This window comes from Chryseobacterium tongliaonense, assembly GCF_041224435.1.
In the GTDB taxonomy this organism is placed as follows: domain Bacteria; phylum Bacteroidota; class Bacteroidia; order Flavobacteriales; family Weeksellaceae; genus Chryseobacterium; species Chryseobacterium tongliaoense.
On the sequence record NZ_JBGFFD010000009.1, the window covers coordinates 1 to 57,256 of the forward strand.

Consider the following 57,256-nt stretch of genomic DNA (forward strand, 5'->3'; position numbering starts at 1 on the left):
TCCGAACACAGAAGTTAAGCCCACCAGCGCCGATGGTACTGCGAAAGCGGGAGAGTAGGTCGCCGCCAGTTTTTATTTAAAAGTCTCATACAGTTTTGTGTGAGACTTTTTTTGTTATATACATATAGGAGAATAGGTAGTAGGTGATAGGGAATAGGTAGTAGGTAATGGAGAGTAGACACCTCCGAATCATTATCAATCATTAGTTATCAATCATCTATCTTTTAGAAAGTCTTGTTCCTGTCCGGGATGAGTATTAATTGGGATATAAACTTTATAGGTGCATTTTTTATTAATAACGGGATTAAAATAAACTTCCGTTTCTTTATCGGAATAAGATCCGGAGATCGCAGTTTGGGTTAAAATAAATGTAATTTTTTTCGTCCCATCCACACTAATTCCTTTGAAAGTATTTATATTTTGAATGGGTTGCTCTGAAATGCTGCTTTCAAATACATTAAATATCAGTTCTTTTCCGTTAAGATCAAATATTCTGAGCTGAAGAGGCTGTTTCTTACCTCTTATAAACTCTTTTCTAAATTTTTTAGCGTCAAATTTAAACTGATATTCCCTGCTTTGAGAACATAGAATATTAAAAATAAAAAGAATTAATAGCAACATTGTTTTTTTCATTATCTGTCATTTTAAGGTTAAAAGTAATGCTTTTTGCACATAAAAAAAGAGATGGCTATTAAACCACCTCAATTATATTTATGAACAAATATTATTTTTTAATGACAGTTTCCTGATGGATGAGATTTTCCTTGTCAAAAAACCTTATAATATATATACCGGATGTATATTCTTTGAAGCTGATGCTCCCTGAATATTTTTGTTTACCGGTTATATTTCTTCCAGATCTGTCATAGATTTCGTAATAACTGATCTCTTTCTGAGTAATCACAGAAAGAATATCGTTTACGGGATTGGGCACAATTTTAATATCGCTGTCACTGTAAAGATCTTTTGTATCTAAATTCTTAGCTGAAGTAATATTTAATGTTCTGGAGTTTCTGCTTTCATTTAAACAGATTTTTAAAGCAATAAGTTCGCTCATGCTCTTACCTACAAAAGTTAAAGCATTCACAGAACTGTTGTATGATATACCTTTTACAATATAGGTACCCGCAGGTAGAGAAGTAAAATTTGCTGTCGGGCTTACTGATTGAATTTTACCTGTTGAATTGTTGATCGCAGCAAATGTGTAACTGTAACCGGCCGGAGCTGTTGATGTTTCATAAAAGCTTCCAGGTCCATCAACGTTAATAGTGTAAGTTATATTATTTGCCGGATTGGAAAAGTTTGAAATAATAAAATAATAATCAACGCCTTCATTTAATACCACAGGTTTTGTAGCTGCATTGGCAGTATAACTTGAACCGTTCTTATATGCATTTGAAGTTAAAAAGTTGGAAACCGATGCAGGATTACCACTGTGTACCGATGTAATTAGGAAAGAAGACAGGGTTCTCGTAAAAGTATAGGTTCCGCTCTCTGTAACTCTGAATTTGAATATATTTGATATATAATTAGTGATTGCAGATACTGCAGTTGTCATTGAAGAATCATTGTATGTAATGATATTATTGTTAGTAGGAGCTGCATTATATACAATGGTTTTAGAAGTATATGGATCACCTGCGGCTGGGGGAACAGACATATTCAGATTGGTTGATGTGCTGCCTGAAATAGCTGTAACAGAAGATTTCGGAGTGATATATGAAGGATATGCTGCACAATTTGATGTTATTGTAAAATTGTTATCAGATATATCAAAAAATTCTGCATATGGATTGATAGCCCCTACCACTTTAATCCTTGCTTTATTTGTAGCAGGAAGATAAGGAATAGTAACACTTGAGCTTCCGTTATTTAAAACATTCGCTGCTAAAGTATAAGGAAATGATATACCTCCGTCTATAGACAATAGAATGTCAACATTGCTTTTGATGGTATTTGTATTGTTGACTGCCCATGTTACAGTGACGTTAGTGTTGGATGCAACTGAAATACCAGTTGCGTTTGGATAGGTAACAGTCAATGGACCGGTATTACCTACCGTTACAACGATTTCATCAGAATCCAAACCACCATTAGTAATATTATTGTCTCTTACCGTAAAACGGAATTTCATTGTTCTCGCCACTAAAGACAAAGCTTCCGCATCATTGGTAGGAGGGTTATTTTGATTGTTAATAACAAACTGCATCTTTGGAAAATATCTTTCTGTAGTCGATGTACTTTGTTCAGAACGGAATAATGGTGCCGTAGTACTGTTGACAGCCGAATAGCCGCCGGTTCCGTTAATGGTAGAGCCAAATGCCCCTTTATCATTAGCAGTAGCTATATCAGCTTGTTCCCAGGTATAGGACAGGTTACTGTTATTTGGATCACTGGCAATTCCTTTTAATTTAAACGGTGTATTTTTGGGGATCGTAATATCTGCTCCGGCATTAGCAGAAGGAGGAAGGTTGGTACTTGCTACAGTAGTAAAACAATTAGCAGATGACTGCAGATAGGCAAGAATTTGATCTAAACTTCTTACATTGAAATAATTTAAATTATTATTGCCGTTGTTGGTCTGATTGTTTGGTGTTGTACAATTGCTGGAATAACCCATAATTGTTGTTCCTCCACCCGGTTCAACAGCTGCACCCGAGTTCCAGCCGCTTGTACAGAATGTAGGGCTGCTCGTACTTCCTCCGACTGCATTGTAAGTATGTCCGGCAGAGAATTGATGTCCCATTTCGTGAGCAATTAAACCGGCAACAATTCCTTTAGGCATTGTTAGAGCCCATTGGCTCCATGCTCTTGCTTTTGAACTATTGTTGCAAGGTTGCGGACCAGCCTGCCCCTGAGCGCCACCACTGCTTAAGATATTAAATGTATGTCCTATATCATATTTACTGTAGATAAGTGCTGTATTGGTATTTAGCGTATTAAAACCGGTTTGCGAATTAGCAGCACTGGCAAAGGATGGATCTACAGTGAACGGATCTGTAGCAGGATCTGTAAATATCAGAGTTTTGTTGGTTGTTTCGGCAATAAGGCTGAATGTCACAGAAACTTCAGATTCATAGATCTTATTGATCAGATTCACCATATTTACCAATTCTGCCAGAGCATTATCTTTATTCCCACCAAAAGCCTGGGCAAATTCACCGGTAGCAGCCACTGCTAACCTGAATTTCCTGATCTGGTTTCCGAAAGGAAAATTTGCGGCTGATTTTGAAGTCAGGGATGGTTTTATTGCATTTAATTCTTTGATGATATCACTGTCTTCGACTCCACAGGTAAGCCGGTCTCCAAAATTTGTAAAAGCACTGTAGATTCTATACTCACCGGGAGCAGTTTTGTAAGGTTCTACAAAAAAGTACCCGCTGCCGGTTTTGAGGACTGCATTGAGATGATCTTTAAAAACTGACAATTTTAAAGAAGATGTCATATCATCACTTACTCCGTCAAAAGTAAGGATAGCATCAAGCCTTTTTTCTGTAAGATTATTTTCACTTAAAGTGAATCTTACGTTCTTTCCATTTTCACCGGGAAGATCAATAAATCCCCGCGAAATTTTTTCTTTTTTCAAACGGCTTTCACTGAACTGACTTTCAAATTTTTGAAAATCTAATCGGAAAACATTACCAGGCAAAGCATCTGTTGAAAAGGTCTGCCCAAAAGAATAGTTAAAAACTATTAGAATAACTAAAAATAATTTGTATTTCATGACTTGGTGATTTTTTGTAAATGTAATAAATAAAAAATAACGGCAATGTGAATTTTTCATCACATTGCCGTTATTTTAGTGAATTGTTTAAAACAATCACTTTTTTTTAATTAAATAAAAATATTTTTCACACCTGGATAACTCCTAGGTTAAATTTTTCAGTAATTGGAGCGTGATTAGCTGCTTCAATACCCATAGAAATCCATTTTCTGGTATCTGTAGGGTTAATAATAGCGTCTGTCCAAAGTCTTGCAGCCGCATAGGTAGCTTCTGTCTGTTTTTGATATCTTTTGGAAATGGTATCCAGAATCTCATTATGTTCTTCTTCCGTAATCTCTTTACCTTGTTTTTTCAAAGTAGACTCCTGGATCTGAGCCAATACTTTTGCAGCCTGTGCACCACCCATTACCGCAAGATCTGCCCACGGCCATGCTACAATTAATCTTGGGTCATAAGCTTTTCCGCACATCGCATAGTTTCCTGCTCCGTAAGAGTTTCCGGTAATGATCGTAAATTTAGGAACTACAGAATTAGAAACGGCATTTACCATCTTTGCCCCATCTTTAATGATTCCTCCATGCTCGGATTTTGAACCTACCATAAATCCGGTAACGTCCTGTAAAAACACCAAAGGAATTTTTCTCTGGTTACAGTTTGCAATAAATCTGGTAGCCTTATCTGCCGAATCGGAATAGATCACACCTCCGAACTGCATTTCTCCTTTTCCGCTTTTTACAAGTTTTCTCTGATTAGCTACGATTCCTATAGACCATCCGTCAATTCTTGCTGTAGCACAAACAATGCTTTTACCATAATCGCCTTTATATTCTTCGTATTCTGAATTATCCACCAGACATTTTATAATTTCATAGGTATCATACTGTTCAGCTCTGGAAACCGGCATAATCCCAAAGATATGGTCCGGGGTTTCTTTCGGCGGAAAACTTTCAATTCTATCAAATCCTGCTTTTTCAGTACTACCGATAGATTTCATGATATTTTTAATTCTGTCTAAAGCATCTTTATCGTCTTTAGCCTTATAATCTGTAACTCCCGAGATAGAACAATGGGTAGTCGCTCCTCCAAGGGTTTCATTATCGATACTTTCTCCGATGGCAGCTTTTACAAGATAACTTCCTGCAAGGAAGATGGAGCCGGTTTTATCCACAATCATAGCTTCATCACTCATAATCGGAAGATAAGCACCTCCGGCAACACAACTCCCCATTACCGCTGATATCTGGATGATTCCCATAGAACTCATTTTAGCATTGTTTCTGAAAATCCTTCCAAAATGCTCTTTATCAGGGAAAATTTCATCCTGCATCGGAAGATAAACTCCTGCAGAATCTACCAGATAGATGATCGGAAGTTTGTTTTCCATGGCAATTTCCTGGGCTCTCAGGTTTTTCTTTCCTGTTATCGGAAACCATGCTCCGGCTTTTACTGAAGCATCATTGGCTACTACCAGACACTGTCTTCCGGAAACATATCCCATTACCACGACTACACCGCCACCAGGGCAGCCACCGTGTTCCTGATACATTTCGTAGCCTGCAAACGCCCCTATTTCAATAGAATCCGAACCTTTATCGAGAAGATATTCAATCCTTTCTCTTGCCGTCATTTTTCCCTCATCACGCAGCTTCTGAAGCCTTTTTTCACCACCCCCTTTTTTTATTTCAGCAAGCAGACGGTTTATTTCAGATAGTCTCAACCGATTTTGATCTTCTCGTTTGTTGAATTCAATGTCCATAAATTTCAATTTTTCACGGCTAAAGATACTATAATTTACATATAATGCAAATAGAAGTAAACAAGTGTTTAATATATTGGTTCTCAGAAATTTGTGAAATATTTAACAAAAAAATATTTTTAAACCACTGATATTTTTTCTAACTTTACGATAGAGTAGTAGAGATAATAATCTGTACACAAATACTCTAAGTTCCTAGTTTATTTTTTTAATAGTTTATTATTTGAAGGCCCTGAAAGTTGAACAAACTTTCAGGGTTTTTTATGAATGTTAAAAGATTTTATATTTTTTTTCATTTTCATATTGATAAATTCAACCATTAAGGAAAAGAAAATTGCAAAATAAAGATAGCCTTTCGGAATAACGCCGACTTCCTGCCCGAATAAGCTGAAATGCCCTAAATGAGAAGACTCTGCTAAAAGCATTACGCCGATTAAAATTAAAAAAGACAGCCCTAAAATCTGAATGGTGGGATGTTCATTGACAAATTTACTTACAGGTCCTGCAAACAGCATCATAATAGCAATAGAAAAAATAACGGCAAGGATCATGATAAACAAGGCTCCGCCATTTCCAAATTCTTTAAAACTGACCAAACCGACTGCCGTTAATATACTGTCAAAAGAAAAAACCAGATTTAAAAGGGCAATCTGTATGATCGATCCCCAGAGAGAACTCTTACTGCCTGAAACTTCAAGATGTTCGTCGCCCTCAATTTTATGGTGAATTTCAGAAACAGATTTATACAAAAGGAATAAACCGCCCAGGAAAATAATAATTGACTGCCCCGTAACATACCCATGAAACCAGGACCAGTTGATCTGAAACAACGGCTGGTTAAGACTTACTACCCACTGAATTCCGAATAATAATGCAATTCTGAAAAGCATAGCCAGAAAAAGTCCTGTATTGCGTGCTTTTCTCTGATCTTTCGGATCAATTTTATTGGAAACTATCGAAATGAATACAATATTGTCGATTCCCAATACGATTTCCAGAAATGTTAAAGTAAGTAAGGCAAACCATGCATTTGCTGATGAAAAGACGTCTAAAAATTCCATAGGTGTATTTTTATGAGAGTAAATTTATGTTTTTTGTAAGATTTGCAAAAGCTATTTGTACATTTGCATGTTAAAAATTTAAAGGAGGTAGATTATGCATAAATTAGCGCTTTTCAGATTGCATTTAATTGTTTTTTTGTGGGGATTCACTGCAATTTTAGGAAAACTGATTCATGCCAATGCACAGATTCTCGTATTTTACAGAATGCTGTTTGCAGCTATTTTCCTGTATGCATTTATAAGAGTTTATAAAAAAGAAAGCATTAAAGTTTCCCGGAAAATATTTTTTCAGCTGGCAGCTATCGGTACTGCCATGGCAATACACTGGTTTTGCTTCTTTTATTCCATTAAAGTGTCAAATGTCTCCATAGCATTGAGCTGTTTATCATTATCCACTCTTTTTGCATCAATATTGGAGCCCATTATTTTTAAAAGGAAAATTGATGCTTCGGAAGTGATTATGGGCGTTGTTATTGTTGCCTGTATCCTTTTGATTTTTAAGACTGAATTTCAATATAAAGAAGGGATTTTCTATGGTATTCTGTGTGCCATATTCGGAACTATTTTCTCTGTTTTCAATGGAAAAATGTTTGGGAAAACGAGCTCAGGGAATATTATTTTTTATGAAATTTTCTGTGGATGGGTAGTTTTATTAATATTTTATTCGTTCTCAGGCCAAATTTTTCAGATGAATGAAATAAATTACCGGGATATTGCGTTAATATGCTTGTTGGCGAGTGTTTTTACGGCTTTTCCCATGCTGGAATCTGTAAATTTAATGAAATATATTTCGCCATTTACACTAATTTTAACAGTTAATTTAGAACCGGTTTACGGAATTATACTAGCTTTTTTTATCTTTGGCGAATCAGAGCATATGAGCCCCATATTTTATATTGCTTCATTTGTAATGATACTGGCTATTATTGTGAACGGATTGATAAAAGCCAGGAAAACAAAAAAACTTTAACTATAAGCATCAAATGTATATGATGAAAAAATATCTTTTACTTGTTTTTTCTTTGATATTTGGGATTTCCCAGTCTCAGATTATAAGAAAATACTCCAACGAATTTTTAAATATAGGAGCCGGCGCAAGAGGGCTTGCTATGGGAGGAGCGGTAATTTCCAATCAGGATGATGTATATTCTCCCATGTGGAACCCGGCAGGTTTGATGTCTATTGACCGAGACTGGCAGGGAGCTGCAATGCACGCAGAATATTTTGAATCTATTGCCAAATATGATTATCTGGCTTACGCTAAAGTATTGGAAGAAGGTGTTTTTGGTGTTTCGGTAGTAAGACTTGGAGTTGATAATATTTTGAATACTACCCAGATGATTGATTCCGAAGGGAATATCGATTATGATAAGATCACTAAATTCTCACAGTCTGACTATGCAGCTATCCTTTCTTATGCTTTTCATCCCGGAGGAAATCCTAAACTGGATGTTGGGGTCAACGCAAAGATCGTATACAGAAATGTAGGAAAGTTTGCCAATGGATATGGATTCGGTTTTGATGTGGGAGCTATTTATAAGGCAGACAACGGCTGGAAATTTGGAGGTATGCTTCGTGATGCTACGACTACGGTCAACTTCTGGAGCATCAATCAGAAAGAATTGTCTACAGTGGTAAATGGGGAAGAATTCAACCCCGCGCCAAAAGATAAAATGGAACTTACCATGCCTAAGCTGAATGTAGGAGCCAGCAAAGTATTTGAAATCAACAGCAGTGTATATGTATTGCCGGAAGCAGGTTTAAATATAGATTTTGCTAAAACAGCAGCATTGATCTCCACAGACTTTGCAAGCATTACTCCTTATCTGGGAGCTGAACTGGGATATCAGAAAATGATCTTTGTGAGATTGGGGGTAAATCGTTTCCAGTCAATCACAGATATTGAAGATTTAAAAAGAAAAGTATCTTTCCAGCCCAGTGCCGGTATCGGGATAAGATACAGAGGACTTACCCTTGATTATGCTATTACCAACTCAGGAATTGGCGGATCTAATTTCTACTCCAATTTCTTCTCTCTTAAATTGGATATGGGAGCCTTTAGAAATGATTAAAATTTAAAACAATGAAAAAGCTATCAGTATTTATCTTCACCATTTGTTCAATGATTGTTTTCGGACAAAAAGTATCGGATTATAAATATATTTCTATTCCTGACAAATTTCCAAGCTTTAAGCAGGATAATGATTTTGGGTTAGGTGATTTCCTGGCGAAAGCTTTGAAAGGAAAAAAATACGTTACCCTTCAGGGAGATAAAGATCAGTGGCCTTCAGAATCGAAAGGTGACAATTCCTGTAATACTTTAAAGGCGGATATTCTGGATGACAGCAGCTTTTTAAGAAATAAAGTTGTTTTGCAGTTTAAAGACTGTCACGATAAAGTCTTACAGTCCATCAAGGCAAGTTCGACGATTAAAGATTATAAGGAAGGATTTCAGGATGCTTTGAGACAAACTATTGTAAATGTTCCTGTGTCTAATCCTGTTGCTATTGTTAATCACGTAGAAGAAGTTAAAGCCGAACCGGTATCAGCAACAAGTGCAAGTTCACCGGTAGAAAATACTCCGGTTTCCACAGAAAATACAGCTAAGAAATACAGCAACGGAAAACTCAATTTACAGAAAGTTCAGATTGACGGCAGCCAGTTTATTCTGGTAGGTTCGGAAAGTTCTGTCCCATATGCTACATTTAAAGCAACAACGAAGAAAGATGTTTTCAGAGTGAAATTAGAAAACGGAAGTTCTACCATCGGTTATTTTGAAAATGGAAATATTGTAATAGAAATTCCACAATCCAACGGGGAATATGCTAAAGAAGTTTTTTCCGGGAAATAAAAACTGACGATCTCATATATCTTTTACTTTTTTAAGAGATTTTCAATCATCTTATTTTGATTCTCCATTAATTTGGTTATCTGTTCCTGTTGTTGCGAAATCTGATTTTGATTTTTAATCAGGTTTTCTAATAATTTAGGATCAGTAGGATAATACTGTGGGTTGATTCTTTGGTCTTTGAAATCTAACAGTGAATATAAGTCCATATTGTAAACTTCAGAAATTTTCAACAAATTTTCTGTCGTAGGTTTAGCCTGGTCTGTTTCCCAAAGATGATATGCAGGTTGGGAAATTTTTAAACGGTCTGCTATTTCTACTTGAGACCAGTCTTTGCTGTGTCTTAAATTCCTAAGTTTTACTCCTAAACTCATCAATCTGTTTTTTTGAAAAATACTAAACTTTTTAAGATTATAAAATTACTTATTGATTTTATAAGTAAACTTATTGAAAATTCACTTGATCGTGTATTATTTTTAGAAAAAGTTATCGCGATATACTTTGGTGAAAAAAATATTATTAATTTTAAAAGTTAAATTTTATGAGAAATTTAAAAGCACTTTCAAGAAATGAGCTACAAACTATCAGTGGAGGGGTTGAAACTAATTGCCATTGTCATGGAAGTACGGCTTCAAGCCCTATTCAAGGACGCCCTGCAATTGATATAATATCACCTAGTGCAGCACAATGCTTCAATAGTTGTGCTTGTTACAGGGGAGAAGCAAGTTGTGTAAACTAATTAATTTATAGAAATTTCTTAAGTCTATATATGCAATTAAAAAACTATAAGAAAAAAAAAATTGGGAGGATATTAATTATTCTCCTGTTTTCTTGTTTTTATCCTGCACAAAAGCTTACTATTGAAAATAAAAATGATTTTCCGATTGAAGTTATTTTTTTTAAAAATCAAATTGAAATTGGAAGCCATGAAAGTAAAACGATTCAGGAAAAAAGTGAAATAACAAATATTGATATACTTCAAAGCAAAAATAAAGATTTAAAAATAAATATTCCTGTTTTCTTACACTTAAAAGAGTCATTAACAATAGGAAATAGACAAAACAATATATATTTTAAAGGAGATAGAGATAGTCTTCATAATTATATTTTCAAAAGTCTTACATATGATTTATATATTCGTATGGTAGATTATCAAAAAAAATATCAAAAAAATGATGTGAAGGGTATGATTGGAATGTCAGAAATCACATTAGACAATGTACTCAAAAAAATAATAAAACTAAATAAATCCTCTTTAGAAAAAGAAGATAATTTGTATAAAAAGATTGAAAAATCTACAATCAGCTTCTGGTTATTCTCTATTTTTACAATTATTGACACTAAAGATTTGGGCAATACTGAAAAAGAAATTATGCTGTATTATTTCAACAAATATATCAAAAACGAGGTAAATGATTTCTCATGCAACAGATATGAGCAATATGATATAATGCGAAGATATGCCGAGCATGGAAAAGAACTCGGTATCTTCTTACCTAAATATGATATTATTGAAAAATCTGAGGATGATTCTGTCAATCAATTTCTAAGTAAAAGTTGTCAGGCATTTTATTTTAAAGGACTATATAACTATTTAAATTACAGGAAAGATCCTAAAGCAGAGACTTATGAAAAAATTTTAAAAGAAAAATTCAACAATTAAATCACCAAATAGTGCTACAGAATGTTGGGATGCACATGACCTCTACAGAACTGACTGCTGATCATAATCGACATCAGATGATATTAACTAACTCATTAATATTACAATCTTTAGACAGATATAGTAAAAGAATATTCAGTATTCTTTTACTGTTTCTGTTTTTTAATCTTTTCAGTCAAAAAATAGCTATTGACAATAAAAATGATTATGCCCTTACAATTAAATACAAAGATCAGAAAATAAAATTGAAGGGCGGGGAAAGCAAAACAATTTCTGGCAACGAGATTCGTTATCTGAATATTATGTATGACAACGGAAAGAATATAAGTAAGGATGTTCCTCTTTTCCTGAAGCCTGATGAGTCTCTAAAGATGACTATAGGCAATTATGATCAAGATCATTTCATTAAATTTAAAGGTGACAGAGATTCTTTGCATAGCTTAGTTGTCAATCAGCAACATTGGATACTGTATATAAACGAAGCAAAATATATAGATATTTATTATAAAAAGAAAAACACTCAAGGACTGATTAATTTTTCCACCATAGTTTTGGCAGATTATCTTAATAAAATCAAAAAATCCCTCAATGCTTCACCGCTTGATAAGGAAGATGAGATCTATAAACGGATTGGAAAATATGCCATTAATGACTGGTTATCATCTGTATATCTTATTTTTTCGGGTAGTAAAACTTTAGATCTTAGGACAAGAGAAGTGGTTTTGTACTACTATAATAAATATCTCAAAAGAGATATTGAAGATTATAGCTGCGAATACAAAATCCAGTACAATACAATTGAAGTCTTAGCACAACATATCAATCAAATTAATATAGCGCTTCCCAAATATCCCATCATTGAAAATACGGGGGATGATGCCGTCAATCAGTATATTCCGCAAAGCTGTCAAAAGTATTATTTTATAAATAAATTGAAGTACTCAAATCACATAAATAGTCCGGAAAAGGAATATTATGAAAAAGTACTAAAAGAAAAATTCAACAATTAATAATGAGTATAAAAATTAATCATTTACTTTTTTTTATATTCCTGTTTAGCGGGGTGTTCTTTGGTTTTTCCCAAAACTATCAGGTTCTCTATAAAGTAAATTTTCGCCCTAAAAAAGAAAAAAACGATCTTAAAACAGAATATATGCGCTTAGAAACCCTGCCTAAATCTAAAAGCATTTTCTATAACTATAAAAAAGACTCCATAAACAGCCAAAAAGAAGATCAGACCTATTTAAGGTTTACGGTCATTCAGGAGGATAAAAAATATAATTATTATGGTAATTTTAACGATCTGTATTTTACTTTTAATGAGCCTTTAAAAGCAGATTGGAAGATAAGCAATAAAACTTCTGATTTTAATGATTACAAAGTACAGGAAGCGAAAATAGAAGCAGATGGAAGAAAGTGGGTTGCATTATTTGCCCCTGAAATCCCAATTATAAACGGACCATACAAATTTTCAGGCCTTCCCAGTTTAATTTTGAAGATATATTCTGAAGATGGGGATTACAGTTTCGAAATGATCGAGATTACCAAATATACGTCTGAAAGTTTTATTCTTTCTTTTCAGACAAGTAAATTTGTTGGGCTGAAAAAGAAAAAGGTTGAAGCATTTATTTCTAACTTTTTAAAAGATCCCGGATCACAAAACTTTAAATTGGTAAATAGCTATGGTGACTCATATGATTATAGCTTTAGTGGCAAAAAAGATAAATCATATAAGGATATGAATGATTCTATTAATGGATATCTCGAAAGATATAATAATCCTATCGACAAGAAAATTTATCTTTTAATTTTCTAATCATTAAAATATTCCCAGATCACCTTTGCCTTACTTTTCCCTAAAATCTCCTCAAGAGTTTCCAGATTGGATTCTTTGATCCGTTTTACAGATTTAAGTTTTGATAAAAGCAGCTCAATGGTTTTTTCACCAACACCGGGAATTTCTTCCAGCTCGGTTTTGATCGTAGAATTCTTTCTTCTCGTTCTGTGATGCCTTACCCCGAAACGGTGCGCTTCATCCCGTACCTGCTGCAGAATTTTAAGGGTCTCTGATTTTTTGTCAAGATATAACGGAATAGGATCTTCAGGAAAGAAAATCTCTTCCAGCCTTTTTGCAATTCCCACAATGGTAATTTTTCCGTAAAGACCTAATAGCCTTAAACTCTTCACGGCAGAAGACAGCTGTCCTTTTCCTCCATCGATCAGGATGAGCTGCGGAAGACTTTCACCTTCATCAAGCATTCTTTTATAGCGTCTGTAAATGACTTCCTCCATGGTGGCAAAATCGTTAGGACCTTCTACGGTTTTGGGATGGAAAATTCTGTAATCCGCTTTGCTCGGTTTTCCGTTTTTAAAAACCACACAGGCGGAAACGGGATTGGTTCCCTGGATATTCGAGTTATCGAAACCTTCAATATGTCTGGGTTCTACAGGCATTCTCAGAAGTTTCTGCATCTCTGCCATAATCCGGGTGGTATGCCTTTCCGGATCCACGATCTGTACCTGTTTTAATTTCTCCAGACGGTATTCTTTTGCATTTTTTTCAGAAAGCTCAACGATCCGTTTTTTATCTCCGACTTTAGGAACAATCAGTTTTACATTCGGAATTTCTACAGATAAATGGAAAGGAAGCAGTACTTCTTTTGAATCGGAACCGAATTTCTGGCGGATTTCGATCAAAGCTTCTTCCATAATATCCTCATCCGTTTCTTCCAGGATTTTTTTGATCTCCGTCGTGAAGCTCTGGATGATATTTCCGTTCCTGATTTTGAAGAAATTCACATAAGCTGCAGTTTCATCGCTGGTCATCCCGAAAACATCCACATCATCAATATTCGGGTTTACTACCGTGTTTTTAGTCTGATAATCTTCCAGAAGATCCAGTCTTTCCTTGATGATCTGTGCATTCTCAAACTGAAGATTGGAAGCATGTTTCATCATCTGGGCAACCAGATAATCTTTGGCTTTCCGGAAGTCCCCTTTAATGATCCCGCGGATAGCATCTATTTTTTCATCATATTCTTCTTTACTTTCGAGGTCTTCGCAAGGCCCTTCGCAGTTTTTAATATGATATTCCAGGCAGACTTTATATTTTCCCTCAGCAATTTTCTGAGGTGATAAATTTAGATTACAGGTTCTGAGCTTATAGATATGCTTAATTGTATCTAACAAGATCTTGGCAGGACGCACTTTTGCATAAGGCCCGTAATATTCCGAGCCGTCTTTGATTTTATTTCTGGTCAGAAAAATTCTAGGAAAATCTTCATTTTTGATGCAGATCCAGGGATAAGTTTTGTCATCCTTAAGCATCACATTATAAAAAGGCTGATGCTCTTTAATCAGGTTGTTTTCCAGTAACAGGGCGTCATATTCACTGTTTACAATAGTTGTTTCCAACCGCTGGATTTTTCCGACCATTATCTTGATCCTGTATCCCGACAGGTTCTTATTGAAATAGGAGAGAACCCTTTTCTTCAGGTTTTTGGCTTTTCCCACATACAATAGCTGTTCGTTTTTATCATAGTAACGATAGACGCCGGGTTCCGAAGGTAAAGTTTTGAGTTGTAATTCTAAAGAAGGATTCATAAAACAAAATTACGGAATCCTGCCGTGATTTAAAAGAATAAAAAAAGCCGTAGAATTTTCTACAGCTTTATCATCTGTCTGATGTATTTTATCCGTTATTCATTTCGGTATATTGTTGGATCAGAAAACTTAAATAATCCCATTCTGCAGACTTCTTAGGATATTTTTTCATGAATTCCGCATTGTCTCCGAAAAGGAAATCATAATTGTCTTCAAAATCATCTTTGTGAAGCCACATTATTTTATCCCCTTTTTTTACGTAATAAGATTTGATAACACCGCCACCAAGCTGAGGAGATCCCATCACTGAAAATCCGGTAGTTTCTTTAGCTCTCGGATCGTGGTAAACAGAAATGATTTCGCTGAATTCCGGGTTGATCAGCTGCATTAGGAATTCCTTGTCATCTTTCTTGTTCTTCAGGGAAACGGTTTGATTTACAAAATGGATACGTCCGTTTGTCGTATTCTTGTTTAAACTTTTTGTCCCGAAGTTTCTGATATTTCCCATGTACTTTGCCACTTTTGCAAATTTTTCCGCATTGCTCGGGTATACATACATTTCACTGATTTCATCTGCATTGAAAACCATATTTTTCTTTGAGATGCTGTCTTTGATGGAAACTTCATAGATTTGCCCTTTTTTAGTTTCAATCTTACTGCAGAAACCTTTCTGGGAAGTTCCGTCTTTTAAGATAATGGTAGACGTCTTTTTAGGAGATGGAGTATTGAATCCTTCATTGAAGAGATACATTTCCATTTTTTTGATTTGTTCTTTAGAGTATTTTACTTTGTCCTGGGCAAAAGATGCCGTACTTACAAAGCATAATGCAAGAAGTAAAGTTTTGAATTTCATGGATTATTATTTTTTTTATCGGCGTAAAAGTAATAAAATAAAACGCTTGTTGATAAAATTAATTGGGTTTGAAAATTAGTTTTTGCAATTATAGTTAAATGTGTAATTTTAAGAAAATTTTTTTAGAATGATATACGGTGTAGATGTTTTCAGTTTCCATGATGTTTTGGAGATCTGTAAAAAACCAAATAAAGCCAAGCTTAATAAGGCGGCAAAAGATCAGATTTTAAAATCACAGAAAAATGTTCAGAAAATTGTAGAGTCAGATCGATGTGTATATGGGATTAATACAGGTTTCGGGCCTCTTTGCGATACTAAGATCTCTGCCGATGAAACGGCTCAACTGCAGTATAATTTAATTATCTCTCACGCAGTAGGAGTAGGAAAGCCCATTGATAAACAGCTTTCAAAAATCATGATGATTGCTAAAGTTCATGCCTTATCAAAAGGATTTTCCGGAGTTTCCCTGGAAGTTATTGAAAGAATGATCCTGATGCTTGAGAAAGATATCATTCCTGTCGTTCCCGAGCAGGGTTCTGTGGGAGCATCCGGTGATCTGGCTCCACTGGCTCATCTGGTATTGCCTCTTTTAGGATTGGGACAGGTTTGGGAAGGAGATCAGGTTTCAGAAACACTGGAAGTTTTGCAAAAACATGATCTTGAACCATTAACTTTAGGCCCTAAAGAAGGCTTGGGTCTAATTAACGGTACACAGTTTATTCTTGCTCATGCGATCAAAGGACTGGAGAAATTCGAATATTTATTAGATCTTGCAGACATGACTGCTGCGATGAGCCTTGAAGCATACAGAGGTTCTCAGAGCCCGTTCAAAAAAGAGCTTCATGAGATCAGGCCGTTTGAAGGAAGTAAAAAAGTAGCGGCAAGAATGCTGAAATTCCTGAAAAATTCTGAAAATCTGAAAGCTCATGAAGACTGTGAAAGAGTGCAGGATCCTTATTCCATGAGATGTGTTCCGCAGGTTCACGGAGCAAGCAGAAATGCTTTTGAACACCTTAAAGGAATGGCTGAAACGGAACTGAATTCGGTGACAGATAACCCTATTGTTTTAAGTGCCGAAGAATCGATCTCCGGAGGAAATTTCCATGGGCAATTAATGGCCTTACCATTAGATTATGCAACATTAGCGGCGGCTGAGCTTGGAAATATTTCAGACAGAAGAAGTTACCTGCTGCTAGAAGGTAAATACGGGCTTCCAAGATTATTGACGGAAAGCTCAGGACTGAATTCAGGATTTATGATTCCGCAATATACGTCCGCTGCTTTGGTTACGGAAAATAAAACATTATGTTTCCCGGCTTCTGCAGATTCAATCCCAACAAGTTTGGGACAGGAAGACCATGTTTCTATGGGAAGTATTTCAGGAAGGAAATTCAACCAGGTTCTTGGGAATTTAGTGAATATTCTGGCGGTAGAATTGATGTTTGCGGCACAGGGATTAGAGTTCAGAAGACCTGCAAAATGTTCAAAAATTATTGAGGAAAACTATACAATCCTTCGTTCTAAGGTTGCTAAGCTGGAAGATGACAGATTAATAGGGAAAGATATGCTGGCTATTGCAGAGCTGATTAATGAAAGACAATTTATTGTGAATTAATCCTTCACATACAAATAATTAAAAAGCTTCCTTTTTAGGAAGCTTTTTTCGTTAAATAAGGGCTTGCCTTATCCCAATTTTTAAATCTTTCAATGCATTTCAAATCTTTGAATATTCCCTTATATTTACATTAAAAAAGAGAAATGGCTATAAAACGAATCGATTCTTCAGACAAAGATTTTCAGGATCTTGTAAAATTTCTTGATACGGATCTGGCGGTGCGTGATGGGGAAGATCATGCCTTTTATCATCAGTTCAATGCTATAGATATGCTTAAAAACTGTGTGGTGGCTTATCAGGAAGATAAGGCAGTTGCCTGTGGGGCATTTAAACCGTTTTCTGAAGATACCGTGGAAATCAAAAGAATGTATACCCACCCTGAAAGCAGAGGTAAAGGACTGGCTTCAAAAATATTGAACGACCTGGAAACCTGGGCAAGAGAAGAAGGTTATACAAAATGTATTTTGGAAACAGGGATCAAACAACCTGAAGCAATTGCATTATATGAAAAATGCGGTTACGGAAAAATTTCCAATTACGGTCAGTATATCGGGGTAGAAAACAGTGTTTGTTTTGAAAAGTTAATACAATCTTGATTAATAAGCTCTCATATTCAGTGGAATAAATTAATATTCTTATAATACTAAATTAATTTTTTTCGGATTCTATTTCACGTTAAAGTGTTATAATTGTAATACCAAACCAAAATTATAATATTATGAGAAAAAATGTATTTTACTTTTTACTCCTGTTTTTTGCTGTAGTTTCGTGTAACAGAGAAGGGATTCAAAACGATGCAACTGATATCGAAGTGAATCAGAGAGATCCTTTAACAGCTAAAGAAATCAATGCCGGAATCAACCAGTCTATCAAAACCAAAGGATCGTTTAAATGGAGCCAATCGACTGATCATTTCCTCTGGAGTGCTGTTTTCCGGGGAAATAAAGTTGCTTCCATCGGTTTCGGAACATCAGAAAAAGATTTTGACCGTAGTCTGTCTCCGGATAACGGGAAAATCCAGGATGAAATTCTTTCTATTATTCAGCAATATGAAGGCAAGGAAAAAGGAAGAATTTTACTGAGTGCAGACCAGTATCTCAACCAGATTGATGTGAACATTGAGAAACAGGAAACCATAATCGCTTTGCGCCGCCTGAAAACCTTACGCTATCTGGAACCTGCCGATTATCAGTATTTCAAAAATGAAGCTGCTTTAAATACCAGTGGTACGGCCAAATCAAGCAGTAGCGGTTCTTCAGGATGCGGATTTGATTCAGAAGCTTTAAGCTCTGCAGATTATACTACCGTAACGCCCAATGCAAAAGCGCCGTGGTCTTTCTATAAACATAATATTACCAGTGCATGGAATTACAGTACCGGAGCCGGAATTACCATCGGGCTTATTGATACGGGAGTTTCGCCGGAACAGACTTTATTGGGAAGCAGTTTTAATAATGGAGCTTCATCAGGAAGAACGATCAGTAAAGTCGGAGTACATGTAGATTCCGTATGGCCGTGGAGCACAGGTTTCGACGGACCAAACGACCAGTGCGGGCATGGAACGAGTATGGCTTCTACTATGGCTGCACCCAGAAATAACCAGGGATTGCCGGTTGGAGTTGCCTATAATGCCAATCTGATTGCCTACCGTGCCGCTACGAATGTTGTACTGGACGGTTATCATGAACAAAACGGCGTGAAAATAGCTTTTACAGAGCTTGCCAACAATACCGCTGTGAAAATTATCTCAATGTCAATGGGTCATATTTTTTCTGTAGGAAAAATTGAAGATGGAGTACGTTATGCGTATTCTAAAGGAAAACTGATTTTCTGTGCGGGTGGAACTTCCACAAGCTTCACCAATTTTGTAGGCGTTATTTTCCCTGCATGGATGCCTGAAACACAAGCTGTAACTGGAGTGAAAGAAGGTACCTCAAACCAGAAATGTGATGTTTGCCATTCAGGAAGCGAAATAGATTTTACCTACCAGATGGAAAGGGCTTCAGGAAATTCAGTTCCGGTTCTGAGTTATTATAACGGACAAACCAAATATGTGGGCGGTTCTTCAGTAGCCACTGCATCTACAGCAGGAATTGCTGCTTTAGTATGGTCTAAGAATCCTTCATGGACAAGAGATCAGGTGCTCAATAAAATGAGACAGTCAGCCAGTTATTACCCAAATCCTGATGCCAGTTACGGATACGGAAATATCAATGTCTTAAATGCTGTTCAATAAATAATTAAAAAAGATATTTAAAAGACGGTAATAGCTTAACACAGAAATCTCATCAGTCTCCCAACTGATAATCAAGAGGAAGCATATTCTCAATTTTATTTTTTGTGAAATCTCCTTCGTTGATGAGCAGATCCGGGTTTGAGATATTACCGTCTTTAGAAACTTCAAAAGTTTCACCTTCAGGATGCAGATAAGATGATAATGCAACAGGTACCGTACTTTTTACAAACTGCCTGTTTTTAAGCTCATAGAAATATTTCATATAATTGACCTGCAGCATGTCTTTAAAGCTGAAGAAAACCTGATCTCCGGTCTTACCAGAATAATCCGATTCCGGAATCTTAGCTTTAGTAAGAGCCAGTCCGTAAGGCTTTTCCCTGTTTTTTCTGCGGATAATATCACCAATATCTTCAGGAATTTTTACATCTCTTGAATTTTTAATCATTTCTGTAAAAACCTTAAGCCTGTTGAATTCCTCTTCCGTAGGATAATTAGGATTGGGGACCTTGACGATTTTGTTAACAATAAAGCCTTCCTTACTCACTTCACTGCTGTAAACGCTCCTGAAAAAATGTAACAAACTGCCTTCATAAGCATTCATCCGGTTAAGTTTCACCTGATCGGTATTTTTAATCTCTTTAAAAAAGCTGGTACCCGTATAATTGGTCATATTCAGATCAAAATTTACAGTATAGCTGATGAGGTTGTACTGTATTTCATATCCGAGATTTTTATTTTCAATAATTAAAGGAGTCGGTGCTTTTACCCTGAGAAGCTTATTCTTCTTATCATAGGAGAATTTTAAGGATCTTTGATTTTTAATTCTCACATTTTTCTTATCATATCCGATAAAAGTATCAAGGAAATAATTGATGTAGTTTTTGTAAGCCTCTTCAGTATAAGGAATAATTTTAACCTCTTCAATCGTGTTGGCTTTAATTAAAACCACTTTTAGTGTTTTATTCAGGACCTCAGAAATGTCTGTTGAAAAAGTTTCATAATGATCTTTTTGAAAAACAATATTGCCCAGAGTACCGGCAGATAAATCAAGAGTGAAGCTTCCGTCTTCTTTGGAGGTGGTTGCTTTTTTTGTGCCGTCTAAATAAATGCTGACATTAGATAAGGGCTGGTCTATATCATTGACGATTCTACCTTTTATCGTCTGCGAAAATATTCCGTATAAAGGGAAAATAAATAAAAATAGTAATATCGTTTTTTTCATGGTAAACAATATTACTAAATTTATAGTGATAAAAAAAGCGATTAAAAAAATACCTGATCTAACCTATCCTAACGCTGGTCATACTTAAAGATCCGCCTATTAATTCATCGTTAAAAAGATGAAGATTTTCAGACTTATCTTTTAATCCTAACGTATAAAGTAAAGGCAAATAATGATCCGGGGTCGGAACGGCATACTGCAGGAATGTTCCTTGTTTCTGGTAATCAATAATAGGCTGGAAATTACCGTCAACGAGCCAGTTGTTTGTTTTCTCGCGGGCTTCAATGGCCCAGTCCCATCCGGCGCCGACTGTATTGATATTTCTCCAGTCGATCAGTCTTAAATTATGCACAATATTTCCGCTTCCTATAATTAAAATACCCTTTTCACGGAGCTTATTTAATTTTCCGGCTAATTCATAATGATATTGCGGAGGTTTTGTATAATCAATACTCAACTGAATCACAGGAATATCCGCATCAGGATACATATGTTTGATTACCGACCATGCACCATGATCCAAACCCCAGTTATGATCTTCTTCTACCGGTATCGGTGCCAAAAGTTCTGCGGTTTCTTTAGCCAGTTCGGGGCTTCCGGGAGCAGGATACTGCACATCAAATAAAGCCTTTGGAAAACCACCGAAATCATGAATGGTTCTCGGCATATCCATCGCAGTAACAAAAGTTCCCTGTGTGTACCAGTGCGCGGAAATACACAGAATAGCATTCGGTTTCGGGATTTCGGTAGCAGCCTTTCTGAATCCCTGTACAAATTGATTTTCTTCAATAGCATTCATCGGCGAACCGTGTCCCAGAAACAGAACCGGCATTCTTTGAGTATTTTGAAAATGGTCACTGATGTTTTGTAGATCGTTGAGGTTCATAATGTGAGGGTTAAAAAAGAAAAAAGGTTCAAGGTTTTAGAAAAATCCCTGAACCCTCTGATATGTTTAAAATGAAAACTATGCCTGTTTTACAAACTGCAATTCTCCGCCTAATTTTACATCATCGCTTACCATCACACCACCTGCTTCAAGAGCGGCATTCCAGTTCAGTCCGAAATCTTTTCTGTTGATTTTTCCTTCAAAAGAGAAACCTGCTTTAGTATTTCCCCATGGGTCAACGTTGATTCCGTTAAAATCTACATCAAGTGTTACCGGCTTTGTAATTCCGTTGATCGTAAGATTTCCGGTCACTGTTCCGTTTAATGCAACAGATTCGAAAGTAATCGTAGGGTTTTGTTCAGCATTGAAAAATTCAGCAGACTTTAAATGATTATCTCTGTCTGTATTATGAGTCGAGATAGAATCAGTCTGAATGGTAGCTGTAGTTTTAGCATTAGCAAAAGTATCGTCATCAGCTTCGATTTCTGCATTGAAGTTGGTAAAGTTTCCTTTAATGTTAGAAATCATCATGTGTTTTACTTTAAAAGTAATTTCACTATGTGCCGGGTCTAAATTCCATTTTGTTGCCATTGTATTTTATTTTTTGTTTGTTATTAATGATGCAAATGTAGGACAAGACTTAAGTATGAGTCATTGATTTAGGATAAGAAATGAAACTAAATCTTAAATGCTTTAAAATAAGTTTTATGTTAAGATGTTAAGAGTGATATGAGATTTTATACTAAAAAAGGCTATATGCTCTCTCAGCTAAACTCTAAACTGTCAACCAAAACCTGACATTAAGTTAAGAAAATACACAATATCATTTTATGAATGTTTTTATTTTAACATTTCTTAACGATTAAGTTTTATTTCTTATTTTTGATGGATTCAATTTTATACAATGAAATTATATAGATTATCTTTATTGATGGTGGTTTTGGGCGGATCGGTTTTTGCCCAGACCCAAAAATTTACGATGGCGGAGGCTGTAAATGGCTTAAGAACGAATTTAGCGGTAAAGAACATCGCCCAGTTTTCATGGTCTGCAGATGGTAAATCTTATATCCAGGGAGTAAAAGGCGGTTATATGATCACGGATCTGAAAACCAATAAACAGGATACCTTGGTTTCTTTAAGCCAGCTGAATAAACATATTTCTGATAAAAAACTGGATGCTTTGCCACAGATGAAATTCATCAGCAATTCCCAGGCTTATTTTAATGCGAATGATCATCTGTTCTGGGTAGAGAAATCCGGGAACGACTGGAGAATAAAGAAGTCAGCCGCATTGGAGGAAAATGCGTCAAACATAAAAATTTTCGGGGATAACCAGACTTTAGCCTATACCATAAAAAATAATCTATACATCAACAAAGACGGAAAATCTGTAGCGGTAACGAATGATTCGGATGAAAATATCATCAGCGGACAGGCAGTTCACAGAAATGAATTCGGAATTGATACCGGAATCTTCCCTTCTCCTAATTCTGAAAATGTAGCTTTCTACAGAATGGATCAGACCATGGTTGCCGATTATCCGGTGATTGACTGGTCTGTAACGCCTGCTGTAAGCCACAATATAAAATATCCGATGGCTGGGCAGACATCCCATGAAGTTACTTTGGGAGTCTACAATATTAAAAACCAATCAACGGCTTTCTTAAAAATTGAAGGTGAAAAAGATCAGTATTTAACGGCGATTACCTGGAGTCCGGATTCTAAATATATTTTTGTTGGTGTTCTAAACAGAGGACAGAATCATTTAAAGATGAATCAGTACGACGCAGCAACAGGAAACTTTGTGAAAACTTTATTTGAAGAAACAGACAGCAAATATGTAGAACCACAGCATCCGTTGGTATTCTTCCCGAATTCGACGACTGATTTTATCTGGCAGAGCCAGAGAACAGGATACAACCACCTGTTTCATTATAACCTGGAGAAAGGATTAATTTCCCAGATTACAAAAGGAGACTGGCTGGTAACTGATATTCTGGGATTCAACGAAAAGAAAAAAGAAATTTATTTCGCTTCAACCAAAGAGACTCCTTTGGAAAGACATTTATATAAAATCAACTGGACAAATTTCAAATTGCAGCGGTTGGATGATGCTGAAGGAATGCACTCCGGAATTTTAAGCAGTGACGGGAATTATGTGTATGATATGTACAGTAATGCCAACACACCAAGAATAGCGAATATTATTAATACCAATACTTTAAAATACAACAATATCCTGACCGCTGAAAACCCATTGAAAAATTATCAGCGACCGGAAATTAAAAATGTAAACCTTAAAGCTGATGACGGAACCCCATTATACGGGAAAATCATCCTTCCGACGAATTTTGATCCGAACAAAAAATATCCTGTTATTGTTTACTTATATAACGGACCGCACTTACAGTTGGTGACCAATACTTTCCCGGCTTCCGGAAACCTTTGGTACGAATATATGGCTCAAAACGGATATATTATTTTCACAATGGACGGAAGAGGTTCTTCTAACCGCGGAATGAAATTTGAGCAGGCTGTTTTCAGAAATTTAGGAACAACCGAAATGAACGACCAGATGAAAGGCGTGGATTATCTGAAATCGCTTCCGTATGTAGATGCCGAAAAAATGGGTATTCACGGATGGAGCTTTGGTGGATTTATGACGACGAGTTTCATGCTTCGTCATCCTGAAGTATTTAAAGTAGGTGTCGCAGGAGGCCCGGTAATCGACTGGAAAATGTATGAGATCATGTACGGCGAAAGATATATGGATACCCCACAGGAGAATCCACAGGGTTATGCAACCGCCAATTTATTGGATAAAGTACAGAATCTGAAAGGAAAATTACTGATGATCCATGGGGCACAGGATGATGTAGTGGTTTGGCAGCATTCAATAAAATTCATCAAGTCTGCAGTAGATAACGGAGTTCAGTTAGACTATTTCGTTTATCCTGGACATCCGCACAACGTAATCGGAAAAGACAGGGTACATCTGATGCAGAAAATCACTGATTATTTTGATCAGAATCTGAAGAAATAATCTTTATAAAAACAATTGATATCTTCCCCGTTCCTGAGAGCAGCATATTATATGACTTTCTAAGGAATGGGGATTGGTATTTTTGACAGAATCCGTTCTTATCATTCATCAATGTTTTTGGTAAATGATTACCCTAATTTTGTCTTATATAAAATCAACAATATGGAATTAGGAATTGGAATGTTCGGTGATCTGGCTTTCGATCAGGCCACCGGAAAATATAAAGACGCAGGAGTTAAAATCCGCGAAATCCTTGAACAGGTAAAACTGATGGATGAGGTGGGAATTGATGTTTTTGCCATGGGAGAGCATCACCGTCCGGATTATGCAGTTTCATCACCGGAAATGGTATTGGCTGCAGCAGCAAGTATTACAAAAAATATAAAGCTCGCAAGTGGAGTTACGGTTTTAAGTTCTTCAGAGCCTGTAAAAGTATATGAAGACTTTTCAACACTGGATCTTATTTCAGACGGAAGAGCCGAAATATTTGTAGGCCGTGGAAGCTTCATTGAATCCTTCCCACTATACGGATATTCTTTGAATGACTACGAGCAGCTTTTTGATGAAAAATTAGAATTATTGCTGAAAATAAACTCAGAGGAAAATGTTTCCTGGTCGGGACAGCTTCGTGCACCAATGCAGAATCAAACCGTATATCCGAGAGCAAAAAATGATGGGAAATTAGCGATTTGGAGGGCCGTTGGAGGAACTCCACAATCCGTTTTAAGTGCTGCAAAACTGGGAATGCCTTTAGTGGTTGCCATCATTGGTGGTATGCCCGTTCAGTTTAAAAATTTAATAGAATTCTACAAACAGGAATATCAGAAGGCGGGACATGATATGTCTGAAATGCAGATCGCGATTCATTCCCATACTTTTGTAAGCGATAATCCCGAAGTGATTGACGGATACTTCCACAATTATAAATCACAGATGGACAGAATCGGTGCTTCCAGAGGCTGGGCTCCTTACACCAAAATGCAGTATGAAGGCGGAAGAGGTAAAGACGGAGCATTATTTATCGGAAACCCGCAGGAAGTGACTGAGAAAATTACATACATGAAAGAAATCTTCGGAATTACAAGATTTATCGGCCATATGGATGTCGGGGATCCTTCCCATGATATCATGATGAAATCAATTGAATTGTTCGGTGAAAAAGTGAAACCAACAATCCAGGCATTGTAAAATGAAAGCTCTCTTGAAATTTTTCAGGGGAGTTTTTTATGTGAGAGGAGCCACGAAGTGGCGATTTAACAAAATACAGAATGAAAATCCTGCTTCTGAACAAAATGAAAATTATTAGTTCTTTATTCTTACTTTTACAAAATGATGCAACAACCATCCAAAGATCCCTTACACGGAAAAAGGCTTGATGCTATTCTTGAAGAATTAGTAGAATATTATCAGGGTTTTGAGAAGCTCGGAGAACAGATCAATATCAAATGTTTTACAGATAACCCGAGCATCAGTTCTTCCCTGAAGTTTTTAAGGAAAACACCTTGGGCAAGAACCAAAGTGGAGAGCCTGTATCTCTTTGTACAGAGAGAAATAAAACGAAACGAAACAAGGCGCGGAAACAGGGGATAGAATTTATTTTTAGTTTCTTTAATTACATCTAGCTCCGTCAATCATTTCCAAAAACAGTATATTTGTACTGTTAATCGTGAAAAATATTACGAAAAAAAGAAAAAAATATGACAATTGAAAACAATCATGTTGTAGCAGTAAGCTACATCCTTCATACCATCGAAGAAGACGGAAGTAAGATTCTTGTAGAAGAAACGACAGCCGCAAATCCACTTACATTTTTATATGGTGTGGGAATGATGATTCCAAAGTTTGAACAAAATATCTTAGGCTTAAAAGCCGGTGATAAAGCAGCTTTTACAATCCAGCCTGAAGAAGCCTATGGTGAAAAACACCCTGACTCTATTGTGCAGTTGCCGATTGATATGTTTAAGGAATCAGGAATTCCGCCTGTAGGTGCTATTTTGCCTTTAACTGATAATCAGGGAAATAATTTTCAGGCATTTGTAGTAGAAACTACGTCTGAAGCTGTGGTGGCAGATCTTAGCCATCCAATGGCAGGGAAAGTTTTAGATTTCCAGGTGGAAATTTTAAATATACGCCCTGCGACAGAAGAGGAATTGTCACATGGTCACGCTCACGGAATTGACGGAGCCGATACTCATTAAATAATATAAACGTCTGATTTTTCAGACGTTTTTTTATGACTTGAATTTAATCTAAAAACTCACCTGAAACATAGTACCATCGCTCATGCATTTTCTGGAAAATAGAAAACTCATGGTGAATTTGAGGGTTTCCGTCCTGATCCGTATAATAAGCTTTAAATTCAACCTGGTTCAAAGCCGGGGTTCTGATAATTTCCAGTTTTGTCCATTCATTGATTTCACCCCATTCCTGTAGATCTTTTTTGTTGTGAAGTTTCCGCTTTCCGGGAAGTGTGGTTTCCATTAGATATTCTCCGTTTGGAATAGCAAATGCAGAAAACCGTGAGCGCATCAATGTTTCAGCTGTAGGGGCATGCCTTTCTCCTGTATGATAAGGTTTACAGCATTCTTCATAAGATTTTCCGGAGCAGCAGGGACAGTTCATTTCTGATATTTTTTAAACCACAAAAATCGCGAAAGTTTTTTGAAACGCATTGACTTAAGCTGAAATTTTTATCCATAAAGTTCAAGTAAATCTGTTAATCGCAAAGACGCAAATTATTTGATGCGTTCTATTTTTAAGACGCAAGGATTTTATCTTTGATAAAATTGTAAATATGTTATTTGCCGAGAATCTTTGATTTTCTTGCGCCTTACTAATATATTCCTTTAGAAAACTCTGCGCCTTTGAGATTAACAATATACAGAATGTTCAAAAAATTCAAACACTTAGTTATACAACAAAATTTAAATTAAACAATTATGTTATTTGGGAATGTCTAGTGATATTTGTGTTTAAACCAAAAAAAAAGAAAGCACTCAATCGAATGCTTTCCTGTATTGTTACTTAATAAAACCCCTGCTTCTCAATAAAGGTTTAATATCCGGATCGTGCCCTGTAAAGTCCCTGAACGCCTGGTTCAGATCTACGGAATTTCCTACGGAAAGAATGTATTTTCTAAAGCGGTCACCATTTTCTCTGGTTAATCCACCGTTATTTTTGATCCATTCCCATGCATCGTTATCCAGAGTTTCAGACCATAAATAAGCGTAATATCCTGCCGAATATCCACCACCCCAGATATGGGCAAAATAAGGAGTATGATATCTCGGTGGTACCGTAGCCAATGTAAAGCCATGTTTCGCCAAAGACTGTTTTTCGAATTCTAAAACCGGAATTAACTGGCTTTCATTAGTCACTGTATGCCAGTCCATATCAAGTTCTGCAGCAGAAACCAGTTCAGTCGTCATATATCCCTGATTGAAAGTTCCCGCTTTTTTAATTTTATCTACTAAAGCTTGTGGAATAGGCTGCTTCGTTTCATAGTGAAGCGCATAATTTTTCAGGATTACCGGATCCAAAGCCCAGTGTTCATTGATCTGAGACGGGAATTCCACAAAATCTCTCGGAACATTGGTTCCCGAAAGAGAAGGGTATTTCTGGCTTGCAAACATTCCGTGAATAGAGTGTCCGAATTCGTGGAACATGGTAGAAACATCATCATAACTGATTAATGAAGGTTTTCCCGGAGCCGGTTTCTGATAGTTGAAACAGTTGACAATAACCGGTTTTGTTCCCAGTAAATAAGACTGCTCCACAAAATTGCTCATCCATGCGCCACCGTTTTTAGAATCTCTTGTATAAAAATCAAGATAATAGATGGCAATAGACTTTCCATCATGATCGAAAACTTCGTATGCCACTACATCCGGATGGTAAGTTGGAAGATCCGTTCTTTTTTTGAAAGTGATTCCGTAGAACTTTTCAGCAGCATAGAAAACGCCTTTTTCCAGAACAGTTGTTACTTCAAAATATGGTTTGATCTGGTTTTCATCCAAATCGAATTTAGCTTTTCTTACCTGTTCCGCATAGAAATTCCAGTCCCACGATTCTACTTTGAAACCTCCTTTCTGCTGGTCAATCAGATCCTGGATATCTTTTGCCTCCTGTTTTGCTGTTTCTACAGCTGGCGTTGCAATCTGATTCATTAATTGGGTTGCAGCTTGAGGCGTTTTTGCCATCTGATCCTGCAGCTTCCATTCGGCAAAACTTTTTTTACCCAGAACCTGGGCTTTTTTAAGTCTTAATTTTGCCAGCTTCTCAATCGTTTCTCTGGTATCATTTCCGTCGCCTTTTTCAGCTCTTAACCAGGATGCTTTAAATAATTTTTCCCGCGTTGCCCTGTTTTTAAGATTTTGCAGGAGAGGCTGTTGAGTGGTATTTTGTAAAGCTAAAAGATATTGTCCTGCTTTTCCGGCATTTTTAGCGTCTGCAGCAGCTGCTTCGATCTCATCGGCAGAAAGTCCGTCTAATTCTTTTGCATCGGTAAAGAAAACTCCACCCTGCTTTCTGGCTTCCAATAATTTATTTGAATATTGTGTAGAAAGTGAAGCCAATTCCTGGTTAATTTGCTTTAATTTTTCTTTATCGGCTGCAGACAGATTGGCTCCTGCAATTTCAAAGTTTTGCTTGTAATATTGTAATAATCTTTTGCTTTCAGAATCCAGTCCGTTTTCAGTAATGGATTTAATTCTTTTATAAAGATTTTCGTTAAGATACATCTTATCAGAATGAGCTGCGAAAATCGGAGCATATTCTTCATCTAATGCCTGTAAAGTAGGGTTGGTATTGGCGCTCGTTAAATTTGAAAATATAATAGTAGCTCTTTTCAGGACTTCGCCACTTTTTTCGAGGGCAACGATTGTATTTTCGAAAGTAGGGGCTTCGGAATTATTAGCGATTCTTAAGATTTCGGCATCATGTTGTTTTAAGCCGAAATCAAAAGCGGGTTTGAAGTGTTCGTTTTTAATTTTATCAAACTCCGGAGCTTCATATTGAAGCTTGCTTTTTTTCATGAAAGGGTTTGATGAGAGGGAAGCATCGGGCGAAGGAACTTCCATGTTTGTATCGGCTTTTTTCATTGTAGTACAGGATTGATTAAGTGCTAATGCAGAAATTAATAATACCGATGTAATATTTTTCATAAATTAGTTGTTATTAAAGTATAAAGATATTAAAACTTAAATAATAAAATAAATAAACATGAAACCAACAAGTCTTTTTATTCTTTCAGCAGTAGCAGTATTATCTGCATGCAACGAGAAACATGACAGAAGAAATAATGGAAACAGTGACAACAACGGAAACAGTGGCTGGGTAGAAAAGGTAACGAGTAAAGACCACGGCCCGGTAAGAGAAAAGGAATTTAAAGGTAATTTTGATGAAATAGAAGTTTCTCAGGCTATTGATGCTGAAATTATAAAATCCGAAACGGAAAGAGTGGTTATCTCGGCTCCGGAAAACATTATCGACGATATTTTGGTGGATAACGACAGTGGAAAATTACATATTCATTACAAATCAGGAATCAGAGTAATGAATAACGGTCATGTGAGCGCGAAAATTTATACTAAAGATTTTACGAAGCTTATCGCTAACTCTGCAGCAAAAATCACTTTAAAAGATAAATTCACCCAGGAAAAAACAGATGTGGAAATTTCAAGTGCAGCAAGTGTTTCGGGAGATATTGAAGCAAATAAACTTGATATTTCTGCAGACAGCAGCAGCAACTTTAACGGAAAAGTATGGGCTGTTGATCTGGATATTGATGCTTCTTCAGCAGCAAGTATCGATATTTCCGGTAAAACTAAAAACGCAGATATTACCTCTTCTTCAGCTAGCAGTATTTCAGCCAAAGATGTATTGGCAGAGAATGTAAATGCTGAGGCTTCAAGCGGAGCAAGTGTACAGATCAGTGCAACGGCAAAAGTAGATGCAGAGGCTTCTTCCGGTGGAAGTGTTGACGTTTACAAAAAAGGAAATATCAGTGTAAATAAACAGGAAAGCAGTGGCGGAAGCGTAAGCATCCAATAAAATTATTGGTCGGTTTCCTCATCTTCTTCATCTGCGGATGAGGAGCCTTCCCAATCTTTATTATCAAAATTGAGATTATCATAAGCCAACAATTCCTCCTCACGCTGGAGGATTTCTTTTGTAGTAAACAGAAGAAGTTCATCTTCATCATCTTTGGTTTTGGCCAGTTTTCTGATAGAAGCTTTATCAATCGCCATAAATCTCTGTCCGAGCCGTCTTGCTGCATATTTTCTCATTCCGGTTTCATGAAGTACATCTACAGCCATATCCACGGCAGTTCCTAAAGTTTCACGGTAAATATTATCAATGCCGTTATTAAGGTAATTATAAGCGTCGATCCTGTTTTTTGCGCGTACAAAGATTTTTACGTTCGGATAATGTTCACGGACGAGGTCTGCAATAAATTTGTTATCATCAGAATCATCAAGGCAAAGCACCAGTATTTCAGCATCTTCAATGCCTGCAGCCCTTAAAATGGGAATTCTCGTAGCATCTCCATAATAGACCTTAAAACCATAGCTTCTTAATAATTTAACACGGTCGGAGTCCCTGTCCAAAACGGTGGCTGAGATTTTATTGGCTTTCAACAGACGCCCGACAGTGCTCCCAAAATGCCCAAACCCTACGATAATGATCTTTTTCTGGCTTACATTGCTGTCGAGGATATTAAAATCATGTTCTCCCTCGGGAAGTTCTTTGATGAATTTTGGAGTGATGATCTTATCGTTAATAATGAGTAAAAACGGGGTGATACACATGGTAATTGCAGTCACAGCCATCATTTGTACATTCAGTTCAGGGCTTAAAAGATAAAGGTCTGAAGCGTAATTAAATAATACAAAAGCAAATTCCCCGACCTGCGAAAGCGCAAAAGCATAAAACAGGCTTTGAGGAGTATCAATTTTGAAAAACTTCCCGATCGCGTATAAAACAAGAAACTTTACCAGTAAAACAGCAATCACGGTACTGAAAATAAAGAGCGGGTCCTGCTGAATAACATTAAAATTCATGGTAGAGCCTACACTTACAAAGAAAACGGCGAGCAGCAAACCTTTAAAAGGATCAATCTGTGCTTCCAGCTCGTGACGGAATTCACTGTTGGCGAGCATTACCCCGGCAAGGAATGCTCCCAAAGCGGGAGATAATCCTATCGCAACCATCAGTTCAGAAACACCGATAACCATGAATAAGGAAGAAGCGGTCAGCAATTCTGTCATTCCAGATTTCGATACATATCTTAAAAAAGGAACAAATACATATCTTCCGAGTAAAATAAGAACCACGACTCCGAAAATTACGGTTCCGGCCTGCAGCCATTGCGGAAGTTTCTGGATTAAAATCTGTATTTCATTGTCATGATGTCTGGCTTTATAATTAGCGATAACAGGCAAAATTGCGATAATCGGGATCACTGCAATATCCTGGAACAGAAGAGTGGAAAATGAAGCTTCTCCGGCGGTTGTCTTCAGGTTGTTTTTCTCCTGCAGGGTCTGCAAAACGATGGCTGTGGAAGAGAGAGCAAAACACATCGCTATGGCAAAAGCTTTATCGATCCGCCATCCTGCACTGATAAAAACCAGAAATAATAAGGAGATGGTAAGCAGCATCTGCGTCAGTCCGAGCCCTACAATTTTTTTCCGCATCTCCCAGAATTTCCGCGGTTCCAACTCGAGTCCTACCAAAAATAAAAGCATGATGACCCCAAATTCACTGGCATGCATAATATCATTAACGTTTTTTCCGGTAAGCCTTAAAACATATGGGCCGATAATGATTCCTCCGGCAATATATCCGATAACGGAACTTAACCCGAATTTCCTTGCCAACGGAACCATAATAATGGCTACGCCCAGGAAAATCAGTGTGTTCATTGCTAAAGATGATTCCATATTTATTGATTCAGGAGTTCCGTAAATTCTTTTTTATGTAAAATGATCTCTTTTTTTGTCAGCTTATTGGCTTCGTAAACGATTTTAATATGTTTGATATTGGCTTTGAAAACATTCAATGAAACAATTAATCCGCTGATAAGTTCGTCGATAGTATACTTATAAGTTCCTGTTTTGCTGAAAGACCTTTCTTTTCCGCCTGTAGTTACCAGGATATAGACTTCTTTTCCTTCCAGTGGATTGTACTCGCCTTCTGTCAGCCAGTTCCGATCAAAAACTTCATCAATCCATAACCTTAACAACGGCGGCATACCAAACCAGATGATGGGAAACTGGAAAATAAAACGGTCATAGCTTGTTAATCGTTTCCGTTCCCGGAATGCGGCGATATGGAAATCCGGATAATCTTCATAAAGGTCACGAAGGGTGAAGTGTTGGTGGCGAACATAAAAATTAATGAGCTCTACATTTGAGTTGGAGTGCTCTAAATAAGGATGCGCAAAAACTACCAATGTCTTCTTCATGAACCTGTTTTTAGTAAATTTATTAAAAATTTAATGAATAAACGATATTTTTTAGAAGGTTTTGTTAATTTTTCAGTATCAAAAATGAAACTTAATGTTAAGATAAATCAAAGAAACAGTCTTATTTTAGAATTTTAAATAAAAAAATCGGCCTTTAAGACCGATTGTATTTTATATTTTAATTACCATCCTCCGGACGCACCGCCGCCGCCGAAACTTCCACCACCGCCGAAGCCTCCAAATCCACCGCCGCCTGAGCTTCCACCTCCGAAACCTCCGCCTCCGAAGCTTCCCGGAAAAGGAAAGAAACCACCTGGGTAATTTCTACGGCCTCTTCTGGTGATAATCACATCGTCGTCGTCATTGTTTCCGCCGCCACCGCCTCTGTTGCTGAATAAAATAACAAGGATAATGAAGATCACAAATGCAATGATTACAATTTTGGATATGCTTCCACCGCCGGATTCTTCATTGGCCAATGGTTTAAATTTCCCTTGTACAGCCTCCATAATAGCGGAAGTCCCACGGTTGATACCTTCATACCAAAGCCCTTGTTTGAAATTGGGAGTAACAATATAATCAAGGATTTGTCCTGCAACAGAAGCTGTTAAATATTGCTCTACAGCTCTTCCCTGTTGGATTGACATGGTTCTGTCTTCAGTTGCAATCAGGAATACAACGCCGTTGTCAACCCCTTTTTTTCCGATTCCCCATTTCTGCCCAAACATCGTTGCCAGAAAATTCACATCCTCACCTTTGGTAGAAGGGATAATAACCACTTCAATTTCTGTTGAGGTAGAATCTGAAAACTTGATAAGCTTTTGGTTGAGATCGTTTTTCTCCTGTTGGGAAAGCAGATTGGCTTCATCATAAACAGGGTATAAAACAGCGGGCTTGTCAGGAACAGTATATTGTGCTGATACAAGACTGTAAAAGCAAAATAAAAGGAATGAAAATACTATTTTAAGAGAACGTAATTTCATCAGAAAGCTGGTTGGGATTTTCTCCCTTTACGGGAAAATATTTTTTAAGTTCAATACCGGTTTCCAGAATTGCACTTTTTAATGCTTTGAAGTAATTTCCTTTGGCAAATTCAGATGTAATATAATCGTGCAGGTGATCCCAAAAGGACTGATATACTTTTTCGTGAATGCCTGCATCTCCAATAATGGTAAGGTATTTCTGTTCAAAATTGACATGAAAAAGCACAGCATTCCTGTCGGCGGTATTATTCATACAAAGCTTTTTGAAAACTTCAAATGCGGTTTCAGCATTATGATTTTCTGTGGTAGAGTCAATATGTACTCTGATCTCGCCTGTAGAATGTTTCTCTGCCGACTGAATAGCTTCCACAAGGGAAGCTATCTGTTGATTTGTCAGGAAATTGCTCATTATTCCGAGAATACTTCAGGAGCTTTATTGGCACCTGCTTCAGCTTTGAAGTAAGGTTTTTCTTTAAAGTTGGTAAAATTGGCCAGAATATTATTCGGGAAAGTTTTGATCGAAGTATTGTAATCCTGAGCGGCTTCGTTATAATAAACAGTTTCTGTTCTGATGCTGTTTTCAATCGCCGTGTATTCTCTCTGGAAGTTGATGTATTGCTGATCTGCCTTTAAATTAGGATAAGATTCCACAACAGCCATTAATCTGCTTAACGCACCGGATAATTCTCCCTGTGCAGCCTGGAATTTAGCAAGATCTGCTTCCGTCATATTCGTAGGGTCAATATTGATTGATGTAGCTTTGGAACGGGCTTCAACTACTTTAGTCAATGTTTCCTGCTCAAATTTCGAATAAGATTTAACCGTTCTTTCCAGGTTAGGAATCAGATTGGCTCTTTTCTGGTAAACAGTTTCTATATTGGACCATTTGGTATTAACGGTTTGCTCTTTGGTAACGAATTTATTATACCCGCTTTTTCCCCAGAAGAATAATACAGCAACAATGATAAGAAGAACAATGCCGATGGTTCCGGCACTCAGACAACCTTTATTTCTCATAGTTTATTTTTTTTAATTTTTTGTGCTAATCAAATATACAAATTATGTACTAATTTTGTAAAAAATTATTTAAATGACAACAATTGTGGTGGCAATGGGAGAGAAAAACGAAATTGGATTCAACAACCAGTTGCTTTGGCATCTTCCGAAAGATTTAAAACATTTTAAAGATATTACCTCCGGACATCCGGTGATCATGGGCAGAAAAACATACGAAAGCATCGGAAAACCTCTTCCCAACCGTACCAATATTGTTGTTTCCAGAAAAAAAGACTGGTTTGAAGAAGGTATTTTAATTGTAGGAAGCATTAAGGAAGCTGTAAAATTTGCTAAAAAAATTGATGAAGATGTTTTTATTATAGGTGGCGGAAATATCTATGAGCAAACTATGGATGTGGTAGATAAGCTGGAAGTAACTTTAGTAAAAGCGGATCTTGAAGCCGATACTTTCTTTCCCAAGATTGACAGCAAGATCTGGAAAAAAACAGAAGAGGTCTGTCATGAAAAAGATGAAAAAAATTCTTATGATTTCTGTTTCCAGACTTTTGAAAGAATTAAGGCTGAGTAGTTGTGAAAATTCTGACTTGTAACTTCTAGCTTCTAACCTCTAAATTCTTTATCTTTGCACTTCTAAATTTTAATAATGAATAAGTATATAAAAATTGTAATTGCGGCACTTCTGATCATCACCGGACTTTGGATGATGATTTTTACAAGAAACCTGGGCTGGGGAATCGTGGTTTTCCTTCTTGCATCACTGCCTATTTTACTGTTCTTTAAAAATGAATATATTCTTCTGGCATTCTGGCAACTGAGAAAACAGAATATGGAAAAGGCTGCGTCACACCTTGCCGGAATCACCAGTTATCAGAGTCAGCTTCATAAATCACAGTACGGATATTTCCATTATCTGCAAGGTTTAACCCTGGCTCAGGAACATCCTACAAAAGTAGAACCTTTGATGAGAAAAGCACTGGAATACGGATTGAATATGAAGCATGACCGTGCAATGGCCACTTTGAATCTTGCTGCTGCAGCAATTTCCAAAGGCAGAAAACAGGAAGGGCAGAAACTCCTTGAAGAAGCAAAAAGATTAGACAGCGCAGGAATGATGACCGATCAGATCAAAATGATGAAAGACCAGCTGAAGATGCCAACAATGCAAAAGCATATGCATAATCCTAATATGAGGCAGAGAGGTAAATTCTAAATAAAAAATGGTAACTATATACTATTTTACCCTCATCAATTTTTTATTAACGCAAGGCTTTTAAAATCCGACTGCTATATTTTAAGAAAAGCAAAGAAAGCAGCAAAGCTGCTATGAAGTATTCTTTTTTAATCTATTTTAATAGATTAAAAACTTTGCTCATCTTAGATAAGTCCGACTCATCATTTTCTTTGCGATAAAAACCGATCAGAGGCAAGAAAAATAAGTGTAGATTGCTAAAAAAATAAAAGGCTGAAAAATTTTTTCAGCCTTTTTTATGAGTTTATATTATTCCTTGATAATTTTTATAGTCTTCGAAGATCCGGTTTTATCAGTAACCTTAATTACATAGTTACCCGAAGATACATCTGACAGGTCCAGGGAAACTTCTTTATGATCAGATTTCTTTGACATCATTTTCAATCCCATAAGGTTATATACTTCCACCAGAGTAATATTTTGATTACCGGAAATTGTTAGCGTATTTTTTACAGGATTCGGATAATATTTCAGAGAATTATTCCCTTCGATTTCAACAGTGCTGAGGTTTTGAAAATATAATTTGATATTGGTTCTGTTGGCTGTGGCAGTCATTGCTCTGGTTTCATTCCATGCATTGGAAATACTGCTGTAATAAGAAGCTTTTCCGGTTGCTGTTGTATAGGAATACCTTGGAGGTGAGAGGGTATAGTTTCCGGAAGCATGTACGACCAGTACCATTAAATTTTTAGTGGAATCATTATAATCAAAAGGAGCAGTAAGCTGAATATTTTGCCAACCCAATACATTGTTATCTACATTTCCTGAGTACACTAAAGTATAACCGGTTAAGCTTGCCGGAGTTGAAATAGCGGTCTGGTCAGTCATTTTCATATAAATGGAAACATTGCCCGTTGTCGTAGCATAGGCGTTGGCATTGATATTCCATCCGACGGACCCGATAATTCCGGTAATTCCTATATCGGAGCTGTCATAAATCGTTTCGCTGGCTCCATGTTCAAATAATCTTGTAATGGGAGAATAATACCAGTCACTGGTTCCGGTTCCGATAATGATTTCCTGTTGAGCATTGGTTCGGATAAAACCTGAAATGCTAATAAGTAAAACGTAAAAAAAAGTAGATTTCTTCATGATTTATTAATTTTATTAATGTAAATATAATAATTTGTTAATAAAATTAATAATTTGCTGTCGATGTCTACATTTCGGAAGAATGGTCGTGACCGTAAAATTTTGGAATCTGCCAATGAAATTTTACCGCGAAAGTTCTGATGGCAACGATTAATAAGATCGTGAATATCTGAATAAAGGTATAGGAAAGCGGGGTATATTCTGTCATTAATAGAAAAGCCGCTCCACCGACAATACAGGCGGTAGCATAAATTTCTTTCCTGAAAATCAAAGGGATTCTGTTAAGCAGAATATCTCTTATAATTCCTCCGAAACAACCTGTAATAGTACCTAAGCCAATACATATCAACGGGTGGATATCTGCATTCAGCCCTTTCTGAACCCCGATAATTGTAAATAATCCCAATCCGAAGCTATCAAAGATAAACAGAGTTACTTTAAAGTTTTTTTCCAGCGATTTGAATATCATCGAAAAAATGCTTGTAATCAGAATAACGGCACAGGTTAATAAATCATGCATCCAGAAAACGGGGATATCCAGCAATAAATCCCGGACAGTTCCGCCGCCTACTGAGGTCACGAACGCAATAATCAGAACTCCGAAGGGATCCAGACGTTTCTGCATGGCAGCAAAGCTTCCCGACATGGAGAAGGAAACGGTTCCAAGGACTTCTATGGCAAAATTGAACTGTTCGTGCATATATGATTATGAGTATAAGTATAAGTAATGGGTAATTAAAATCCATAATCTCTATTAATTACCCATTACTTATTATTTATTTTTCCACTCTCACCGAATCCGGAACTAAAAGTTCATATTCTCCGCCATGATTGATGATTTCTCTTACAATACTGCTGCTGATGAACGATTTCCCGGAAGAGGTTAACAGGAATACGGTTTCTAATTTTTTGTGAGCCAGGGTTCTGTTGGTATGGGCGATGGCTTTTTCAAATTCAAAATCAGCTGGATTTCTTAACCCGCGGATGATGAACTGCGCATTTTTTTCAAAACAGTAATCAACGGTGAGGCCTTCAAAGTAATCAACTTCTACATTGGGAAATTCAGCAACGGAATTCTGAATAAATTCCATTCTTTTTTCCAGCGGAAACATATATTTTTTCTGGGAATTCTGCCCGATAGCGATGATCAGTTTATCAAAAAGCGGAGCCGCTCTTTCTATAATATCGTAGTGTCCTAACGTGATAGGATCAAATGATCCCGGGAAAACAGCTATTTTCATACTTACTTCGATTTTTTCGCTAAGGCTTTTTCAACTTCATTTCCGCAAAGGTCTGTAATGGAAATTCCATAATGCCTTGCCTGTTGGGGAAGAATACTTGCAGGTGAGAATCCCGGGTTGGTATTCATTTCCAGCATATAGGGGATGCCGTCCATTAAAATAAATTCACTGCGCGAAAAACCGCTCATTCCTAAAGAATCATAAGCCTTTTTAGCAATTTCTTCCACTCTTTTTGTGGTTTCAGCGTCAATTCTTGCAGGAGTGATCTCTTCCGAAGCCCCTTCATATTTAGCTTCATAGTCGAAGAATTCATTTTGGGGAACAATTTCGGTGATTCCCAAAACGATGGTTTCTCCTTTAAAATCAATCACTCCCACAGAAACTTCCATTCCGTCTAAGAAGCTTTCAATTAAAATTTCATGGTCTTCTTTGAAAGCCACTTCGGTTGCAGGGATTAATTCTGCTTTATCCTTTACTTTTGAAATTCCAAGTGAAGATCCGGACTGATTGGGTTTTACAAAAACCGGAAGCCCCAGATTCTCTATAATTTCATCAACATTGATGTTTTCTCCTTTTCTCAGGTAAACACTCTTTGCAGAAGGAATTCCATATTTTGACAGTACAGCCAGTGTATCTTTTTTATTAAATGTCAAAGCACTCTGGTAAAAATCACATCCTGTATAGGTTTGCCCTATGGCATCCCAATAGGCCTGTAAAATACCGTTTTCACCGGGGGTTCCGTGGATAATATTGAAGCATACATCAAATTTTAACTGCTCGTTGTTATCTGAAGTTACTGAAAAATCTCCTTTGTTGATCCCGTGCTTTTTATCGTTTTCATCTAAAAAGTACCATTCGTCTTTAAGGATAACTACTTTATATACATTATAGAGATCTCTGTCTAAAGAATCATAAATTAATTGACCGCTTTTTAATGAGACCACATATTCATCAGAATAGCCTCCCATCACTACGGCAACACTTTTTTTGCTCATAACCATATAGTATCAATTAAGGCAAATTTAATGAAATTATGTATTGTAAGATGGTAATTTCATAAATTTTGAGATCAAAAATGAATTGTGTTAAATAAAAAGCACATTCTAAAATTATTAGCTATATTTGCCGTTATAATTAAAGTATTTTTAAGTATGCTTAAATCACTTTTCAATTGGAAAGTTTTACTGAACTTGTTAGTAGCCATCGGGGTTTTTGTGGGGTTGGTGTGGCTAACGTTTCGTTGGTTAGAGTATCATACCAATCATGGTCAGGAAATACCCGTTCCCAATGTAGTTAATAAATCCGTACAGGAAGCTGTCAGAATATTAGAAGACAATGGTCTTGAATATGAAGTGGACAGTTCTAAATATGATCCTAAATTCAGACCTTTTCAGGTTCTTCAGATGTCTCCGCATTCAGGTTCGCGTGTGAAGGATGGCAGAGCTATCCGTTTAAGAGTGAATCCAAGAAGCTGGGCTCCTGTTGCTGTGCCTGATGTTATTAATAAATATTCAGGATTAGGTTTCCAGAGACTGGATCAGGTGGGCTTAAAAGTAGGTGATACGATATTTGAACCTAGTATCCAGAAAGATGCGATTCTCAGAGTGTTATATAAAGGAAATCCGGTAAAACCCGGAGGATTGCTTCCAAGATTCTCAACCATTGATGTGGTAGTAGGATCCGGGCCGATGAGAAATATCTCAATTCCTAATGTTGTAGGATATACGGTAAAAGATGCTAGAGCTATCATTGCGAGAAGCATGTTTGAAGTAGGATTGGTAGAACACGAGGATGGTAGCCAGGATGAATCTGATATTATCTATTATCAGGATCCTGCTGCAGGAGATGTAAGAGATCAGGGAATGCAGATGGATCTTTGGGCAAGTAAAAAAACTCCGGCGGAATTGCGTTCTAAAATAGATCAGCTGAACTCCATATACCGTATGAAGGTAGATACATCACTGCCTCCGGTACATTATGAGGAAGTGCCTATTCATCAGGAACCTGTTTATGAACCGGTGCCGGCGCCTAAAAAAGAGCTTCCGAAACCGGAACCCGTGAAAACAGAAGCGCCTAAAACAACGGCTACAAAACCTGCTGTATCAACAACAACGCCTAAAACAACCGATACAAAACCCAAAACTTCTGCCAGTACTCCGGCTAATAATAGTGCGGGTACCGGTAAATCAACGACTAACAATGCAGCGCAACAGCCTGCCCAAAAGCCGAAAGCTAAAAAGGTTGTAGTAGAATAACAACGGTTTATAATAAAAAATACAGGCTTCAACTTCATTATGTTGAGGCCTTTTGTGTAAAAGATAAAGATCATGACAGAAGATAACGAAGATTTTTTAGATGAAGAATTAACAGATCTCAACAGTATTGATATTGATGAGGAAAATAAAGGATTGTATGAGCATCTTAATCTCACCGTTGATCCCAAACAGGAACCTTTAAGAATTGATAAATTCCTGTTGATATACCGCCAGAATTCCTCGAGAAATAAAATCTCCCAGACCTGCAGGGCAGGAAACGTCATTGTAAACGGCAATCCTGTTAAGCAAAACTACAGGGTAAAGCCGGGTGACGAGATTTCGGTACTGCTTGCCCATCCGCCGAGAGAAAACGTAATCATTCCGCAGGATATTCCTATTAATATCGTTTATGAAGATGATGATCTGGTGGTGGTAGATAAAGAACCAGGAATGGTAGTGCACCCGGGGTTCGGGAACTGGGACGGTACTTTGGTGAATGCTCTGGCATTTCATTTTGAGAAAAACGGAGCTAAATCTGATCTGGACAGAGTAGGGCTTGTTCACAGGATAGATAAAGATACCTCAGGTTTATTGGTGATTGCCAAGAATGAATATGCATTAAGCTTCCTGGCGAAACAGTTTTTTGAAAGAAAGACCAAGAGATTATACTGGGCTTTTGTCTGGGGAAATGTGCAGGATGATGAAGGAACAATAAGAGGCCATATCGGAAGGCATCCGAAAAACAGAATGCAGATGTTTGTTTATGAAGACGGAAGCCAGGGTAAGCATGCTGTAACCCATTATAAAGTTCTGGAAAGATTTAAATACATGACCTGGGTGGAATGTAAGCTGGAAACAGGACGAACCCACCAGATCAGGGCGCATTTTAAGCATATAGGGCATACCTTGTTTAATGATGAGAGATATGAGGGACACACGCCTCTGAGAGGTGTTAATCTGCCAAAATATAAGCAGTTTATAAAGAATGTTTTTGAGATTTTACCCAGACATGCGCTCCATGCTCACACTTTAGGATTTATACATCCGACGACAAAGAAGGAATTGTATTTTGAGAGCCCAATGCCTCAAGATATGGCGGATGCTGTAAAAAAATGGAGAAATTATTTGGAAAACTAAAAATATATTGAGAATTTTTTTATATTTGTTGAATTGAAATCAAGATTTGTTATGAGAAAACTATATGCTATCGTGTGTTTGGCTCTTTTGTCAAATGCATATAAAGCACAAGAAACATTACCATACTATCAACAATATCTTTTGGATGGTGAGTTCCTGTTCAACCCTGCACAATACGGTAAAACAGACTATGTTCAGCTCAACCTTAATTACCAACAACAATTTTCAAAATTTAGCGAGTCCCCGAATGTACAATCTGTAGGGATCAATGCTAATATTTTTGACAGAGTGGGTGCCGGGATATCAGTTTTTAGAGACAGTAATGGCCCTATTTCAGCGGGAGGTATTACAGCAGGTGCTTCATATTTTATTCCACTTAGTAGCGAAGGCGAGAGAAAAGATCAGTTCTCTTTCGGTACAAGTGTTAGTTTTTACAACATGAATTTTGATTATTCAAAAATCAATACTGAAGATGGGTATGACCCATTGTTACAAGGTAATGAAAGTAATATTTTCATGGCTTATGCAAACTTCGGTTTAGCGGCAACATTCAAAAATATCTTTGCGGGAGTTTCTGTTAATGATATCGCTTTAACAAACGATGAATCAATCGTTAACGGGCGTGAGCCTTCGCCAATCAAATTCTTCCTTAATTTAGGTTATGACTGGCATTTTGCAGATAATATGTATGTAACACCATCTGCATTAATCAACCTGAATACCAACTCAACGAGAACTATTGATTATAACTTAATCGCAACGTTCTTTAATGATATCAATTCATTCTCCTTCGGGGTAAACTATAGATCTGTTCAAAACAGATTTGATAACCAGCAATTGAGTATTTCTCCAATCGTTAAAGTAAGATTTAACAAATTTATGATTGGTGCTACTTACAACCTTGGATTATCTGATATCCAGGAATATGGTGGAAACAGCTTCATGATCGGATTAGGTTATAACTTTGATAACTTCATTAATCATAGAGGATATAGATACTAATTAATTTAATTTAAATAAATTTGAGCTCTGATTTTTTCAGGGCTTTTTTTATGATTTATATTCACATTCCTTTCTGTAAACAAAAGTGCAGCTATTGCAATTTTCATTTCTCAACATCTTTACAGTTTAAAGATGATATGCTGGCTGCTATGAAAAAAGAAATCTTTCTGAGAAAAGATGAATTACAGGATAAAAAATTGCAGTCCCTTTATTTTGGAGGCGGTACCCCGTCTATACTTTCTGCCGGTGAGATCAATTCGTTAATCGATGAGGTCTTGAAATATTTCAGCTTTGAGAATGATATAGAAATTACACTGGAAGCCAATCCGGATGACCTTGATAAAAACTTCCTGAAAGGCCTTTCTGAATCCTATATTAACCGCTTATCCATTGGAACACAGAGCTTTTTTGAAGAAGACCTTAAACTAATGAATCGGGCCCACACTGCATCGGAAGCAGAAGGTTCCATTAAAAGAGCACAGGATTTCGGATTTGAGAATTTAAGTATTGACCTTATTTACGGCTCGCCTACTTCCAACTTTGAAATATGGAAAGAGAATCTGAATAAAACCATAGCACTGGAAGTTCCTCATATTTCTTCCTATGCTTTGACCGTTGAACCTAAAACAGCTTTGGAAAACTGGATTGCAAAAGGAAAAGTTTCAACCCCGAAAGAAGAAGAACAGAATAAAGAATTCTATTATCTGTCAGACTTTTTGAAAGACAACGATTTTGAGCACTATGAAGTGTCAAACTTTGCCAAGCCGGGATTTTATTCAAGGCATAATTCAGCGTATTGGAAATATAAGGAATACCTGGGAATCGGTCCGTCTGCTCATTCTTACAACGGACATGATATCAGAAGCTGGAACGTTGCGAATAACCAGCAATACATTAAAAAACTCAATTCAGCCATTTTAGCAAAAGAAACGGAGATCCTTTCACAGGGAGACCAGTTCAACGAAATGATCATGATCGGATTAAGAACGATCTGGGGTGTAGATCTGGAAAGTTTAAACAGCAAATTTTCTGCTGAAATTCTTGAAGCATTTCAAAAAGAAATACAACCGAAAATAAAAGAAGGCATTCTGATTATTGAAAACAATCATCTTAAAATTCCCGAAAAACATTGGTTTATGGCGGATGGAATTGCTTCGGATTTATTTCTGGTGTAAGTTTTATTAATGTATATTTGATTCCATACTTTTAATTAAAAACAATAACTATGAAGAAAAAATTATTCTTATTTTTTCTATGTGTCAGTGCTTTGCACCTTGCCCAAAAACCAATTTTTACCAAAGCGAAAGTGAATGCGGTTAATATTTACAGAAACTCCGCTGAGTTACAGAATTCAGTGGCTTTTTCTTTACCTGCAGGATCATCTGAAGTAGTGATCACCAACATCTCCGATGAAATTGAGGAAAGATCAATACAATTAAGTGTCAATAATAAAAATGTGACCATTCTGTCTTCACAATATACAGATAATTATACTTCCGAATATGATATGGATAAAACCAATCCGCGCATTAAAAAAGTAACGGACAGTATCAGCATTGTGGAAGAACTTCTTCAGAAATCAAATATAGAACTCGAAGCGAATAACAAAACTCTGGAACTTTTAGATAAAAACCAGACTGTTCTGGTAGGAAGTAACACATCAAATGTCGCCCAACTGATGCAACTGACGGAATATTATAAAAATAAGAGAGTTGAGATCAGTACCGCCTTATCTGCTATCAATAAAAAGAACATTGATCTTCAGAAAAAATTATCCCGTTTGAAAAGCAGCCTGAAGATTAATTCTGAAATGGAAGAAGCATCGTCAGATGGTGTTCTGATCTTAAAAATAATGAGCAGTGCAGCTACTGCTGTAAAGATGGATCTTAATTACCTGGCTGATAACGTGTCATGGCAGCCTTTTTACGAGATACGCGGGAATAAGCTTTCAGAACCTTTGGATGTAATGTTTAAAGCTAAAGTAAGGCAGGATACAGGCTTAGACTGGAAAGGAGTGAAGCTCTCCCTCATCAACGGCCAGTCTAGCCATAACAATACAGAGCCTGTTTTGCGTCCATGGTTTTTAGATTCCTATAAAATGGAAGAGAGAGCTAGAACAGCATCACAGGGATATAGCAGAAATAGTGATACCATTGGAACACAGGAAATTCAGGAAGTGGTAGTAACGGCTATGAGTTTTAAAACTGTTGAAAATCAGTTTAATATCAGCTTTGAAGTTGATGTGCCGTATGATATCCTTTCAAATAATCAGGATCATTTTATTAATCTTAATCAAATTAAAATTCCTGCAGATTATAAATATTTTACAGCACCAAAACAGAAGAATGACGCCTTTTTGATAGCCACAATAAAAAATTTTAATCAGTATAATTTAATCTCAGCTCCGGCCAATATCATTTTTGAAAACATGTACATCGGTGAAACTTCTATTAATCCCAATCAGACTTCCGATGAACTGAATATCACTCTTGGAAATGATAAAAAGATCAATGTACGAAAAGAGGTCGTGGATGATAAAGCAAATGTGAAATTTTTCTCATCATATCAGGAAAAGACATTTACATATGACATCGTTGTTCGCAATAACAAGAAAGATATGATAAATATAGAAATCAAAGATCAGTTCCCATTAAGTAAAGATGAAGCCGTTAAAATAGAATTGCTGCAAAGCGACCGTGCAGAGGTAGATAAAGAAAAAGGCTTTTTGCTGTGGAATGTAAAAATTTCGCCATCTGAAACCAAAAAATTCAGAGTAAGTTATAAAGTGAGGTATCCGAAGGATTATTCAATCAGTAATCTTAATTAACATATCATTCTATTCACTATTTTTGTATAAAATTTCAGTTCATTTTGAAAACTAAAAAACAAGATTATTCGCATCTTTCCTCAAAACAGCCTATCGGAATTTTTGATAGTGGAGTGGGAGGCTTAACGGTTGCCAAGGAAATTAAAAGACTTCTTCCCAATGAAGATTTAATTTATTTCGGGGATACAAAACACCTTCCGTATGGTGAGAAATCCAGAGAAGCGATTATAGAATATTCTACAAAAATTACCAATTTTCTGTTAAAGCAGAATTGTAAAGCAATTGTGATTGCCTGTAATACGGCAACAGCCAATGCTTTGAATGAAGTAATGGAATCGGTAGCCGGAAAAGTTCCGGTAATTGATGTAATTAATCCCGTTGCTGAAAAAGTTTCGTATGAAATTCACAATAATGTCGGTGTTATTGCTACCAAAGCTACGGTGAACTCAGGATTGTATAAAAAGAGTATCAGAAAGCATAATAAATGGATTAAAGTTGACGAACTTGCTACTCCTTTATTGGTTCCTGCCATTGAAGAAGGGTTTAAAAACCATCCGATTACCCATGCGATTATTTACAATTATTTAAGCAACAGTAAATTAAAAAATATTGAAACGCTGATTTTAGGATGTACCCATTATCCGCTTCTGATTGATGAAATCAAGCAATACTATGGAAACCGCGTTCGGGTGATCGATTCTCCTAATATTGTAGCAAATCACCTGAAGATCATCCTCGATAAATACAACTTGCTGAATGAGCAGAACCCAAAACCGAATTATCATTTCTATCTTTCGGATCTGACCAAAAATTTCGAGAAAATCTCTAAAAAGTTCTTTGGTAAAACCATTGATTTAGAATTAAAAGTATTATAAAATAAAAGGTGTTTCAAAATGAAGCACCTTTTTAATAAATTGATCACTTGATTCTTTACATTTCAAGGATAACTTTTTCAGATTCTAATCTTCTTTTCGGTGTTACAACAGGATGATTGCTGTCATTCTCAGCTCTCTCGCCAATAACAACGGCAAACAGACTCTTATAGGCTTCATTCTTTAAGATTTCGTCATATTTATCCGTTTCTATTCCTTCCATTGGCGTAGAATCAATCCCCATAACCGCACAGGCCGAAAGCAAAACACCCAATGACAGGTAAACCTGGTGCTCCAACCATGATTTTATGGCTTCCTTACCTTTGGGCTTCACCATTGTTCTGTAATAATTTACGGAACCTTCAGGCAGGTTTTCTTCAATCTGCCGCTCAAAATCTTCGGGATTTCTGATCACCTGGAAAACAATCAGCTGGCTGCTGTCCAGAACTTTTTCTTTGTTGAAATAAGATGCCTTTGCCAATTGTTCCTTAGTTTCAGAATCATTCACAAAAACAAAATTCCAGGGCTGGCTGTTGATGGATGACGGGCTCAGATTCAGGATTTCTTTCAGCTGACTGATTTGAGCATCGCTTACTGTTCCTTGAGGATTATACTTTTTAACCGTATACCTCGTTTTCATTTTTTCTAAAAAGTCCATAATTTTATACTATCATTTTTATAGTTACAAAATTAATTTAAGTTTATTAACTTTGCAATAACGGTCTAAAATGATAGTATAATAAAATGTATACAGTAGATAATAAAAAATATCCTTGTTGCACCAGTGTAACGATGAGGTTTATAGGCGGGAAATGGAAAGCGGTAATTTTATTCCATTTAATTGACGGAGCCAAAAGATATAACGAATTGCGGAAACTTATTCCTACAATTACAGAAAGAACATTAAGCCTTCAGCTCAAACAGTTGGAGGAAGATCATATTATTGACAGGAAAGTTTTTACGGAAAAACCACCGTTAATGGTAGAATATGCTTTAACAGACTTTGGAAAAACCCTGCTTCCCGTTTTAAATGAAATTACAAAATGGGGCGAGGAAGCTGTAGAAAACTCAGAAAAAATAATCAGGAATTAAAGTTCCTGATTACTGATTTCTTCTTTATTCGGTTCAAAAAAACTGAAACTCACGTTTCCGTATTTTCTGGTGTCCTTAAGATTCGGATGATCAAATTTTAAACGGCTCTGATGCTCAACGATAAAAATTCCGTTTTCTTTAAGATACTTGTTGTTTAAAACCAGAGAAAGCATCTCGTAGTATTTTTTTTCTTCAGTTTCAAAAGGAGCATCAGCAAAAACAATTTCAAAAGCTTTTCTGTTCCTGAATTTTTTCAGCCAGTCGAAAACATCGCCCCGCTGAACATTTACCTGTAAAGAGATATCCAGTTCGGAAGCCGTAGAATTAAGAAAGCTGGTATGCTTCGGATTCATTTCAACGGATGTTACATCCTTACATCCTCTTGATGCAAATTCAAAACTTATAGACCCAATTCCTGCAAACAGGTCAAGTACAGAGATCGACTGCATATCATAGGTGTTCTCCAGAATGCTGAACAAAGCTTCTTTCGCAAAATCCGTAGTCGGCCTTACATCAAAATTTTTCGGAGCTGCTATTTTCTTGGCTTTCCACTTGCCTGAGATTATTCTGTACATATTGTTATTAGAGTTTAGGTAATAGATTAGGTGGCAGGTGTTGAAGTGTGGGTTCTATCCCTATTACCTGCGGTCTGCAATCTAATTGAGGATGAAATTCTTATTCGGAATGTTATCAAACACAATCTTCATGTTTTTGACAAATTTTTGCAGTTCCGAAATGAAGGTCTCATTTTCTGTAGTCTCACCATATGCAAAAAAGTGAGTCTCGTTAATTCCGAAACCTATCTTTTTCAATGTAAACATGATGAAATAAAGAAAATCTACTTCAGAATTGACATCCAGATTATTATATAAAATGATATTTTTATTGTCAATGGCAAAAAATTCACATTGATTGTGATAAAGATTGATATGAATTTCTTTGTTGCTTTTATTATTGATAGAGTTCAAAAACTTCTCTCCCGAAAAATTAAAATGAACGGGAATCGCCAGTTCTTTTATTTTTTTGTAAAAATTTTTCGGAAAAGTATAATAAAACTGAACTTTGAATTTCTTGTTCACGGAAAGCATCAGCTCTTCATTTTCTTTATCAACAGGTGCATTGAAAGCAATTAAATCAAAACCGGCCTCATGTTCTGAAAATCTTTCAGGCATCAGGGTAAAATGATTCAAGGCTGAGATCACGGAAATTTCATCAAATCTCTGTTTGATCAAAACTTCATCCAGCTTTTGAATAATGAGGTCTTTAGGTGATTCTTCGTTCACGAAATACGATTTTTCCTCCACAATGCTTTTGTTTTTAGCAATCTGGTAGATCAATCCGTCTTTGGTAAAAAGTAAATTAAGTACGTTCATATTACAATTGATGCAAATTTAGTGAAATTCTACCATAACCGCACCTGATTGATGGTGAAGTATTTCCTTATTATAAAAATCAAGATGGGTTTGGCTTTCCAAAGTATCCCATACCAATCTCTGAAGGACTCCGTCACCAATGCCGTGTACGATTTCAAGCCTTTTGAGGTGGTTTTTCCTACAGAATGCCAATACCTCCAGCAATTTTTCCTTTTGAATGAAAAGCCTTTCAAAACTGTCATAATCATTGGGATTTTTAACAAGGTTATGAAAATGTAAATCCAAGACAAGAGGGTTTTTCTGATGGCTTTTGGAAATTGTTTTTTGGGGTTCCGCTTTTTTTACCACTTTCATATTTTCATATAAAGAGGCGTTTTTAGGAACCAGTTTTTCTTTTGGATATTGATAGGTAAATCCATATTCATCCTTAAAAACCACAATATTTCCGTTCACGGAAGTTATTGTTCCGCTTAAATCTTCATCTACCACCGAAACCTGATCACCAATCTTCATTTTTTTTTAGGATAACTTTTATCAATTGAACGAAACAAAATGGATTGAAAATTTTAAATTGTTCCGAATTTATTGTTGCAAATTTAAGGTTATTTCGGACCGAGTTCAATAATCTCCAGGTCTTTTATTTCTTCACCATCAATCACAAAGCGCATCATTGTACGCATTTTGTGCCATCCCTGCTTTCCGCAGGCACCGGGATTCAGGTGTAGCAGATTGTTTTTCTCATCAAACATTGCTTTCAGAATATGGGAATGCCCTGAAATAAATACTTTCGGAGCTTTTTCAGAAATTTCTTTTTTAGCCAGAGGAGTATATTTTCCAGGATAGCCACCGATATGAATCATTAACACCTCGAGGTTCTCACAGAAAAAACGGCTTACTTCAGGAAATTCAGAACGGATTTTTGCATTGTCAATGTTTCCATAAACCCCTTTCAACGGTTTAATTTTTTCAAGCTGCTCAATGATTTCAAAACTTCCGAAATCTCCACAGTGCCAAATTTCATCGGCCTGTCGTGCATATTCTAAAATCCGGTCATCGATATAAGAATGAGAATCGGAAAGAAGGAGGATTCTGGTCATTATCTAAACGTTCTTTCAGTAATGTTCTCATCATATTTTTCCTTGAAAATGGCAACACGCTCAGGATTAAGTTCGCCTTCGCTATTGATTACCCTTTCCTTAAGAAGCCATTTGATCAGTTTCTCCATTCCTTTTTTGGAATTCATAAAATTTAAAATTTTCGTGAAATCCCTTGATTCTACTTTAGTTTTTTCAGTCAGGAAATTCAGGATGTAATAGTCATCATCACCATATTTGGGTGATTCATTATCCATATACCGGTAGAGCAGGATTTCTTCATCATCCTTCATCGTGAAAAATGAATATTGCCCTACGCTGATTTTTTCTGCTTTTAAAATCTGCTTTCCGTCAAGAAGTACTTTATCGTCCTTGATAGCTACGTCCTGAGAGAAATATAAATTGAAACTCAATAAGAATAAAAAGAAGGGGAGCAGTTTTTTTGAAGTCATTTTCCAGTGATTAAAATAAAGTTCAAATTTACTTAATAATACTGAATTGATTAACTTTGAGAAAATTTAAAATAATGAAGCAGAAACTTTCTTTTTTCATTTTTCTTTTAGTAGCTGGATTGTTCACAGCGCAGGTTGAAGAGAAAAAACTGGATGAGCTGATCCAGAATACTTTAAAAACTTTTGATGTTCCGGGAATGTCCGTGGGAATTATTAAAGACGGAAAACTCATTTATTCAAAAGGATTCGGGGTACGTTCTTTAACGACAAAACAGCCGATGGATGACAATACACTTGTGGGGATTGCTTCCAATTCAAAAGGATTCACCTGTACGGCTCTCGCAATTTTAGCAGATGAGGGAAAACTGAACTGGGATGATAAAGTTTCTAAATACATTCCTGAATTCCAGATGTATGATCCGTATGTTTCCCAGAATGTAACGATCAAAGATTTAGTGACTCACAGAGCCGGATTAGGACTGGGACAGGGAGATTTAATGTTTTTTCCTGAAGGCGGAAGCTTAACGGTGAATGATATTGTGCATAATGTAAGGTATCTTAAACCTGAAAATCCTTTCAGAACGACTTTAGATTATAACAATATCATGTTTATCGTTGCCGGAGAAGTTATTCACAGGGTTTCGGGATTAAACTGGGCAGAATTTATCGAACAAAGAATTATGAAGCCGGTAGGAATGACATCAAGTTTCGGAAGCTACAACAGGGCAAAAGCCGTAGCAAATAAGATTGATGCCCATGCTCCGGTTGACGGAAAAGCAATTGCTGTTCCGCATGACTGGAATGAAACCGGTAATGCTGCAGGAGGAATTCTGAGCAATATCAAAGACATGACCACCTGGGCTGAGTGCTTATTGAATAATTTTACAACAAAAGACGGGAAAAAAGTGGTTTCCGATAAGCAGATCCAACAGCTCTGGAGTTTACAGATCCCAAGTGGTGTGGCTTCAAAAAATCCTTATGATACAAGTTTTTACGGATATGGAATGGGCTGGTTTTTAAGTGACGTTAAAGGGCATAAACAGATACAGCATACAGGTGGACTGATCGGAACAGTAACCCAATTTACCCTGATTCCGGATCTGAAGCTTGGAATTGTAGTTCTGACAAATCAACAGTCAGGCGCAGCCTTCAATACCATTACCAATACGGTGAAAGATTCTTATTTAGGAGTTGCAGACAGAAACTGGCTGAAAACTTACGGCGACAGAATGAAAAAGCAGGAAGAAACTTTCGATAAACAAAAGAAAGATGCTTTTGCAAAATCCGCTGCTTTCAGAAAAGAAAAAAATCTTCAGGCAAAACCGGAACAATTTGTAGGAACATACAATGACCAGTGGTTTGGTGATGTTGACATTGCCCAACAGGGAAATACATACAGAATCTCATGTAAAAACTCGCCAAGGCTGAAAGGTGAATTATTACCTTTTTCAAATAATTCTTTCATCATCAAATGGGATGACAGAAGTTACGATGCCGATGCCTACATTATTTTTGATTATGATGAAATGGGAAAAGCACAGTCTGCAAGTTTGAAACCGATTTCTGATGTTACGGATTTCAGTTTTGATTTTGATGATCTGGATTTGAAGAGGAAGTAGTTTTGTTGAAAGACTGAATCGTAAAATCGCAGAATTGTAAAATTGTAAAAATGATTTTTACGGATATAATTAAAGAAACGGGCTTTAGCCCGTTTTTTTGTTGTGGAGAAATGGTTTTGTAAGAGTGATTTCAGAAAAGGTGATTTTTTTTATTAATATGAATGGGTTTGCCCTTTTTTGTCATATTTAAGGATATGTATTATAAATGATCAATAGGAACGGGCTTAGCCTGTTTTCTCTTTTGCATTCCTGATTATTGGCTTTAGCCGAAACTTATTTTCTCCTTTGGGATTGTAAAATTGTTATTGTGTGTGTTTAAACCACCCCGTCAAAAATTCGGGAGAATTTTTGCCACCCCTCCGGAGGAGGGGAATTTTATTGTGGATATTTTATTTTAATACTTTCAAATCGTTTTCTGCCTGTATGATTTCGAGGTTCAGATGTTGTTTTTCGAAGAATCTTTTTAATGCAGTCAAACGTTTCCGGTTGTCATATCTGATGCTTGAATTTAATTTTTGCTGGCAAAGCGAACAGGCTCTGGCAAAATGAAAGTCGGTTTCTGTAAGAGAGTTGGTGCCGTTCATCACACAGTTGGCATTCAGACAATGATTGATACCGAACATATGCCCGATTTCATGTGAACTGATTTTAATTAATCTTTCCAGGCTTTGATTGAAATTAGATTCCGTTAAATATCCGTTGGAAAACCTGTACATTGAAGTTACACCAACACCGGCCTGATAAGAGGCCAGACCAAAAACAAAATTCCATTCAGGTTTGGGAAATAAATCTCTTTCTGTAATTCCCATCAGCACTACCGCATCTTTGGGCTTTCTTTTGATCAGGATGCTGTCTAAAACGTAGCCTGCTAAAATTTGTTCGTGACCTTCTGTGGAGATCCTTCTTACAGACTCAGGAACAATATAGTTTGATAAAACGGGTAAAATTTTTGTTTCTAACTGGAAATAGATTTTTAAATAATCTCTGGTCAGCTCAATTTCCCTGTTTTGTATGCTGTCAAAGTCGCCGATCGGCTGAAGATAGATGGTGTTTTTTCCTGTTTCAGGTTTAATTTTTTTCATTTTCTGAAAATCCTCAAAAGTCTGAAATTTTTCTTCACGGGAATATCTCCACTCTCCGGGTACGGCTTTGGTGAGCTTTACATCATTGACGGCGATAGTTTCAAAATAATTTTTTTCCTTCTTTTCACAGGAAAGAAGGAATAATGATATTGATAAAAAAATTGTTTTAAAAATAAAGCTAAATCTTAATCTTCCCGGGTTCATAAAAGAATAAAAGCTTTTTTCTGGCATTGTCAAATTCCGACCATGAATTGCAGTCGATTTCAAAGCCGGCCACTCCGCAGGTAGGAAAATGAAAAATATCATCCGAAATAGAATTGGCAAAATTTGAAATACCGTTATTATGAGAGAAGAAAGCTACCGAATTATGCGTGTCATCCAGATCGTAAATTACAGATTCAAAATTTCTTTCCGAAGGGTTATACAGTTTTTCATCAGTCGTAAAATTAAGCTGATAAGCCTGGTTGAAAATCCTGCATGTATTCAGTGCACGAACCGCGGGGCTCGATACCAGATAATCGATCGGAATATTATTGTTTTTTAAAAATCTGGACATGTTCATAGCGTCTTCTAAACCTTTGTCTGCCAGAGGTCTGTCAAAGTCTTCGGTCTCTTCCGGCCAGTCGCTTTTCGCATGTCTTACAAGGATGAGTCTCTTCATAATTTTGTTTTTGGAAAATTAAAATTATAAAAAAAATAGCGGATTAAAACATGATTTATAAAAAAAACTACGTTATGAATAAAATCATTAAAATTTACTAAATTTGCAAACCTATGGGACAAATCCTTGCAATAGACTACGGAAAGGCTCGTTGTGGCATTGCTGCAACGGATGATATGCAGATTATTGCAAGTGGTCTGACTACTGTTGAAACAAAAGTTTTATTGGAATTTTTAAAAAAATATTTCAGTGAAAATAAAGTAGATGAGGTGGTAGTAGGGCAGCCCGTAGATTTAAAAGGGAATATGTCCGAAGTGGAAACTGATATTTTAAAGTTTGTAGAGAATTTTGAAAAAGAATTTCCCGGTATTCCTGTTCACCGTTTTGATGAAAGGTTTACCTCCAAAATGGCTTCATTTTTTATCTCACAAAGTGGTAAAAGTAAGAAGCAGAGACAGGAGAAAGGATTAATAGATAAAGTAAGTGCAACGATTATATTGCAGAATTTTTTAGAACAAAAAGCAAGATGATTCTACCGATAAGAGCCTTTGGGGATCCTATTTTAAGAAAAGTAGGCAAAGATATAGACAACAATTATCCCGATTTACAAGAACTGATAGACAATATGTTTGAAACGATGTATAGTGCAAACGGTATTGGATTGGCGGCTCCGCAGATAGGATTGGATATTCGCCTATTTGTAATAGATGTGACCCCTTTGGCAGAAGATGAAGATTATGAAGATATTAAAGATGAATTGAAAGATTTTAAAAAAGTATTCATCAATGCTAAAATTCTTGAAGAATCCGGGGAAGAGTGGAAGTTTAACGAAGGTTGCCTTTCTATTCCGGATGTGAGAGAAGATGTAAAAAGAAAGGGTACGATTGTTATAGAATATCATGACGAAAATTTTGTAAAACATACAGAAACTTTTTCCGATATTAGAGCCCGCGTAATTCAGCATGAGTACGATCACATTGAAGGGGTTTTATTTACCGATCACCTGAGTGCTTTGAAGAAAAAGCTGGTAAAAGGTAAGCTGTCAAAAATCTCTCAGGGTGATGTAAGCATCAATTACAAAATGAGATTTCCTAAGTAATAAAAAGTAAAAAAGAAAATAATAAACAGCAAAAAGCTTTGAGCCGATTGCTAAATTCATAAAAAATAAAATTATGCTGTTAGAAAAAATAATTTCAATTTCCGGTAAACCAGGACTTTACAAGTTAGTTTCTCAATTAAGAAACGGATTTATTATCGAAGATGTTACCTCAAAGAAAAAAGTAAGCATCGGGAACTCAAGCCAGGTGAGCTTGTTGGATAATATCGCTATGTTCACTTTTGATAAAGAGGTTCCTTTGTTTGAAGTTTTTGAAAATATTGCTAAAAACCATGATTATAAGGAAACCATTTCTCACAAATCTTCAGATGCCGAATTAAAAGATTTTATGAGTGCTTCTCTTCCTAATTATGATACAGAAAGAGTATATGCTTCTGATATTAAGAAACTGGCACAATGGTACAATATTTTACACAAAGCTGGATATATTACTCCTGACAGTTTTGTAAAAGCTGAGCCTGAAACATTAGAACCGGCACAGGAAGAAACTGATATCACGGAAAAAGCACCTGCTAAAAAAGCAGCTCCGAAAGCTGAAAAACCGGCAACTCCAAAAGTAAAAGCTACTTCAGCAGCAAAAGCAGCTCCAAAAAGTACACACACTAAAAAAGGATAATTTTTCCTTTTGAATAATAAGCAAAGCCTTGTTAAGAATTTTCTTGACAGGGCTTTTTATTTTTAGAAATTGTTTTAACTTAAGTAAAACAATGTAAATCTTTGTGCTTCAAAAATAAGCTGGGCAACAGATTTATCCTTAAGCTCGGTTTTATTTATTCTTTGTATAGCTTTGCGGTAAATCTTATGAAGGGTAAAGTTCTTTTTTATCCATGATTCCTTACATTTGTATCACTTTGAATTCTCAACGACTATGAATACCAAACAGGAAAAATTAGAAGCTTTCGGGAGATTACTAGATATTATGGATGATTTGCGGGAAAAATGCCCGTGGGATCAGAAGCAGACTCTGGAAACGCTTCGTCATTTAACGCTGGAAGAAACATATGAGCTTTCCGATGCCATTCTGCAGGGAGATCTGCAGGAAATAAAAAAAGAATTGGGTGATGTTTTGCTTCATCTTGTTTTTTATGCGAAAATCGGCTCTGAAAAAGAAAGTTTTGATATTGCAGACGTTATCAATTCTTTAAATGAAAAACTAATTTTCCGCCACCCTCATATTTATGGTGATATTGAAGTCAAAGATGAAGAAGAAGTAAAGCAGAACTGGGAAAAACTGAAGCTGAAAGAAGGAAATAAATCCATTTTGGGTGGAGTTCCGAAAAGTTTGCCCAGTATGGTTAAAGCTTACAGGATTCAGGATAAAGTGAAGGGTATAGGTTTTGAATTTCATGACGCGGAAGATGCCTGGAAAAAGGTAGATGAAGAAATTTCTGAATTTCACGCTGAAACAGATCCGGTAAAGAAAGAGCAGGAACTGGGTGATGTATTCTTTTCACTGATCAACTATGCAAGAATTTCAGGAATCAATCCGGATTCAGCTTTGGAAAGAACAAACCTGAAATTTATTTCAAGATTCCGGAAAATGGAAAATATTGCCCTGGAAAAGAATTTAAAGCTTGAAGATATGTCTCTGGAAGAAATGGATATGCTCTGGGAAGAAGCTAAACTTATAAATAAAAACGAATGAAAATGAATATTTTGTGCGCGATTGCTACGCTTTTACTTGTCGGATGTAAAGAACCTAAAACTCAAAATACCCGGCTGACAGAAGATACTCTTAAGGTCGAGTTTTCTCTGCCTAAAAAACTGAAGGAAGTTTCAGGAATTACATTATCAGGCGATCAGAAAACAATCTGGGCCATAGAAGATCAGGGTAATAAAAATGTAGTATACGGCTTGGACAGACAGGGAACACTGGTAACCGATGTTCTTGTCGAAAATGCCGAAAATAACGACTGGGAAGATATTACAAAAGATACTCAGGGAAATATTTATCTCGGTGATTTTGGGAATAATGAGAACAGCAGACAGAATTTGTCAATTTTAAAACTGGATCTCAAAGATGCTTCTCAAAAAAATACAAAAGTAATTCAGACCACAAAATTCCATTATGAAGGGCAGACTGAATTTCCGCCGAAAAAATCCAATTGGCTGTATGA

At 36.5% G+C, this 57,256-nt stretch carries 59 protein-coding genes and 1 rRNA gene (1 of these 60 cut by a window edge); 31 read left to right on the forward strand and 29 right to left on the reverse strand.

Annotated elements, in window-relative coordinates; translation table 11 throughout:
• Positions 1-71 (forward strand): 5S ribosomal RNA (gene rrf / locus AB8P06_RS20680); the annotation flags it as partial.
• Between the two features lie 142 nt (positions 72-213).
• Here the strand turns inward: rrf and AB8P06_RS16890 are convergent.
• The 4 genes from AB8P06_RS16890 to AB8P06_RS16905 all read right to left on the reverse strand — a co-directional run bounded on the left by AB8P06_RS16890 (position 214) and on the right by AB8P06_RS16905 (position 6,541).
• Positions 214-633: a hypothetical protein gene (locus tag AB8P06_RS16890; RefSeq protein WP_369843419.1), complete on the reverse strand. Its 420-nt coding sequence runs from the start codon at positions 631-633 to the stop codon at positions 214-216.
• Between the two features lie 91 nt (positions 634-724).
• A complete protein-coding gene (locus AB8P06_RS16895) occupies positions 725-3,724 on the reverse strand; it encodes a reprolysin-like metallopeptidase (RefSeq protein WP_369843420.1) in 3,000 nt (999 codons plus the stop codon).
• A 127-nt stretch (positions 3,725-3,851) separates the two neighbouring features.
• Positions 3,852-5,480 carry an acyl-CoA carboxylase subunit beta gene (locus AB8P06_RS16900; RefSeq protein ID WP_369843421.1) on the reverse strand — a complete coding sequence of 543 codons (1,629 nt, stop codon included), beginning with the start codon at positions 5,478-5,480 and terminating at the stop codon, positions 3,852-3,854.
• Between the two features lie 251 nt (positions 5,481-5,731).
• Entirely contained in the window at positions 5,732-6,541 is an 810-nt protein-coding gene (locus AB8P06_RS16905; protein WP_369843422.1) for a TerC family protein, read from the reverse strand.
• Positions 6,542-6,635: 94 nt separating this feature from the next.
• On the opposite strand from AB8P06_RS16905, the gene AB8P06_RS16910 reads away from it, so the two are divergent.
• The 3 genes from AB8P06_RS16910 to AB8P06_RS16920 are packed head-to-tail and all read left to right on the forward strand — an operon-like array spanning position 6,636 to position 9,392.
• On the forward strand, positions 6,636-7,511 hold the full coding sequence (locus tag AB8P06_RS16910; RefSeq protein ID WP_369843423.1) for a DMT family transporter: 876 nt from the start codon (positions 6,636-6,638) through the stop codon (positions 7,509-7,511).
• Between the two features lie 22 nt (positions 7,512-7,533).
• Positions 7,534-8,613: a putative type IX sorting system protein PorV2 gene (locus AB8P06_RS16915; RefSeq protein WP_502064277.1), complete on the forward strand. Its 1,080-nt coding sequence runs from the start codon at positions 7,534-7,536 to the stop codon at positions 8,611-8,613.
• 11 nt (positions 8,614-8,624) lie between these two features.
• Complete coding sequence (locus AB8P06_RS16920; RefSeq protein WP_369843425.1) at positions 8,625-9,392, forward strand: hypothetical protein; 768 nt, start codon at positions 8,625-8,627, stop codon at positions 9,390-9,392.
• Between the two features lie 23 nt (positions 9,393-9,415).
• Here AB8P06_RS16920 and AB8P06_RS16925 read toward each other — a convergent pair whose 3' ends face one another.
• Positions 9,416-9,763 (reverse strand): helix-turn-helix domain-containing protein, encoded by a 348-nt coding sequence (locus AB8P06_RS16925; protein ID WP_369843426.1) that lies wholly within the window; start codon positions 9,761-9,763, stop codon positions 9,416-9,418.
• 167 nt (positions 9,764-9,930) lie between these two features.
• On the opposite strand from AB8P06_RS16925, the gene AB8P06_RS20685 reads away from it, so the two are divergent.
• From AB8P06_RS20685 to AB8P06_RS16940, 4 genes are read left to right on the forward strand one after another with little or no spacing between them, the layout of a single operon-like run.
• A complete protein-coding gene (locus AB8P06_RS20685) occupies positions 9,931-10,128 on the forward strand; it encodes a bacteriocin-like protein (protein ID WP_440132425.1) in 198 nt (65 codons plus the stop codon).
• A 30-nt stretch (positions 10,129-10,158) separates the two neighbouring features.
• Entirely contained in the window at positions 10,159-11,052 is an 894-nt protein-coding gene (locus tag AB8P06_RS16930; protein ID WP_369843427.1) for a hypothetical protein, read from the forward strand.
• An 11-nt stretch (positions 11,053-11,063) separates the two neighbouring features.
• Complete coding sequence (locus AB8P06_RS16935; RefSeq protein WP_369843428.1) at positions 11,064-12,062, forward strand: hypothetical protein; 999 nt, start codon at positions 11,064-11,066, stop codon at positions 12,060-12,062.
• 2 nt (positions 12,063-12,064) lie between these two features.
• Entirely contained in the window at positions 12,065-12,868 is an 804-nt protein-coding gene (locus AB8P06_RS16940; RefSeq protein WP_369843429.1) for a GLPGLI family protein, read from the forward strand.
• Here AB8P06_RS16940 and uvrC read toward each other — a convergent pair.
• On the reverse strand, positions 12,865-14,655 hold the full coding sequence (gene uvrC / locus AB8P06_RS16945) for an excinuclease ABC subunit UvrC (RefSeq protein WP_369843430.1): 1,791 nt from the start codon (positions 14,653-14,655) through the stop codon (positions 12,865-12,867). The genes AB8P06_RS16940 and uvrC overlap by 4 nt on opposite strands.
• Before the next feature lie 88 nt (positions 14,656-14,743).
• Positions 14,744-15,508: a hypothetical protein gene (locus AB8P06_RS16950; RefSeq protein WP_369843431.1), complete on the reverse strand. Its 765-nt coding sequence runs from the start codon at positions 15,506-15,508 to the stop codon at positions 14,744-14,746.
• Between the two features lie 127 nt (positions 15,509-15,635).
• On the opposite strand from AB8P06_RS16950, the gene hutH reads away from it, so the two are divergent.
• The 3 genes from hutH to AB8P06_RS16965 all read left to right on the forward strand — a co-directional run bounded on the left by hutH (position 15,636) and on the right by AB8P06_RS16965 (position 19,359).
• Positions 15,636-17,123, forward strand: coding sequence for a histidine ammonia-lyase (hutH, locus tag AB8P06_RS16955; protein ID WP_369843432.1), 1,488 nt, complete (start codon positions 15,636-15,638; stop codon positions 17,121-17,123).
• A 143-nt stretch (positions 17,124-17,266) separates the two neighbouring features.
• Positions 17,267-17,719, forward strand: a complete 453-nt coding sequence (locus AB8P06_RS16960) for a GNAT family N-acetyltransferase (RefSeq protein WP_369843433.1) — start codon at positions 17,267-17,269, stop codon at positions 17,717-17,719.
• A 122-nt stretch (positions 17,720-17,841) separates the two neighbouring features.
• Positions 17,842-19,359 (forward strand): S8 family peptidase, encoded by a 1,518-nt coding sequence (locus AB8P06_RS16965; protein WP_369843434.1) that lies wholly within the window; start codon positions 17,842-17,844, stop codon positions 19,357-19,359.
• A 52-nt stretch (positions 19,360-19,411) separates the two neighbouring features.
• On the opposite strand, the gene AB8P06_RS16970 is transcribed toward AB8P06_RS16965, so the two are convergent.
• The 3 genes from AB8P06_RS16970 to AB8P06_RS16980 all read right to left on the reverse strand — a co-directional run bounded on the left by AB8P06_RS16970 (position 19,412) and on the right by AB8P06_RS16980 (position 22,058).
• Positions 19,412-20,581, reverse strand: a complete 1,170-nt coding sequence (locus tag AB8P06_RS16970) for a carboxypeptidase-like regulatory domain-containing protein (protein ID WP_369843435.1) — start codon at positions 20,579-20,581, stop codon at positions 19,412-19,414.
• Between the two features lie 58 nt (positions 20,582-20,639).
• On the reverse strand, positions 20,640-21,467 hold the full coding sequence (ygiD, locus tag AB8P06_RS16975; protein WP_369843436.1) for a 4,5-DOPA-extradiol-dioxygenase: 828 nt from the start codon (positions 21,465-21,467) through the stop codon (positions 20,640-20,642).
• A 78-nt stretch (positions 21,468-21,545) separates the two neighbouring features.
• Complete coding sequence (locus tag AB8P06_RS16980; RefSeq protein WP_369843437.1) at positions 21,546-22,058, reverse strand: YceI family protein; 513 nt, start codon at positions 22,056-22,058, stop codon at positions 21,546-21,548.
• A 313-nt stretch (positions 22,059-22,371) separates the two neighbouring features.
• On the opposite strand from AB8P06_RS16980, the gene AB8P06_RS16985 reads away from it, so the two are divergent.
• The 4 genes from AB8P06_RS16985 (at position 22,372) to AB8P06_RS17000 (ending at position 26,708) form a co-directional block, all read left to right on the forward strand.
• Positions 22,372-24,510: a S9 family peptidase gene (locus AB8P06_RS16985; protein ID WP_369843438.1), complete on the forward strand. Its 2,139-nt coding sequence runs from the start codon at positions 22,372-22,374 to the stop codon at positions 24,508-24,510.
• 162 nt (positions 24,511-24,672) lie between these two features.
• Complete coding sequence (locus AB8P06_RS16990; RefSeq protein WP_369843439.1) at positions 24,673-25,698, forward strand: LLM class flavin-dependent oxidoreductase; 1,026 nt, start codon at positions 24,673-24,675, stop codon at positions 25,696-25,698.
• Between the two features lie 144 nt (positions 25,699-25,842).
• Entirely contained in the window at positions 25,843-26,100 is a 258-nt protein-coding gene (locus tag AB8P06_RS16995) for a VF530 family protein (protein WP_369843579.1), read from the forward strand.
• 107 nt (positions 26,101-26,207) lie between these two features.
• Entirely contained in the window at positions 26,208-26,708 is a 501-nt protein-coding gene (locus AB8P06_RS17000) for an FKBP-type peptidyl-prolyl cis-trans isomerase (protein ID WP_369843440.1), read from the forward strand.
• A gap of 46 nt (positions 26,709-26,754) precedes the next feature.
• On the opposite strand, the gene AB8P06_RS17005 is transcribed toward AB8P06_RS17000, so the two are convergent.
• Positions 26,755-27,132 carry a YchJ family protein gene (locus AB8P06_RS17005; RefSeq protein WP_369843441.1) on the reverse strand — a complete coding sequence of 126 codons (378 nt, stop codon included), beginning with the start codon at positions 27,130-27,132 and terminating at the stop codon, positions 26,755-26,757.
• Between the two features lie 398 nt (positions 27,133-27,530).
• Positions 27,531-29,672 (reverse strand): M3 family metallopeptidase, encoded by a 2,142-nt coding sequence (locus tag AB8P06_RS17010; protein ID WP_369843442.1) that lies wholly within the window; start codon positions 29,670-29,672, stop codon positions 27,531-27,533.
• Positions 29,673-29,730: 58 nt separating this feature from the next.
• Between AB8P06_RS17010 and AB8P06_RS17015 the strand changes: the two genes are divergently transcribed.
• Entirely contained in the window at positions 29,731-30,561 is an 831-nt protein-coding gene (locus AB8P06_RS17015; protein ID WP_369843443.1) for a head GIN domain-containing protein, read from the forward strand.
• Between the two features lie 2 nt (positions 30,562-30,563).
• On the opposite strand, the gene AB8P06_RS17020 is transcribed toward AB8P06_RS17015, so the two are convergent.
• The 5 genes from AB8P06_RS17020 to AB8P06_RS17040 all read right to left on the reverse strand — a co-directional run bounded on the left by AB8P06_RS17020 (position 30,564) and on the right by AB8P06_RS17040 (position 34,974).
• Complete coding sequence (locus AB8P06_RS17020) at positions 30,564-32,450, reverse strand: monovalent cation:proton antiporter-2 (CPA2) family protein (protein ID WP_369843444.1); 1,887 nt, start codon at positions 32,448-32,450, stop codon at positions 30,564-30,566.
• A 2-nt stretch (positions 32,451-32,452) separates the two neighbouring features.
• Complete coding sequence (locus AB8P06_RS17025; protein WP_369843445.1) at positions 32,453-32,974, reverse strand: NAD(P)H-dependent oxidoreductase; 522 nt, start codon at positions 32,972-32,974, stop codon at positions 32,453-32,455.
• 182 nt (positions 32,975-33,156) lie between these two features.
• Entirely contained in the window at positions 33,157-33,957 is an 801-nt protein-coding gene (locus AB8P06_RS17030; protein ID WP_369843446.1) for a TPM domain-containing protein, read from the reverse strand.
• Positions 33,938-34,366: a TPM domain-containing protein gene (locus tag AB8P06_RS17035; protein WP_369843447.1), complete on the reverse strand. Its 429-nt coding sequence runs from the start codon at positions 34,364-34,366 to the stop codon at positions 33,938-33,940. The genes AB8P06_RS17030 and AB8P06_RS17035 overlap by 20 nt, the downstream gene beginning before the upstream one ends.
• Positions 34,366-34,974 carry a LemA family protein gene (locus AB8P06_RS17040; RefSeq protein ID WP_369843448.1) on the reverse strand — a complete coding sequence of 203 codons (609 nt, stop codon included), beginning with the start codon at positions 34,972-34,974 and terminating at the stop codon, positions 34,366-34,368. The genes AB8P06_RS17035 and AB8P06_RS17040 overlap by 1 nt, the downstream gene beginning before the upstream one ends.
• Positions 34,975-35,047: 73 nt before the next feature.
• On the opposite strand from AB8P06_RS17040, the gene AB8P06_RS17045 reads away from it, so the two are divergent.
• Both AB8P06_RS17045 and AB8P06_RS17050 read left to right on the forward strand, forming a co-directional pair.
• On the forward strand, positions 35,048-35,542 hold the full coding sequence (locus tag AB8P06_RS17045) for a dihydrofolate reductase (RefSeq protein WP_369843449.1): 495 nt from the start codon (positions 35,048-35,050) through the stop codon (positions 35,540-35,542).
• A gap of 75 nt (positions 35,543-35,617) precedes the next feature.
• Positions 35,618-36,184 carry a tetratricopeptide repeat protein gene (locus tag AB8P06_RS17050; RefSeq protein ID WP_369843450.1) on the forward strand — a complete coding sequence of 189 codons (567 nt, stop codon included), beginning with the start codon at positions 35,618-35,620 and terminating at the stop codon, positions 36,182-36,184.
• A 288-nt stretch (positions 36,185-36,472) separates the two neighbouring features.
• Here AB8P06_RS17050 and AB8P06_RS17055 read toward each other — a convergent pair whose 3' ends face one another.
• The 4 genes from AB8P06_RS17055 to AB8P06_RS17070 form a co-directional block, all read right to left on the reverse strand.
• On the reverse strand, positions 36,473-37,315 hold the full coding sequence (locus AB8P06_RS17055; protein ID WP_369843451.1) for a T9SS type A sorting domain-containing protein: 843 nt from the start codon (positions 37,313-37,315) through the stop codon (positions 36,473-36,475).
• Positions 37,316-37,382: 67 nt separating this feature from the next.
• On the reverse strand, positions 37,383-38,015 hold the full coding sequence (locus AB8P06_RS17060; RefSeq protein ID WP_369843452.1) for a trimeric intracellular cation channel family protein: 633 nt from the start codon (positions 38,013-38,015) through the stop codon (positions 37,383-37,385).
• A 76-nt stretch (positions 38,016-38,091) separates the two neighbouring features.
• The gene (gene coaD / locus AB8P06_RS17065) at positions 38,092-38,556 is read right to left on the reverse strand and encodes a pantetheine-phosphate adenylyltransferase (protein WP_007844215.1); all 465 of its coding nucleotides are present in this window, start codon (positions 38,554-38,556) and stop codon (positions 38,092-38,094) included.
• A 2-nt stretch (positions 38,557-38,558) separates the two neighbouring features.
• Complete coding sequence (locus tag AB8P06_RS17070; RefSeq protein WP_369843453.1) at positions 38,559-39,551, reverse strand: D-alanine--D-alanine ligase; 993 nt, start codon at positions 39,549-39,551, stop codon at positions 38,559-38,561.
• Between the two features lie 156 nt (positions 39,552-39,707).
• Between AB8P06_RS17070 and AB8P06_RS17075 the strand changes: the two genes are divergently transcribed.
• The 6 genes from AB8P06_RS17075 (at position 39,708) to murI (ending at position 46,652) form a co-directional block, all read left to right on the forward strand.
• Positions 39,708-40,811 carry a PASTA domain-containing protein gene (locus AB8P06_RS17075; RefSeq protein WP_369843454.1) on the forward strand — a complete coding sequence of 368 codons (1,104 nt, stop codon included), beginning with the start codon at positions 39,708-39,710 and terminating at the stop codon, positions 40,809-40,811.
• 72 nt (positions 40,812-40,883) lie between these two features.
• Positions 40,884-41,948: an RluA family pseudouridine synthase gene (locus AB8P06_RS17080; RefSeq protein WP_369843455.1), complete on the forward strand. Its 1,065-nt coding sequence runs from the start codon at positions 40,884-40,886 to the stop codon at positions 41,946-41,948.
• A 51-nt stretch (positions 41,949-41,999) separates the two neighbouring features.
• Positions 42,000-42,950, forward strand: coding sequence for a PorP/SprF family type IX secretion system membrane protein (locus AB8P06_RS17085; RefSeq protein ID WP_369843456.1), 951 nt, complete (start codon positions 42,000-42,002; stop codon positions 42,948-42,950).
• A gap of 50 nt (positions 42,951-43,000) precedes the next feature.
• Positions 43,001-44,125: a radical SAM family heme chaperone HemW gene (gene hemW / locus AB8P06_RS17090; protein ID WP_369843457.1), complete on the forward strand. Its 1,125-nt coding sequence runs from the start codon at positions 43,001-43,003 to the stop codon at positions 44,123-44,125.
• A gap of 50 nt (positions 44,126-44,175) precedes the next feature.
• A complete protein-coding gene (locus AB8P06_RS17095) occupies positions 44,176-45,777 on the forward strand; it encodes a DUF4139 domain-containing protein (protein ID WP_369843458.1) in 1,602 nt (533 codons plus the stop codon).
• Between the two features lie 44 nt (positions 45,778-45,821).
• Positions 45,822-46,652: a glutamate racemase gene (murI, locus tag AB8P06_RS17100; RefSeq protein ID WP_369843459.1), complete on the forward strand. Its 831-nt coding sequence runs from the start codon at positions 45,822-45,824 to the stop codon at positions 46,650-46,652.
• Between the two features lie 55 nt (positions 46,653-46,707).
• Here murI and AB8P06_RS17105 read toward each other — a convergent pair whose 3' ends face one another.
• Complete coding sequence (locus tag AB8P06_RS17105; protein ID WP_369843460.1) at positions 46,708-47,307, reverse strand: nitroreductase family protein; 600 nt, start codon at positions 47,305-47,307, stop codon at positions 46,708-46,710.
• Positions 47,308-47,393: 86 nt separating this feature from the next.
• Here AB8P06_RS17105 and AB8P06_RS17110 point away from each other — a divergent pair, with 86 nt between their 5' ends.
• Positions 47,394-47,741: a winged helix-turn-helix transcriptional regulator gene (locus AB8P06_RS17110; RefSeq protein ID WP_369843461.1), complete on the forward strand. Its 348-nt coding sequence runs from the start codon at positions 47,394-47,396 to the stop codon at positions 47,739-47,741.
• On the opposite strand, the gene AB8P06_RS17115 is transcribed toward AB8P06_RS17110, so the two are convergent.
• The 5 genes from AB8P06_RS17115 to AB8P06_RS17135 form a co-directional block, all read right to left on the reverse strand.
• Positions 47,738-48,316: an RsmD family RNA methyltransferase gene (locus AB8P06_RS17115; protein ID WP_369843462.1), complete on the reverse strand. Its 579-nt coding sequence runs from the start codon at positions 48,314-48,316 to the stop codon at positions 47,738-47,740. The two genes, AB8P06_RS17110 and AB8P06_RS17115, sit on opposite strands and share 4 nt — an antisense overlap.
• 81 nt (positions 48,317-48,397) lie before the next feature.
• Positions 48,398-49,114 (reverse strand): DUF3822 family protein, encoded by a 717-nt coding sequence (locus AB8P06_RS17120; RefSeq protein ID WP_369843463.1) that lies wholly within the window; start codon positions 49,112-49,114, stop codon positions 48,398-48,400.
• Positions 49,115-49,132: 18 nt separating this feature from the next.
• Positions 49,133-49,627, reverse strand: coding sequence for a Smr/MutS family protein (locus AB8P06_RS17125; RefSeq protein WP_369843464.1), 495 nt, complete (start codon positions 49,625-49,627; stop codon positions 49,133-49,135).
• An 89-nt stretch (positions 49,628-49,716) separates the two neighbouring features.
• A complete protein-coding gene (locus tag AB8P06_RS17130) occupies positions 49,717-50,211 on the reverse strand; it encodes a metallophosphoesterase family protein (RefSeq protein WP_369843465.1) in 495 nt (164 codons plus the stop codon).
• Positions 50,211-50,660, reverse strand: a complete 450-nt coding sequence (locus AB8P06_RS17135; protein ID WP_369843466.1) for a hypothetical protein — start codon at positions 50,658-50,660, stop codon at positions 50,211-50,213. Before AB8P06_RS17135 ends, AB8P06_RS17130 begins: the two co-directional genes overlap by 1 nt.
• A gap of 74 nt (positions 50,661-50,734) precedes the next feature.
• Between AB8P06_RS17135 and AB8P06_RS17140 the strand changes: the two genes are divergently transcribed.
• The gene (locus AB8P06_RS17140) at positions 50,735-52,279 is read left to right on the forward strand and encodes a serine hydrolase (RefSeq protein ID WP_369843467.1); all 1,545 of its coding nucleotides are present in this window, start codon (positions 50,735-50,737) and stop codon (positions 52,277-52,279) included.
• 389 nt (positions 52,280-52,668) lie between these two features.
• Here AB8P06_RS17140 and AB8P06_RS17145 read toward each other — a convergent pair whose 3' ends face one another.
• Positions 52,669-53,565 (reverse strand): archaemetzincin, encoded by an 897-nt coding sequence (locus AB8P06_RS17145; RefSeq protein ID WP_369843468.1) that lies wholly within the window; start codon positions 53,563-53,565, stop codon positions 52,669-52,671.
• Entirely contained in the window at positions 53,540-54,022 is a 483-nt protein-coding gene (locus AB8P06_RS17150; RefSeq protein WP_369843469.1) for a SixA phosphatase family protein, read from the reverse strand. The genes AB8P06_RS17145 and AB8P06_RS17150 overlap by 26 nt, the downstream gene beginning before the upstream one ends.
• Before the next feature lie 113 nt (positions 54,023-54,135).
• Between AB8P06_RS17150 and ruvX the strand changes: the two genes are divergently transcribed.
• From ruvX to AB8P06_RS17175, 5 genes are all read left to right on the forward strand, one after another.
• On the forward strand, positions 54,136-54,552 hold the full coding sequence (ruvX, locus tag AB8P06_RS17155; protein ID WP_369843470.1) for a Holliday junction resolvase RuvX: 417 nt from the start codon (positions 54,136-54,138) through the stop codon (positions 54,550-54,552).
• Positions 54,549-55,121, forward strand: a complete 573-nt coding sequence (gene def / locus AB8P06_RS17160) for a peptide deformylase (RefSeq protein ID WP_369843471.1) — start codon at positions 54,549-54,551, stop codon at positions 55,119-55,121. The genes ruvX and def overlap by 4 nt, the downstream gene beginning before the upstream one ends.
• 73 nt (positions 55,122-55,194) lie before the next feature.
• Positions 55,195-55,755: a DUF5606 family protein gene (locus tag AB8P06_RS17165; RefSeq protein WP_369843472.1), complete on the forward strand. Its 561-nt coding sequence runs from the start codon at positions 55,195-55,197 to the stop codon at positions 55,753-55,755.
• A gap of 252 nt (positions 55,756-56,007) precedes the next feature.
• Entirely contained in the window at positions 56,008-56,784 is a 777-nt protein-coding gene (gene mazG, locus AB8P06_RS17170) for a nucleoside triphosphate pyrophosphohydrolase (protein ID WP_369843473.1), read from the forward strand.
• Positions 56,781-57,256 carry the 5' portion of a hypothetical protein gene (locus AB8P06_RS17175; RefSeq protein ID WP_369843474.1) on the forward strand. It continues 406 nt past the right edge of the window, so only the first 476 of its 882 coding nucleotides appear in the window; it begins with the start codon at positions 56,781-56,783; the stop codon falls past the right edge of the window. Before mazG ends, AB8P06_RS17175 begins: the two co-directional genes overlap by 4 nt.

Bases quoted from the DNA above. Each gene is read 5' to 3' on its own strand.
- AB8P06_RS17035 (WP_369843447.1), bottom strand. From the start codon at position 34,366: ATGAGCAATTTCCTGACAAATCAACAGATAGCTTCCCTTGTGGAAGCT.
- mazG (WP_369843473.1), top strand. From the start codon at position 56,008: ATGAATACCAAACAGGAAAAATTAGAAGCTTTCGGGAGATTACTAGAT.
- AB8P06_RS17145 (WP_369843468.1), bottom strand. From the start codon at position 53,565: ATGAACCCGGGAAGATTAAGATTTAGCTTTATTTTTAAAACAATTTTT.
- uvrC (WP_369843430.1), bottom strand. From the start codon at position 14,655: ATGAATCCTTCTTTAGAATTACAACTCAAAACTTTACCTTCGGAACCC.
- AB8P06_RS17140 (WP_369843467.1), top strand. From the start codon at position 50,735: ATGAAGCAGAAACTTTCTTTTTTCATTTTTCTTTTAGTAGCTGGATTG.
- AB8P06_RS17135 (WP_369843466.1), bottom strand. From the start codon at position 50,660: ATGACTTCAAAAAAACTGCTCCCCTTCTTTTTATTCTTATTGAGTTTC.
- AB8P06_RS17015 (WP_369843443.1), top strand. From the start codon at position 29,731: ATGAAACCAACAAGTCTTTTTATTCTTTCAGCAGTAGCAGTATTATCT.
- AB8P06_RS17030 (WP_369843446.1), bottom strand. From the start codon at position 33,957: ATGAAATTACGTTCTCTTAAAATAGTATTTTCATTCCTTTTATTTTGC.
- ygiD (WP_369843436.1), bottom strand. From the start codon at position 21,467: ATGAACCTCAACGATCTACAAAACATCAGTGACCATTTTCAAAATACT.
- AB8P06_RS17095 (WP_369843458.1), top strand. From the start codon at position 44,176: ATGAAGAAAAAATTATTCTTATTTTTTCTATGTGTCAGTGCTTTGCAC.
- AB8P06_RS17165 (WP_369843472.1), top strand. From the start codon at position 55,195: ATGCTGTTAGAAAAAATAATTTCAATTTCCGGTAAACCAGGACTTTAC.
- AB8P06_RS17050 (WP_369843450.1), top strand. From the start codon at position 35,618: ATGAATAAGTATATAAAAATTGTAATTGCGGCACTTCTGATCATCACC.
- AB8P06_RS17070 (WP_369843453.1), bottom strand. From the start codon at position 39,551: ATGAGCAAAAAAAGTGTTGCCGTAGTGATGGGAGGCTATTCTGATGAA.
- AB8P06_RS16970 (WP_369843435.1), bottom strand. From the start codon at position 20,581: ATGAAAAAAACGATATTACTATTTTTATTTATTTTCCCTTTATACGGA.
- AB8P06_RS16950 (WP_369843431.1), bottom strand. From the start codon at position 15,508: ATGAAATTCAAAACTTTACTTCTTGCATTATGCTTTGTAAGTACGGCA.
- AB8P06_RS16920 (WP_369843425.1), top strand. From the start codon at position 8,625: ATGAAAAAGCTATCAGTATTTATCTTCACCATTTGTTCAATGATTGTT.
- def (WP_369843471.1), top strand. From the start codon at position 54,549: ATGATTCTACCGATAAGAGCCTTTGGGGATCCTATTTTAAGAAAAGTA.
- AB8P06_RS16890 (WP_369843419.1), bottom strand. From the start codon at position 633: ATGAAAAAAACAATGTTGCTATTAATTCTTTTTATTTTTAATATTCTA.
- hemW (WP_369843457.1), top strand. From the start codon at position 43,001: ATGATTTATATTCACATTCCTTTCTGTAAACAAAAGTGCAGCTATTGC.
- AB8P06_RS17075 (WP_369843454.1), top strand. From the start codon at position 39,708: ATGCTTAAATCACTTTTCAATTGGAAAGTTTTACTGAACTTGTTAGTA.
- AB8P06_RS17125 (WP_369843464.1), bottom strand. From the start codon at position 49,627: ATGAAGATTGGTGATCAGGTTTCGGTGGTAGATGAAGATTTAAGCGGA.
- AB8P06_RS16940 (WP_369843429.1), top strand. From the start codon at position 12,065: ATGAGTATAAAAATTAATCATTTACTTTTTTTTATATTCCTGTTTAGC.
- AB8P06_RS17120 (WP_369843463.1), bottom strand. From the start codon at position 49,114: ATGAACGTACTTAATTTACTTTTTACCAAAGACGGATTGATCTACCAG.
- AB8P06_RS17150 (WP_369843469.1), bottom strand. From the start codon at position 54,022: ATGAAGAGACTCATCCTTGTAAGACATGCGAAAAGCGACTGGCCGGAA.
- AB8P06_RS16900 (WP_369843421.1), bottom strand. From the start codon at position 5,480: ATGGACATTGAATTCAACAAACGAGAAGATCAAAATCGGTTGAGACTA.
- AB8P06_RS17085 (WP_369843456.1), top strand. From the start codon at position 42,000: ATGAGAAAACTATATGCTATCGTGTGTTTGGCTCTTTTGTCAAATGCA.
- AB8P06_RS16930 (WP_369843427.1), top strand. From the start codon at position 10,159: ATGCAATTAAAAAACTATAAGAAAAAAAAAATTGGGAGGATATTAATT.
- AB8P06_RS16980 (WP_369843437.1), bottom strand. From the start codon at position 22,058: ATGGCAACAAAATGGAATTTAGACCCGGCACATAGTGAAATTACTTTT.
- AB8P06_RS16910 (WP_369843423.1), top strand. From the start codon at position 6,636: ATGCATAAATTAGCGCTTTTCAGATTGCATTTAATTGTTTTTTTGTGG.
- hutH (WP_369843432.1), top strand. From the start codon at position 15,636: ATGATATACGGTGTAGATGTTTTCAGTTTCCATGATGTTTTGGAGATC.
- AB8P06_RS17080 (WP_369843455.1), top strand. From the start codon at position 40,884: ATGACAGAAGATAACGAAGATTTTTTAGATGAAGAATTAACAGATCTC.
- AB8P06_RS16985 (WP_369843438.1), top strand. From the start codon at position 22,372: ATGAAATTATATAGATTATCTTTATTGATGGTGGTTTTGGGCGGATCG.
- AB8P06_RS16925 (WP_369843426.1), bottom strand. From the start codon at position 9,763: ATGAGTTTAGGAGTAAAACTTAGGAATTTAAGACACAGCAAAGACTGG.
- AB8P06_RS16995 (WP_369843579.1), top strand. From the start codon at position 25,843: ATGCAACAACCATCCAAAGATCCCTTACACGGAAAAAGGCTTGATGCT.
- AB8P06_RS17130 (WP_369843465.1), bottom strand. From the start codon at position 50,211: ATGACCAGAATCCTCCTTCTTTCCGATTCTCATTCTTATATCGATGAC.
- AB8P06_RS17105 (WP_369843460.1), bottom strand. From the start codon at position 47,307: ATGGACTTTTTAGAAAAAATGAAAACGAGGTATACGGTTAAAAAGTAT.
- ruvX (WP_369843470.1), top strand. From the start codon at position 54,136: ATGGGACAAATCCTTGCAATAGACTACGGAAAGGCTCGTTGTGGCATT.
- AB8P06_RS16960 (WP_369843433.1), top strand. From the start codon at position 17,267: ATGGCTATAAAACGAATCGATTCTTCAGACAAAGATTTTCAGGATCTT.
- AB8P06_RS17060 (WP_369843452.1), bottom strand. From the start codon at position 38,015: ATGCACGAACAGTTCAATTTTGCCATAGAAGTCCTTGGAACCGTTTCC.
- AB8P06_RS16905 (WP_369843422.1), bottom strand. From the start codon at position 6,541: ATGGAATTTTTAGACGTCTTTTCATCAGCAAATGCATGGTTTGCCTTA.
- AB8P06_RS17110 (WP_369843461.1), top strand. From the start codon at position 47,394: ATGTATACAGTAGATAATAAAAAATATCCTTGTTGCACCAGTGTAACG.
- AB8P06_RS17040 (WP_369843448.1), bottom strand. From the start codon at position 34,974: ATGAGAAATAAAGGTTGTCTGAGTGCCGGAACCATCGGCATTGTTCTT.
- AB8P06_RS17115 (WP_369843462.1), bottom strand. From the start codon at position 48,316: ATGTACAGAATAATCTCAGGCAAGTGGAAAGCCAAGAAAATAGCAGCT.
- AB8P06_RS16895 (WP_369843420.1), bottom strand. From the start codon at position 3,724: ATGAAATACAAATTATTTTTAGTTATTCTAATAGTTTTTAACTATTCT.
- AB8P06_RS17005 (WP_369843441.1), bottom strand. From the start codon at position 27,132: ATGAACTGTCCCTGCTGCTCCGGAAAATCTTATGAAGAATGCTGTAAA.
- AB8P06_RS17010 (WP_369843442.1), bottom strand. From the start codon at position 29,672: ATGAAAAATATTACATCGGTATTATTAATTTCTGCATTAGCACTTAAT.
- AB8P06_RS17025 (WP_369843445.1), bottom strand. From the start codon at position 32,974: ATGAAGAAGACATTGGTAGTTTTTGCGCATCCTTATTTAGAGCACTCC.
- AB8P06_RS17020 (WP_369843444.1), bottom strand. From the start codon at position 32,450: ATGGAATCATCTTTAGCAATGAACACACTGATTTTCCTGGGCGTAGCC.
- AB8P06_RS17045 (WP_369843449.1), top strand. From the start codon at position 35,048: ATGACAACAATTGTGGTGGCAATGGGAGAGAAAAACGAAATTGGATTC.
- AB8P06_RS17000 (WP_369843440.1), top strand. From the start codon at position 26,208: ATGACAATTGAAAACAATCATGTTGTAGCAGTAAGCTACATCCTTCAT.
- AB8P06_RS16915 (WP_502064277.1), top strand. From the start codon at position 7,534: ATGAAAAAATATCTTTTACTTGTTTTTTCTTTGATATTTGGGATTTCC.
- AB8P06_RS16990 (WP_369843439.1), top strand. From the start codon at position 24,673: ATGGAATTAGGAATTGGAATGTTCGGTGATCTGGCTTTCGATCAGGCC.
- AB8P06_RS16965 (WP_369843434.1), top strand. From the start codon at position 17,842: ATGAGAAAAAATGTATTTTACTTTTTACTCCTGTTTTTTGCTGTAGTT.
- AB8P06_RS20685 (WP_440132425.1), top strand. From the start codon at position 9,931: ATGAGAAATTTAAAAGCACTTTCAAGAAATGAGCTACAAACTATCAGT.
- AB8P06_RS17055 (WP_369843451.1), bottom strand. From the start codon at position 37,315: ATGAAGAAATCTACTTTTTTTTACGTTTTACTTATTAGCATTTCAGGT.
- coaD (WP_007844215.1), bottom strand. From the start codon at position 38,556: ATGAAAATAGCTGTTTTCCCGGGATCATTTGATCCTATCACGTTAGGA.